Below are 57,671 nucleotides of genomic sequence, written 5' to 3' on the forward strand. Positions count from 1 at the left end.
GAATTTGACGGGCTTGAGATAACAGGAACACCTGAGGGAGTGCATGTTGAAAATTTACCTCAGTGTGAGGTATTGAAGGTTAACTTTGACATCTAATCGGTTTCGCCCTCAGTATGGCTTTTCACGTGGACGAAACAGGATTATACATATGATTTTAAGCGAGACCATCCTCCCATATAGGATGCTCAATACCTGGAAGCCGGAAATATTTCATGGACGAAGGAAAAAGAAGAATTTTTTTGAAGGATGGTATTTTAAGATAGTAGATCGCAGCGAGAAGCATGCTTATGCTGTCATTCCAGGCGTCTCCCTCCCCGAAAACCCTTCGAATTCCCATGCTTTTGTTATGTTCTTGGATGCCAGAGCTCAACGAATGCGTTATTTCAGATACCCACTTAATGAGTTTAGTGCGAGCGATAAAAAGTTCGAGCTTACTATTGGTGGATCTTTTTTCAGCCTTGACGAGATGAGGCTTAACCTCATGCATGGTGGAGACCCTGTCACTGCTCGCATGAATTTCAAAGACATATATCCCTGGCCCGTAAAATTGCTCTCCCCTGGGGTAATGGGCTGGTATGCGTTCGTGCCGAGAATGGAATGCTATCACGGCATACTGAGTATGGATCACAGCATTGAAGGGTTTATCGAGGCTGATGGGATAAGGACAGATCTCAAGGGCGGCAGGGGCTATATTGAGAAGGATTGGGGTACTTCAATGCCATCTTCCTGGATATGGATGCAAACCAACCACTTCGATCAGGAGGGAATTTCACTCTCTGGTTCGATCGCGAAGATCCCGTGGCTCGGCAGTTATTTTACAGGTTACATCTTCGGCTTCTTATATGAGAAAAAATTGTACAGATTTACGACTTATTCAGGGGCAAAGGTCACCGAGCTTGATGTGACCCGCGATAATATCCATATCCGGCTGGAAAGTAAGGCATACATACTCGACATTGATGCGGACAGGTCGGAAGGTGTCGAACTCCCTGCACCAAGATTGGGAGAAATGACTGCTAAGGTCAAGGAGTCATTACACTCCAGCATCAATGTAACTCTATTAAGGAAAAAAGGTTCTTGCATGGAGCATATTTATTCCGGGACTGGGAGAAACTCAGGCTTGGAATTTGTGGGTGAAATTGCAGAATTGATAAAAGGCTTGAAAAAATAAGGCATTAGCCGATGCAGGTGAGCAATAATTTTTTCGCCAGCTCTTAACAGGACTGGTCTTAAGCTTTCTGGCGCAGATTTCCGTGAAATCCCCGGCTCTTTAAGAGATAATTTGAATATTAAAACAACGTTATAAAAAATCAATAAATTTATATTTGATGCCCATTAATTATCATATACTCGGATAAGATCCAGTAAAAAAGTGTTATAATACAAGGATCTACTCTTTTATATTATAAATTCGGGAACAAAGTTCTCCTAAGCAGAAATTCAAGTGTTAACTGCAATATTGCAGTTATAATCGTTTGTTGATACAGATGCAGCCAAGTATCTAGCATTTAAGCTGAGAAAATAGAACTACCTGTGTTTTGCTCTTTTTTTCAGGAGGTTCTATTAAGGTAATATGCTGAATGGGACTTAAAGGGTTGATAGACATGAACATAGAAAAAAAGAAATTTCTTAAATCATTAGGTTTTGGGCGAGAAGTTTCAATAGTTGCAGATTGTAAATGTCCCCTATGTGCGGATAGGGTAAATACAGAAGAATTCAAAAATGAGATCTTTATTAAAGAATTCGAGCGTTCCGGGCTGTGCCAGGGATGCCAGGAAACTGTTTTTGGATATAGGGTAGCGTGGTAACAGATCAATCCATGTTTTATGAGTTAACAAGCATGGGTTCTGGTTTACCCCTACCTTTTATTCTTCACAGGAAACTTCCAAAAACTCTTCATTAATTCCCGTTTCAATCCCTCTTTTTGTACTTTCTGACACATTGTTCTTGGTCTGCCGAAGATATAACAGATTTAATCATTCTGAATCAAGAATTAAGCAATTTTAAACGTCCAGTATTGGAAATTCTAGCTCAGAATTATCTTACTTTCCTGAATCCGGATGTTTCTAAATCGGGTTGTTCACTAACAGCTATATTCTTACTGTGAAATCTAACAGCTAATTCTTATTGTGAAATCCTGACCAATTCCCGAGCCCGATATCACGCCTGTTATGAGAGTGACTGCCGGTCTTGGTTGGAACCGTGATAGCAGTAGCTATCCTTAACCTGATGCAACTGGGGGACCCGGCAGCCGGCGAGAGAAAAATTTACTATCTGGTTTTCTTCACGTTCTTAAGATTCCCGTTGAGAGAAATCTCCGCTGCCCTGCCTGCATGTATGCCCGGTGAAGGATGAAGGCTCACTGTTATTTATTTCGTTCTTTTCTATCCATGTTCGTTTACTGTCAATAAAATCAGAATCAGAATAAAGGCATAAAATTCAGCCCGGATGCTGGCGAAATTGCAAATGTTAAACCGCCTCCAGAGTAGATTTGCAGGTTATACTTCCAGCCTCCTATCAACGTATACCAACGATTCTACCTGTTTGCGTATCTTCATAAACTATAAAGTACAATAATAGACCGGGGTAGATAATTGTGAGTAAATTAATGAAATATGTTGGTTATGGTGTTGCAGCATTAGGAACCGCTTATGTTGTAAAACAGATCAGACGTCGCAAAGAAAGTTCGCGTGGGTGGCATAAAATAAAGGTGGGAGAGGAAAAACCAGCTAGTGCAACTGCGCCTCATGAAACACAGGTAAAAGAGGAAAGACGAACGGGCACAAGGTATGGTTCCAACCCGCTCCGTTACTAACCCTATAATTGAGATCTGATCTGAAAAAAGGTGCTGATAAAAATATAAAAGTTATTTGGTGAAGGTCTTGCCCTCGTACTCATCAACGAGTACGAATCAGTTAATTTTTTTAAGGCCTCTTTCTTTATTTTTATGCCCTTTATCATATCCAAAATTTGAATATTTTGATCACTATTTGTAGGATCCTGCAGATGAGTTATTGACAACCCTATACAGTATAATCTTCTTTATTCTACTCAGTACAAAACAGATACTCGTGTTTTCGAGATCTATTTTTCCCAGATTGATCAAAAACTCATGCACAGGGCTCATTTAGAAAGTTGATTTATCTAACTTTAATATAATTACGTATCTTTTTAGTATCGCTACTGTAAGCGTTTTCAACAGTTAAACTAACAGTATATTTTCCAGCTTTATTGTATTTGTGTGTCGGATTCTGAGCTGTTGAAGTACATTTATCGCCAAAATTCCAGTGCCATGAAGTGTGTGATCCTGATCAAACTATGCAGTGGTTATGTTTGATAAAAATATAGAAATTATATTCTTAGAATTAACTTATTGAATTTTATATCATATTCTTTTCTTTATTTAATGTATCAATTTTCGCGCGTTTTTCATCCATCTCCTGTTTGTATTTATCTTTAATTGCTTTGATCTCTCTGTAAACAACCATGCTTTCTTCACCAACCCCCTTCATAGAATCAAAGTGCATTACAACTTCTTCGGGATCCATACCATTATCCAGTAATGGCTCTACCTTACGCCATTCTGCATACTTGACATTCAGTTCTTCACCAAGCTTATCTTCAAGTTCAAAGATCTCATCCCAGAGATCCATAATCTGGCTGTCTATCTCTTCTTTTGTAGGCACTGTTTTCTCCCCCATTCGTTAAATCGCTTTATATATTAACCTCTTCTAAGTAGTTTTTCCTCAATATTCAAGCAAGATTTTTCAATCAGTTATATGGTGGAATTGATGGTATTTTTATTTGTATTAAATAATAAATTTGTCGATATGCACAAAAGTGGATAGAAGAAATTTCGTAGTACCAATGAAATCAAGCAAATAATTTTCAATAGTTTTGTTCTGATTAGAAAAGTTGGATTTCAAAGGAACTTTACATTATATGAAACAAAAAGTCAAAACCATTCCGATACTCTGCAAATCACATAAGCATCTACTACTGAGTGTAAACCAATTTCCTTACCTTTATATAGCATGGATGGTTTAATGACTCGCATTAACCAGTAAACAGCATTATTTGCTAGTTTTATCACGGAGCAGTTCCTAGCCAGATAAACAAAACGTACCTGAAAATTGGGGAAAACAGATGCAATCTAAACCTGCAAAACGTGAGAATGAGGAATATTTCGCTGCCTGGGATAAAAAGATCGAAAAAACATGGATGCACATGCTGGCAGACATGGCAATGCCGGTTATTATTTTTATAGCACTGAATATCTTTACGATCGCCATTCTGGTCAAGTTGAACATATATAACTTAAATTTCTAACTTTCTGCTGATTTCTGACATATTACAATTTTTCAATAACCTGGCACGCTGCTGCTTATCTCATACTGTCGAAGATCAAAAATTCCATTGTTTTTTCACTTTACGAGATCCGTCACTTTTATATTTCTTCCGGGAAGTAATGTAGTTGAGGTTCTATGGAAATCGTTAACTTTAAGAAAATAATGGTCGCAACCGATGGCTCGGACTGTTCTAGGCTGGCTGTTGACCGAGGAATAGAGCTTGCCAGACTAAGTGGTGGGACGGTTTATGCAGTCTATGTCGTGCCAACAGACAACTTGATTTCTATCTATGGAAATTCCTTATCCCTGGGCATGGACCCTTACTGGCGGTCGGTATATGAAGGATGGAAGACACAGGGGCAGCAAGCTGTAAGTTACGTAAAAGGCTTGGGAGAGATGAAAAAAGTCAATGTAGAAACTGTCCTTCTTGAAGGTAATCCTTCATACGAGCTAATCCGGTATGCTGAAAAGGAAAAGATGGACATTGTTATTATGGGCACTCTCGGAAAGACAGGACTGAGCAAACTGCTTCTGGGCAGCGTTGCAGAAAATCTGGTCCGTCATTCAAAGGTGCCTGTTATGGTTGTAAGGGAGAGGTGTGAGGTCAAGTAAGCTATTTATTCACTGATTTCGGCTCTGTAGAAAACCTACTTAATCGTCATCAATAGACTTAAAGTTATTCAGCAAAATTGAATCAGGCAATTCAGTTTTAATTTGCTAAGATTGGTTATTTCAGAGGATTTCTACAGAGCCGATTTTTTGTTGATTTATAAGAGGTGCCCCACAGAACTTTATAATTCTATCCTATCTATCTGATAATCCTATTCCGCGAGGCGAAAATACCCCTCCTCAAAATTCTTAAAAAACTTAGAGTTTTTAAGAGGGGCAGTTGACTAGCTTATTCCTCCATAATAACGACAGGTTTGATTAAATCTCTCGGCTTTTCTTTCATGAGCATGAGAGCTTTTTCTATTTTATCGAATCCTTTGAATACGTGGGTTGCCATTTTTTCTGGTTTTATCCTTCCGTAGGTACACAGAGCTGCCATTCTCTCCATTCTCAAACGACCTCCGGTTGTCAGACCGCCACGTATGTCTTTGTGAGCCATGCCCGACCCCCATTCAATGCGCGGAATTGGAAGTGTGTTTCCGGTTCCGAAGTAATTGACGTTTGATACCGTGCCTCCAGGCTTTACAATTTTGACTGCATCTGAAATTGTATTCTCATCTCCCCCTGCTATGATTACAGATTCTACCCCTTTTCCATTCGTCATTTCAAGAATTTGTTCAACAATTCCACCTTTCCTGTAATCGACAATATCTGATGCCCCGTATTCCAGAGCAAGATCTATACTAACTTTCCGGCTTCCTACTGCAATGAGCCTGCCTGCACCAAGAATAGATGCACCTGCCACTGCCATTAGACCAACAGGGCCAATTCCTATGACTACAACCGTAGAACCCGTTTTAATATTTGCCATTTCTGCACCCTGGATTCCAGTAGTTGCCATATCTGATAGCATGACAGCCTGTTCGAGGGGCATTCCTTCAGGAAGTAGAGCTAAATTCATGTCTGCATCATTTACATGGAAATATTCTGCAAAGACTCCATTTTTAAAGTTTGAAAACTTCCATCCTGAAAGCATTCCATTTGAGTGCATAGGTACTCCATCCTGTGCCTCCATGGATCGCCAGTCAGGTGTAATTGCAGGAACAATTACTTTATCGCCTGGTTTGAAGTCTTTGACCTCTGACCCGACTTCTTCTATAATACCTACAGCTTCGTGCCCTAAAATCATGTTTTTGCGGTCTCCAAGCGCACCTTCCCAGACAGTATGAATATCTGATGTACACGGCGCAACCGCAAGAGGTCTCACAATTGCATCATACGGTCCTGCTGAAGGTTTTTCGGCATCAATCCAGCCCACTTTTCCAATTTCAAGCATTGCAAATCCTTTCATGTTATCACACCAACCTTTTAAAATAATTATTTTCCAATGTTTTAATTGTACTCAATAAATATTAAAATTAATTCCCCATGTAGTTGAACATAATTTTTGAATGTTATACAAAAGGTGTCCTGGACCCCACAATTTCTAATAAATTAAAATGTTTTTCCTGCATGCGGTCTGCTGGAGTTTTTTCCAAATATGGTTGTAAGAAAAGAGAATTAAAAACCCCCTGATTTTTGGCTTTGTAGACAACATACTTAATCGTCATTAATAGACTTAAAGTTATTCAGCAAAATTGAATCAGGCAATTCAGCTTTAATTTGCTAAGATTGGTTATTTCAGAGGGTTTCTACAGAGCCGAATCTTCCAGCACTTTTCTGTCCGGAAGTAAGGGGGAGTGCAGATCAGGTAAACTATAACCTGTTTATTCACTGATCTTCCTTTCCGCATTGAACTCATTAACGGCTTTTGCTGTATTCTCAAGCAGCTTGAAAGCAAGCTCCTGATCCGGCCAGAACGCCAGTCCACAGTCTGGATTCGCATACTTTATTCGGTCCCCCAGAATGGAATAAGCCGTTTCAAGCCTCTTTTTTATGACGTCTGGAGTCTCAAGTTCAGTTACGACTTTTTGCAAATACTCTTTTTCCTTCCAGGCATTGACCCCATACTTTTCATTGATAAGGTTTACAAGACTGAAAATATCGGTTCTCGAAACTCCGACTCCTACGTAAGTATTTGAATCCTCAAGCACTTGCTTATCCAGAAGATCGATATAGGAAGGAGTCCCCGCATATTCAAATCCAATGACATTGATAGGGGTCTCGCATATAAGCTTATATTTCAAAGGAGAATACAGATGGATCTCCATATCTGCTCCCTGCTGCCGGGTGTAGGTAGAGGCAAGTGTAAGAGCTGATATTATCTCTGAGTCAGAAAACCGAATCTTATCAGTTAACCCCAGGCTGATTTCATCCAGAGCTATAACTTTAATTTTGAAATTTTTTGCCGTTTCAAACGCTTGTTTAATGAATTTTTCAATATCCTGCGCAAGGATATTATAAGCGTCCACAAAAGCGGTTGCTCCGAAAGCCTGAAGATACATATCCGTAGGACCTGCGATACAGACCCTGACTTCTAGCGTTTCTCCGGTTTCTTCCCTGTACTGTTTTGCAACCTCGTCAATTATTTCCAGTTCAAGGATTTTTGCATTTTCTTCTTTCAGGACATAAGGCTCATGACAGTTCTTCTCGTCTTTTATAATGTCCAGGAACTGCCCTATCATATCCCTGAACTGAGGATAAGTGGGAACGTGCACTCCCACATCGATTTTCCGACGGAAAGCCTCCCTAACTATAGAAAAAAGTTGTTCATCCTCATCCCGATTTTCAGCCGCTGCCTTTACCCACTCCCTTGTGATACCTTCAGGTGTGGGAAGGCTGCCTTCATCGATAAAAATAATCTCCTGCATGCTTGATATTAAGAGAGCTGAAGTTTTATAGATATTGGAATATTTGCTCGATGTTTAGGCTGATCCACTTAGAATATTTGTCTCCATTGCAGCTTTTAACTTTGTTTATCATCTTATTAACTTTGTTTACTACCTTAATAATTATTTTAGCTGACTTGCTTTTGAACTCATTCTATAATATTGTGTTCCCAGGTAATTTCCATTGTTTCTCTAAACATCGCCGCAATGGGACAAGTATGCATTACAGCATTCTCAATTGTTTCAGCGACGGTGAGATCATCCACATCGCCGGACAGGGTAACTATGAGATGTAGCTTATCAAAAAGCCGGGATGGTGATTTGCTCTTAGTGCCATTGATCTTCATTGAAAAAGAGTCCAGTTTAAAACCTTTCCCGGAGATATCCATTATCGTCTTAAAACCAATACATCCGCCCAGAGCCGTAACCAGATAATCTATCGGATTTGGAGCTTTACCGCTTCCACCCATAAAAGCAGGCGGCTCTAGAGAAATGTTGCAGCCAGTACTGTTCTCTGCAACAAACTGCATCTCGCCTTTATATGACATATTTATAAGAGTATCATTTTCAGACATGCAAACACCTTACTCCATTCTTAAATCCCAATACTTGCTGAGATTTCCTTGCTTTATTGTCTCAATTGAGACATTTCACCTTATAAATGACCGTTTTTAGAATAAGTCCTGCAATTCTTGCTACAGATCAATTATATTTATGTAACATTATCAAATATTATCTTTTCTACTTTCTATAAATAAAGAGATTTGTCTCCTGTTTACTGGAAAAATTGGGGTTTTCTAAGGCAGTTTGCATTATATGAAGCAAAACGCCAAAAGTGATAAGTCTTTCACTCTCAACAGTCATGTTTTGGAGAGGGTTACAGATTTGGAAGTCACGTCTTAAAGTTTGAGTTGAGTTTTAAGGTTAAGGGAATTAAAGAAAAAAACATTTATATTCACAAATATTTTCTAAGTTTTTTAAAAACATCTTTAACTTATTTTCAGCATTTTGGCTATTTTTAAAATAGTTTTTTCACATAAACGTCTTTTTCAAAAATCTTTTTTAGAATCTAAACAATGTTGCTCATGATTTTCTAAGACTAAAAAGTAATACTTCTATAGATGATGAGCCAATCCCAAAACCAATTTTTTTCTTTATCCTAAGCAGCAGATATCCCTTGAGCTATTTTACATGCTATGTAAAATATTTTTTAAATCAAGTGAAATATACTGTAATTATCGAAGCAAAGCCTTTCAGGAATCTATTGGATAAAGGTCTATCTTATTTTATTTGAAATCGCTGGTTAGCACTTATAATAAAATTGGTATAGTCGCTGGCAGGTATCAAACCCTACCAGCTATTTCACTGTTCGTATGCACAATTACTGTCAATATCCTCAGAGAATAAAATGCTTTAGGAAGCGAAGTGAAAGTATTGTCGATATTATTGTTGCCACTCGGCGGTCACTTTATTAATTCTTTTGTTTTTAATAACACATACATAGTCTCTATACTTGAATGAAAATCATTTCCCTGCATTCTAATCCTGGACGAACAGATGAGCCCTTAAGCGAGCTCGTGTCTGTTATGTGAGAAACCAGCTCACATCCAGAAATTTGCAACTAAACAATATAAAGTTAATAAAATTTTCTCTATTTTATTATATTCGACATCTTTTTTATCAGAAAATCACTTTACTTATAATTTCATCATCAAAACTAACAATAAATATATATCCGGGTTATTCAAAATAGACATTTGTGACATCTGGAGAGACTGTGAGGGCAGAAATCCTTGTATCTGGAAGGGTGCAGGGTGTGGGTTTCCGAAGATTTGCAAGAAATGCTGGCGAGCGTCTGGGCGTGAAATCCAATCCCATAAATTTAAGGGACGGCAGGGTTTTTGTCATTGCAGAAGGCAAACCCGAAGCCTTGGAACTCTTCATAAAAGAACTCAGGAAGGGACCCATGTTTGCTCATGTAGAAAATGTTGATGTCACTTACAGGGAAGCTTTGGGGAACGTATACGACATGTAATCAAGCTTTAAAAAACTGCTTGAGCGTAAACTTTTTCTGAAAAAGTTTGATCACAAGCCTTTTGAGAAAAGGCTTGAGCGAAAACCGGCATAGCGGCGCGATCGACCGGCTCAATGGTCGCAGCTCTAGAACATTGGTCTATTAAATCCACTGATCTTATTTTTCCTCCTCTTCGGTATTCTGGGGTTTTTTCAGGATTTTTGCAATAAACACAAGTCCCACAAGATTAACCAATCCTATAACAAAATACCCTATCAGATGCTTTAAGCCCGAATCTGACGCCCCTGATGTTCCTTTAGCAAAACTTGCCGAAGAGGTGGAGTCTTTTATGCTATTTGCATCAGATTCTCTATCTTGCCCACCTTTTTCGCTACTTTTCAAGCCTTTTTCAGTGAATTCAATTACCTCATTTGTCTCAAGAGTGAGCTTTTTCTCCTGTTCTTCAAGGCTTTTTCCTGAGTCAAGTGCAGCCCTGACCGTGCAGGTGCTCCCCGGCTCAAGTCCAAAGAAAACAAACTCGTTGTCGTTTTTCAGGGCGGCTATAACATTTCCGTCTTTCCAGAGTTCAGCAGAGCCTTTCTCCGGAAGTTCCACTCTCAGGTTTACATGGTCTGTGAGCAAGATCTGATTTCCTTCCGCAAACCTCGGCTTGTCGGGAATATCAAGAATTCCAAGCAGCGTCGGGGCAAAGTCCTCCTGCCCATATTCCTCCGTGAGAATTCCAGTTTCAACATCCTGAGCATGTATTATCAGGGGAACGAGCTGCGCTTCATCAGTCACTGAGTATTTTTCGGACTGGTGCCCTCCTTTTGAATCATCTTTGGAAAAACCCATTCCGTGGTCTGATGTCAGAACAAAAGCAAGGTTATTCTTTTTGCAGAGTTCGTAAAGTCTGAGAAGTTCGGAATCAAGGCACTCGATACAATCTATATATCCATAATTATCCCTGTAGTGTCCACTTGAATCTACAGCTCCCACATTGACAGTAAGCAGATATTTTTGTCCTGGCTTATTTATGGACATGTATTCAATAATTTCGCATGCAGTATCGATTCCCCACCTGTTATATCCACTGTATTTATCCCTTGTCTCTTTTGACGCAATATAGCTGGGGGCTCTGTCAGCTGCCTCTTCCATAACCCTTAAGAGCCCTTTAGGCAGATCAGGAGCACTATTGGAACGCTCGGGCTGCTCAAGAACAATTTTCATGTTCTTTATCGAGTTATTTTCATCCCTGAGAACGATATCCTGCTCGTCACAGATCGACCATGAATCCCCTTTTTCCATAACCCCAATACAGAGATAACCTTCCCTGTGAAGGATATCGAAAATGGTTGCATCTTTGAAGCTTACAAGTTCACTGTCCGCACCCGGATTTCCTGTGACAAGGACTGAGTGCCCTCCTTCGGTAAAGGTCTGAGGAGCACGGAACTTAAGAAGCCTGGCACTCTCTTTACTTATTTCCGGTAGATTTTCAAGTTCGGCTTTTTCAAGCGGTGTGCCGTCAAGTGCATATGGCGTAAGCTCGGGATAGATGAAAGGCGCACTCAGACCATCCACAATTAATACGACTGCGCCCTGAGGTGTATTAACGGTATTCACTTCCACTTCGGTAAGTGCAGAAGCAACATCTGGAGAAGCAAAAAAAACAGAAAGCATTGCAAGGAAAAACAAAATTGGAAAAGCACTAGAAACATGGGTTGTCGACTTCATTGTAAATTATTTTATTTTTAAGCTATAAAGAACTTATCTTGAAGATCTGATTTGGGGACATTTCTGAGGATAACTCTCTAATAGGTATGCTTCACTCTCTAATAAGCATGCTTCAGTCCTGACTCTAGCTATTCAGCTTTGTCCTTGCTATTTCAGTCCCGATTCTTGCTATTTCAATCCTGCTCTTGCTATTTCAGCTCGGACTCTTGCTATTTTAATCCTGTTCTTGTAATTTCAGTCCTGCTTTTGCTATTTCAGGCTATAATAGTTAACCTTTTAAACATTTATTCTATCAAGAAGAGTAAACTTTTATTATATTTGCCGCAAAATTAATAACATTCTGGCAAAAACTATCCCCCGGATCAAAAAACAGGAAATGTACCTATGAAAATTAACCCTCGCTGTACTTATTGCTTGCTTTCAAGAGTCCACTTCCAGTCCAGGCTTTCTACAGATGATGAAGACCTTATAAACAGGACAATTCAGGAATGTCTTAAGGTTTTGACCAAGCATTACGACCCTGAGGCTGTATCTGCCTCTATAGCTACCAAAGTTCACAGGAAATGCTATGAGGTACTGGAAGACAGGGATCCTTATGCGGTAACTAAGAAGCTTATCAACCAGGCTGCACTGAAAGTCCTGCCTGTAGCGAAAAAGAAAATTTATGAGAATAATCCTGATGATGGGGAACTTTTCAGGCGGGCAGTGCTGGCATCAGTGGTTGCAAATTATTTCGATTTCGGAATTATGGGTTTTGATGCCAGTGAAGATAAGTTTGAAGCAGCTTTTCAAAAATATTTCGAGCATGGGCTTGATGTGGATGACACCCCTAAAATGCTTGGGCTCCTGCAAGACGTCGTTTACATTGCTGACAATTGCGGAGAAATTTTCTTTGATACGCTTGTTTTTGATGTTATCAAAAAACTCGGTGGAAGGATTACACTCGTAGTCAGGGGTGGTCCTATCCTCACAGATGTAACCCTCGAGGAAGTAAAAGAGTTCGAGATTGATAAAAAAGTTGACCGAATCCTGACTACCGGCTCGAATGCCGTGGGTGTCCTGATCGAGGAGGCTCCGCCCGAACTGCTTGAAGCTATGAAGAATTCAACTCTTATTATCAGCAAGGGCATGGCAAATTATGAGACTCTTTCCGAGCATAACTTCGGGCCTATTGCTTATATGCTTCTTACGAAATGCGAATGTGTGGCAGATGACCTCGGGCTTGAGCAGGATCTTTGCGTTGCAAAACTGATGAACTATCCCTGAGGCTTTTCCTGAGAGATTTTCGGAAGCTTCTTATCTCTAAGGCTCACTAATGTTTATTGCTGTAGATAGTGCAAAATAATTTGTCTTATAGCAAAGCGCTTATCCGCGTATAGCATATACCTTATACTGGATAAGATCAGTAAAATTGAATAAAAGAAATAGATTTGTAGGGAGAAACAAAAATGTGTGAACTCAATGTCTTTTTACTTCGTGGAGATGAGCGTGAGAGAATCATGGATTCTGTAGCAAAGATCACAGTCGAGGGTGACTCAATCGAGCTTACCGGGATCCTTGGCGATAGAATGACCGTTGGTGGCTCAATCAAAGAAATCAACTTCTCGCGCGGAGAAGCACTTATTATTGCAAATTGAATTTTTATTTTTTTACTTTTCCTTCTGGATATAAAACTCATCTATCCTTTGCTATCCGGAATAACGGCTTAAGGCTACTTTTTTTCTGTTCAGGTAGTAAATACTACCTGGAAAATGACTATATATACTTGAAACTTCTATATTAATTTACATAAAAGACGCGTTGATCTTCTACTAAAAGTTTATGTTTGTTCTCAAGACACAGTGACCAGAATCGATTGTAAAACTCCATTGCTACTGAATCTTCTGGCATAACTATAGAAAAAGAAGCTTTAAGCTCTTGAAGTTTAAAACATCTCTTCTAATTTCTTTAATCAATAAAATCTTCCCGGGAAAAGCATTTATCTGTGCTTACCTATAACCTCAATGTAATCTAAGATACCAGGTTCAGGTTTAAGTCTGGACATTTAAAAAAGTTTAGCTAAAATGTATCCTGAACCATATGTCGAAGAGTTTATAACAAACAAGCTAAAAATGAAGAAAAAGTTATTACCTTGAGTACACTTTAAATTTACACTACACTCTGAACTCCGTTATCCGAACTGGATCCGGAAATAATTTAATTTTCAATGACTTAGGCTATATCTCGAGTTGGGTAGAAGAGGACTAAACAGGATAGGATATAAATGGCTAAAGCAAAAATCGCAGTAAATGGTTATGGAACTATAGGTAAAAGAGTTGCAGATGCCGTGAAGGCTCAGGACGATATGGAAATTATTGGAGTTTCCAAAACAAGGCCGAACTATGAAGCTATAGTGGCGCAGCAGCTTGGATATGATATCTACGCTCCGGCTGCAAATCTTGAGGCTTTTGAGAAAGCAGGTGTGCCTACCGCCGGGACAATTGAAGAAATGGTAGAAAAGGCTGATCTTGTTGTGGACTGTACGCCAGGGGGAGTCGGGGAACAAAATAAGCCAATGTATGAAAAGGCCGGAGTAAAGGCAATCTGGCAGGGTGGAGAGAGTCACCCTATTGCAGGTTTCTCATTTAATGCGGTTTGCAACTATGAGCAAGCCATAGGTCGTGACCTGGTAAGGGTTGTTTCATGCAACACCACAGCTCTTTGCAGGGTTATCTTCCCCATAGACAAAGAACTGGGGGTAAAAAAGGTCAGGGCAATTCTTGCAAGGAGAGCAGCAGACCCTAACGATGTTAAGAAAGGACCAATTAACGCAATAGTACCCGATCCCGCCAAGCTTCCGTCCCACCATGGTCCTGATGTAAGGAGTGTACTTCCAAACATCAACATTACAAGTGCAGCCTTGAAGATTCCGACAACTCTTATGCATGTACACACAGTAAATATGGAGCTCAATACCAATTGTACGGCGGAAGATGTTAAGAATATCCTGGGTTCCCAGTCGAGAATTCATTTCGTAGGGCAGGGCATATCCTCAACAGCGGAAATAATAGAGTTTGCACGTGACATAGGACGCCCTAGAAATGATATGTGGGAAAATTGCATCTGGCCTGAATCTGTAACAGTAACCGAAAATGAGCTTTACTTCTTCCAGGCTGTCCATCAGGAATCCATTGTAGTTCCGGAAAATGTAGACGCTATACGGGCTATGATGGAACTTGAAAGCGATGGTGCAAAGTCAATTGAGAAAACAAATAAAGCCTTAGGGCTATAAAGCTCTGTACAAGTCTGAAGCCTTCAGGACTCCGGAGTTTAATTTGAATGACCGGAGTCCGGCTTTTTAAGCCGAATATTTTATCCAGGAATTCTAAAACACAAAAGATCAGATGTGTGAATTCTGATAATTCTGTTTGGTAGCAGAATCTGGTTTAATTAAAAAAAACGATCCATATATGAACTCAGCAGACTCAGGATTTTTAAAACTATGTAGGGAAGCTTTTAAAGCCACATCCGACTCCATTGCAGATCTCATAGGGACGGATGAAGCGGGTAGCTTTGTTGGTATGGGAGCCGATGGAACCCCTACTTCCAGAATAGACCGTGTAGCAGAGGATGCTATTATTGAAGTTCTTAAAAACGACGGCAGATCCATGAGAATCATCAGTGAGGAACTTGGCGAACTCATTCTCGGGGATTCTCCGGAATTTTCTATTGTTCTTGACCCACTTGATGGCACCTACAATTCTTATGTGGGAATTCCTTTTTACAGTCTCTCCCTGGCAGTCTCTTCCTACGACCTGTCGGATTTGAGATTCGGTTATGTGAGCAGCCTTGCTATGCCTGAGGAATACTACGCAGGTGCCGGGAAAGGAGCCTACCTTAATGGAAAAAAGATCAGGACGTCTGTTAACACGGAACTGAGGGAGCTGTGCGTAAGCGTGTACGGCTACCGGCAAAATGTGGCTAGAACCCGTAAGATCTACAGCAGTGTCCGGAGGGTCAGGTTACTTGGAAGTGTAGCGCTTGAACTGTGCTATGTAGCTTCAGGCCGGCTTGATGCTTTTGTGGATGTCAGGAGAGCTTTGCGGGTAACTGACGTGGCAGCAGGGCAACTGATTCTGAAAGAGGCAGGTGGGCGTATTACAGATGGATATGGAAAAACGCTGAGGCTTCCTGATAATGTCACCGCCAGATTGGAAATGGTTGCATCCAATGGGCGTGTACACGGTAAAATATTAAAGCTGCTCTCGGGGGAATAAATTGGCAATAAAGAAGATAGGAATCGCTTCACGCTGCGATAGACCTGAAGTAATTCGAATGGTCCGGGAAATCCTTGCACGATTCAGCTCCAGGGTTAAAATTTATGTTGCCACTCCCACGGCTGAGGTGCTCGGGATAGAAGGGACTCCGGTTGAAAAAATGAGGGAAGAGGGGGTAGAACTCATTATCAGCGTAGGAGGTGACGGCACAGTCCTCCGGAACATTGCCAAGATGAAAGATCCTCTCCCTATACTTGGAATTAATATGGGTACCCTCGGTTTTCTTGTAGACGTCGAGCCAGAAGATGCCCTTGAAACCATAGAGGAAGTGCTTTACGGTTTTTCATATATTGAAAGGATGAGGGTTGATGTATTCCTTAATGGGGAATTGCTTGATACTGCAACTAATGAGATTGCGATAATGTCTGCAAAGCCCGCAAAGATCATCCAGTTCGAGGTTTATGTAGGGGACTGCCTCCTTGACTCGATGCGCGCGGATGGTGTTGTCTTTGCAACCCCGACTGGCTCCACCGCTTATGCAATGAGCGCAGGCGGACCCATTATAAGCCCCAGGGTAAATGCGATAGTAGTTGTTCCTGTTGCCCCTTTTAAGCTCTCCTCAAGACCCTGGGTTATTCCGTCAGACAGCGAGATCACAATAAAGTTATCGGCTCCGAAAAAAGAGGCTGTCATTGCAATTGACGGGCAGAAATCCTATAGGATAAAGCCTGATGACATTGTCAAACTTAAAAAGTCCAAGTTTCCAGCCCGCTTTGTGAAGATTTCTGATACCTGCTTTTATGAACGGGTTCAGAGGAAGCTTGCATGAGAAAGCCTTTGCCTCTACATGAAAAAACCTTTACTCACTACCATTGAAGGATTCTAATTTGTTAATGGAGATGCTTTGTTTACCTCTGGAAAGTGCCTTTTATTTAAAGCTTGAGCTTTCTCATTACTCTGGATTTTTTCACTGGTATAAGCACTTTTGAATTTTTTTATAACATACATCGACTTAAACCTCCCAATCAGGGGTAGATTGTCGATTTTTAGCTTATTTTGATCTGCCCTTTCGAGAAACTGCTGCCGGAAATTCTTTTCCTCCGAGGAAAACATTTATACATATGAAGGTAAAGCTATGCTTAATTTTGACGCGATACAGATTTTCTGACTTTTAGTGGCGTTTGGACCCTGGTACCTCTTTATTCAAGCCTTTGAGTCAGTTTCCGGCTATACTATCTGTATATCATTAAAAATAATCAAAAATCCTCGCTATAATTAGAAACTAAAGGAAGCAGTAACCATGTTAGAGAGTGAGCAGTATTCCAGAAATTACCTTATGGACTTTATTCAATATCGTCCCCTGGATATCGAGATCTGTGACGTGACTCTCCGTGATGGGGAACAGACCCCAGGCGTTGCATTTACAAAGGAACAGAAGCTGGCAATTGCCAGTGAACTTGATTCCATGGGCATTGAGGTTATAGAAGCTGGATTTCCTGTGGTTTCGGAAAACGAAAAAGAAATTGTAAAGGAAATCGCAAATCAGGGTTTTAAGTCGAGAATCTGCTGCCTCTCACGTGCGGTAAAAGGGGACGTGGATGCTGCCCTTGAATGTGATGTAGATATTGTGAGCATTTTTATTGCTATGTCCGATCTGCACCTCAAATATAAATATCACAGAAGCTTTGAGGAGATGCTCCACTGCGCCAAAGAAACCATTGAGTACGCAACCGACCACGGACTGAAAGTGCGTTTTGCAGCTGAAGATTCAAGCCGGACCCCAATTGAGCGTCTCAAACAGGCTTTTAAAGAAGTTGAAACTGAATATAAGGTGCAATACGTAAGCCTTGCAGACACGGTTGGCATCCTGAACCCTACAACTACCCATTACCTTGTTAGCGAAATTTTCAAAGAGATCAATACCCCGATCTGTATTCACTGCCACGATGACCTAGGAATGGCTACTGCTAATACTCTTGCTGCTGCCGAAGCTGGGGCAAAACAGCTCCATACCACGGTTAATGCAATCGGAGAACGTGCAGGCAACGCTGCCCTTGAGGAGATACTGGTTGCTCTCAGGGTGCAGTACGGAATAGATCGCTATGATACTACAAGGCTGACTGCCCTTTCCAGAATGGTCTCGGAATACTCAGGCGTTATACCTGCAGTTAACAAAGCTGTTGTCGGACAAAATGCCTTTACCCATGAGTCTGGAATTCACGTGGCTGCAATCCTGGAAGAGCCGCGCACCTATGAACTCTTCCTCCCGGAAATGGTTGGCGGGAAACGCAACCTCATTATCGGAAAACACACCGGCAAAAAAGCTTTAAAAGGCATTATTAACAGTATAGGTTTCTGCCTTGAACGTGAAGAACTCTGCGCCCTGATTGAGAAGGTCAAGGTCTGCACCGAAGAAAAGCGTAAAAGCATCTCCAGGGACCAGCTTGAAAGGATGATAACCCAGGTCAAGCAGGAAATGAAAACAAAAGAAAAGGGAGAAGAGAAGCTTTCGATTTAAAAGCTTCCTTACCTAATTGAAAACTCTCTTAAGCACTTTTATTTATTTTTTGATTCTCTTATTTTAGTTAATTTTCGTTATTTGTAGTATTTCTTTGTAATATTTTTAATACTATCTTCTATGTTTCCCGCACTTTTTAATTCCATATTACCCAAAATATTATGAAATGTATGTGGAAGTCCACTCGGGCCTTTCGGGTGGATTCACCTCAAGCATTTCCCTCCATTTTTCATCGGTCAGGCGCTCGGATACTGGCTGCTTGAACTCGTAATGGCTCATAACGGGTCCGGCTCCCAGAAGAATTCTGCCGTCCGGGAGCTTATATGCTACCACCAGCATGTCAACATACCCAACGCCTTCTTCAAGAACGGTCTCTGTATTTGAGTCGGTATGGACATCAGCCACGACTGTAGTTTTTCTGGCTTTCTCGTCAACTTTCCCTATTGTACCTTCAAGCTGATCCCCGAAATTTTTGATAAACTCATAATCTTCGGCTGTCAGTTCTTCATTTTTGAGTTCTTTTTCAGAGATAGCCTGAAGCCTTGACAGGATATTTTCAAGATTTGTAAGCCTTGCCTTTGAAACCGGATCAAGCACGCCCATTTCATCCAGACCCTGGTTTGTCATTTTTGTTAAGGCAAGCAGGCGGGCGTAGAAATCGGGTACAGGCTCAACATAACCCACTACAGGTTTTTCTTCAGGAAGCATTGGCGCTGAGGTTGCAACTGCAGTGTAACTCTGCTTGGCATAGAGGATTGTATCATGCCTTAGTTCGGTCCAGGAAGCAAGAGCCGTATTCAGTTCTTTGTCCTGCCAGGCATCGGTCTGCATAAAGGTCGGATAGCCTTCACCGTAATCTTTCAGGAGGGACTGAAGGGAATAGAGCCAGGACCAGTAGAGGTTCCTGTTCCACTCGGCTGCGCTGAAGTTTGAGAATTCCGATTCCAGCTTTCCATACTGGGTGCTGTAATTCTTGTAACTTGAATCATTTAGTTCATCGAGCCAGTAAACAGCCCTTTCCGAGCCCAGGAGAGCCATGGTATCAAGTCCGCGAGGGAAGCCGCGAACAGGCACTCCGGCTCTTGAGATTACAAGAGTAAACGGGGTCTCGTTTTCAGTATATTGTCCCTTATATTCCCCTGTATAAGCTCCTACCAGATTTGAGAATATATAGGAGTCCGGAATAAAGCGCTGTCCCATAAAACGGAAGCCTGCAGTGTTTTCGAGGCATTCATCCGCCTGCCCGGGGGTAAAGGGCGGCTCAATAACACAATTTCCGGTGCCGCCATAAATTTTCGGGCTCTGGTATTCAGCAAGTGTGGTTTTCAGTTCTTCAACCTTTGTTTCGTCGAATTTCCTTTCCTCATTGCCAAATACCGAATTCATAGCTTCCATATACTCGTATGGGCCAAAGTCATCTGAAAAGCCCACATAAAAGGCTGTAACCTCATAGATCCGATCCCAGTTCTCTAAGAGGTCAGGCTTATCTTCGAGCTCTGAAGCGATGAGGCTTGCCTGAATAGTCTGGATGCGGGCGTCTTTTGCAGGGTCTTTGGATTCAATCAATTTATCTTTCAGGAGCATACTCATCCTGCCGTGCCACATAAATGCCCTGAAATAGTTTTGCAGCTTCTCGGATCTGGTATAGTGACCTCGAGGAATATACTGGGAATAATCCTCCTTATAATTGAATATGGGAGAAAGCTCAAAACCTCTATGTGCCTCAATAAGGGCAAGTTCGGTTTCAACTTCTTTTTTTACGAAATCTGGAATCTCAAACTTATATTGCTCTTCTGCACCTGCAGGGAAAAGGGACTCTTTAACGAAACCATAAGGACCTGCTGTTTTCTGTACCTGTGCGGGTTTCGGTTGAAGCAGGCTCAGAGCTACTGCAAAGTAGGCTGCGTTTCTTCTTGCTGCTTCTTTTTCTTCCCCTGAGGCGGTATTATACCTCTCGATAGAAGCATTTAACAGGTCAAAATCAGTCTGCCAGAGCATATTGTAAAACTCCTTTTCTTCGATCTGGCGAAGAGTCTCATCAAACTGAATATGGTAGAGGTGCAGCAGGGAGTCTGTGGTAATGAAGATAGGAACCTCTTTTTCCTTTAGGGTCGAATACATCGAGGTTATATCCTCTTCACCTGGATTGTAAGGGTTTTCGATTACAACGAAACCGTTACTTTCCAGCATTTTAAGGGCTGAATCGTTCAGAGGGATCTTGCCTGAGAATTTTTTGTAGTTTGAGATCTCGTCCCTGTGCAGGGGCAGCTCATAAGAAGGCGCTTTTAACTTAATATTGAGGGCTTCAAGCCTGTAATTTCCTGCAATAGGGGAGTTTTCTGTCCCGGAACCGGAGAGATTTACTTCTTCGGTTATCAGGCGGCTTACAGAAGAAAATTCGCTTGGACTATTTCTTTCTTTTATTTCGGACTTGTTTTCAAAGCTCAACCCGGAACTCTGCTCCAGGCACCCCCCTGTAAGGAGGGAAGCTAAAAGGATTAAGAGAATTAAACGGGTTACAACTGGCTTTGTTCGGTATATCATTGTCTCATCCCGGTCGCTTTTGCATCTGAAGCCCTGTATATGGCATCAGGTTATTTAGAAAATAAATTTTATTAGACAGTTATTCGACAACATATTTTAACTTATTCAGAATTCTTTAATCAATTTGTAGTAAGAGTTAAGAAAAGCAGGCTAATGTGGTAAGGGTTAAGAAAACAGACCAAACGAGTTTGAGACAACAGACTAAATGTAGTAAGATTAAGAAAACAGACTAAATGAGTTTGAAGTAAATCATTAAGAGTAAAAGAGTAAGTTCTGAAAGAAGAAAAGATGTCCTCTTTCTTCTTCCCTTTTCTTTTATATTTGTTAGTCGTTTGGACTTAGAGGATCTATCCTGAAAAGCAAAAACATAAATAGTGCAGTTACAGTTCCTGTGCCCAATAAAAGCGGATCTCTTGTAAAGTTAAGGAGCACACCCATTACCAGCAGTAAAGCTCCAATAATCAGTAATATCTGAGATCTTCTCTCCAAATCTTTTCCCCCTTATTCCCTTTTTGAGCAATTAACTCTCAAATATTGGTTAAGGTGTAAAAAACACCATAAGTTTTTCCCCAAACATAATTGATTTTTCTTCATTATCTATTTTTTGACGTGAAATCTTTTCCTTATCAACTTCATTAAACATAAGAAATATATTTTGAAACATATTCAACAGTAAAACTGACAGTGAGCGCCGACTTGTCATCCACCAGACCCTGATTAAGGAAAGAAGTTCCAGAAGTACGGATATTACTATACGCGGCTTTACTATTGATGGAAAGCGAAGGAAATGCCAGCGGTCAAAAGCAAGTCGCTGGGATGGGAGTAATTGTGTGAATATGGGAGTAATTGTGTGAATGAGAATATAAGTTCCTCATGCATCGATGCTGGATGTTCTTTGTCTGATTATTCTCTAAAGAACCTCAACCCAATGGGTTGCAGCAGGATATACTCAAAAGTATTTACAAAGCGGCATGGTGGAACCTGAATTTTTTAAAATTTTAAATCAGGTATAATCAAAAAAATAAAAATGTTATTCTGGTGTGATACTGCCTTAATCTTGTTTTTGAAAATCTTATTTACTTTCTTTAATTCTGCCGTATCTCACCAGATTCTCTACAGCCCTTTTTCTCCCCAGGGTTTACTCTTCTCCCATTTCTTTCCTGAATTCTATGTAATCTCTCTCGACTTCTTCGAGCTCGTATTCCATTTTATCCCCCCATCTTTGATTATGATAACAGTAATTTATTCTTTCTTTTATTTATTAACAAAAGTTAACTCTTTGAATTTATCTAAATCCCCATTTTGGAGATAGCTCTTCACTTATATAAAGTTTTCCGTTAACCTATATCCTTTCATACTAATCGTCAAAAGTTGACATTTATTAATATTATTTTTTATAAAGAATAGAAGTGATGAGATATTTTTAAATGAGAGCTGGTTATTTTCTGTCCTCATGCTTAAAAGTTCAATGCCTGAACTCGTTGTGGGAGTCAGGAATCTATCAGGGCTTGAAGCCTGTTCACGATATGCCGATGCAGTTTACTTTTCAACCGATAAACTCAGTCTCAGGGCTAAAGCAAGGGAGATTACTCTGGAAACTCTTGACGATTTTGTTTGTGAGGTAAAAAGCAGGGGGCTCAAGGCTTATCTGGCTGTAAACTCGATAGTAAATGAGGGAAGGCTTGCGGATGCATCGAATGTGATAACTGCAGCTTCAAATGCAGGAGTTGACGCAATTATTGCCTGGGATCCGGCTGTAATTCTCAGGGCGCGGAAAGCTGGGCTTCAAATCCATATCTCCACGCAGACAAACATTTCCAACCATGAAACTGCAAATTTTTATCGCAGCCTCGGAGCAGAACGGGTTGTACTTTCGAGGGAGCTTTCCCTTGAAGAGATAAGGAATATAAGCCAGCGGACTGATGTGGAAATTGAAACTTTTGTCCACGGGGCAATGTGCATGGCAATCTCAGGCCGATGTCACCTCTCCGCTTACGCTCTCGGGAAATCTGGAAACTGCGGGGAATGCACACAGCCCTGCCGCTGGGAGTGGGAGCTTCATGGGGAAAATGGGCTTGTTGCAGCAAGTTTTGGAAAGTACCTTCTCAGTGCAAAAGATCTCTGTATGATAGGGCATATACCCGAACTTCTTGAAGCTGGCATAACTGCCTTCAAGGTGGAAGGGCGGCTGCGGAATCCAGGCTACCTTGAAACGGTTTCCCGCTGCTACAGGGAGGCAATTAATGCCTGTAGAGAAGGAAGCTATACTCCCGAGAAAATAGAAATCTGGAAAAAAGAACTTGCTTCAGTCTATAACAGGGGCTTTTCTACTGGTTTCTATTTTGGGGTTCCAGGTCTTGAGGGCTTTTCTCCTGAGAAAGATATGAATGCCTCGAAAAAGCAGCGCAGGGCTGTTGGAGTAATTGAGAACTATTACCCGAAACAGAAGGCTGCTGCCGTCAGACTTGTTGAGGCAGGGCTTGCGGTTGGGGATGAGATTGTAATTGAAGGAAACACCACATATTTAAGACAGAGAATCCGTTCCTTGATGAAAAAAGGCGAGGCTCTTGAAAGAGTTGAAAAAGGAGATCTCATTGGCCTTGCGGTTGACGAGCCAGTTCGGAAGAATGACCGGATTTTCATAATAGGTTGAAATAATAAAATTAGGTTGAAATAATAAAATACTCGAATTAAAATAATAAAACAGTATCTATATATTGGATTCTTCCTATACGATAACAACCACAGGCAAGAGAAATTTGAGGAAAGAACTAACCTGTAAATGGCATTATATTATCGATAATGTACCCAATTTGCTGGATATCCTTTTATTGGATAAATAACCTTGTCTGTTAACTCTGATAGGTGAATTGAAATTTCATTCTGATAAACAGAGCCGATTAATACCAATCAAAGGAACGATAAAACACTTGCTTGTATAAAACACCTGATTGGTATAAAATACCTGATTGGTATTATCCTTCACAAGCAATGTTCTTTATAGGCAATTCTCTGACCGGTAAACAGTCTTCCTGCTTGCTAAGAGCAGGTGAAAATTTACTCCAGGGTGAGATAATAGATAATACTGTTTATCCGGAGCCAGTAGTAAAGGTGATACATTGATAAGCGTCAACGAAATGGGATCATATGTCATCGAAGAGATGCTCGACTGGGGCGAAGATCTGAAAACTGAAGTGCTCAAGCTCGAAAACGGGGCTACGGTTATAGATTGTGGAGTTAAAGCTGAGGGTGGATACGAAGCTGGAATGTACCTGGCAAGACTCTGCCTGGCTGATCTTGCTGATCTCAAATATACTACTTTTGACTTGAAAGGTCTCAAATGGCCTGCCATCCAGGTAGCAACCGACAATCCCGTAATTGCCTGTATGGCTTCCCAGTATGCAGGCTGGAGAATTTCCGTGGGCGATTATTTTGGAATGGGTTCAGGCCCTGCGCGTGCTCTTAGCTTAAAACCGAAGGAACTCTATGAAGAAATCGGGTATGAGGATGACTACGAAGCTGCTGTCCTGGTTATGGAATCCGATAAGCTTCCTGATGAAAAGGTTGTGGAATACATTGCAAAACACTGCAGCGTGGATCCCGAAAATGTAATGATTGCCGTTGCTCCTACAGCCTCTATTGCCGGTTCTGTCCAGATCTCAGCTCGCGTTGTAGAAACCGGAATCCATAAGCTTGAATCCATTGGTTTTGATATCAACTGCATTAAAAGTGGATACGGGATCGCACCGATTGCCCCGATTGTTGGAAACGATGTGCAGTGCATGGGGTCAACCAATGATTGTGTAATCTATTGTGGCGAAACAAATTACACTGTTTATTTTGATGGGGAACTGGCTGAGCTTGAGGAATTCGTAAAGAAGGTGCCTTCCAAAACCTCCAGAGACTTCGGAAAGCCTTTCTACCAGACCTTCAAAGAAGCAAACTTTGATTTCTTTAAAGTTGACGCAGGAATGTTCGCCCCTGCAAGGCTTACAGTGAACGACCTTAAGAGCACGAAAACAATTTCTAGCGGTGGACTCTATCCGGAAATCCTGCTTCAGTCCTTTGGAATAAGGCAGGTTTAAAGGGCAACTGCCCTTTTCAATTCATTTATTTTTAATTTTCATGGTTTTATTCTTGTTTTTCTCTCTTTTAGTTCTTTTCAATTCTTTTTTAATAAACGGTGTTAACATTATTTATTTAAGTGAGCGTCTCCAATCTTACAATAAATGCACAATGATTTAAAAATGCTAAAAACAGATTTTATTTAAAACTTGAGGAGAGAATTTCATGCCGATAATAAACACTTCACAGGGAGTTGGAGGCATCCTTAACAGTTTCAAGAGCCTTGTCGAAGGTGCAGAGAGGATTACTTTTGTGGGAACTCCAGGGTTCTGTACTCCATTTGCCGAACTTCTCGGTTTCGTGGTGCGGGATCGGGAGCTTGCTTTTATCTCCAGCCAGGATTTTGAGAAAGCCAGATCTATCTTTATGGATTATGAAGGTATGCAGCTTGGGAAGCTCACGGATCCTCATGCCGATGTTGTTGTCCTTCTCGGTGGGCTTGCAATGCCAAAGATCGGAATAACTCCAGAAAAAGCAAAAGAAGTCGCCAGGAAAATTCTTGAGGGCTCGGAAAAAGGTAAAATCATTGGGGTCTGTTTCCAGTCTGCATTCATGAAGCAGAAATGGGATGAGGTTATCAACTTTGATTATATCATCAATTCTGACCTAGCGGTTGAGGTGCTGGAAGTCTGAATTTCTCCGAAGCAAATTTTCAGGAATTTCTGATGCCTTCAGACGAGAGAGATTCCTTTTTTGACTTTTTTTATTTTTAATTTTCCCAGTTCTGAAATTTTTTAATTAAACTATGAGATACTATTATATCCAATCCTGACTTATAACATATGATAAATTATGGAGAAGGCAATTAAAGAAATAAAGGAAATAAAAGGGTTTTTGCCCAGATCTATTGTGTATGCAGGAAAGATAAACGAAGACTTTGCCGAAGGAATAGCAGGCTTTTATAAAGCAGTCTGGGAGGAAAGAGAAGGCGGAATTTCTACAAAGCAGAAGCATCTCATTGTCTTTGCTATAGCCTGCTCCAACAATAATATCCAGAGTGCAGTTAAAATCCTGGAAAGGCTTCATAAGTTCGGAGCTACAAAAACCGAGATATACGATGCCATGATGCTCGCAGCCTGGACAGGCGGAATCCAGAGTTTCACAGATTTCAGTTCAGTCATACTTAAGGAAATGGAAAGATTGGGTTACTGAGTTATTGAAAAATAATTTCCTTAAATTATTTTTCTTAAATTTATTTTTTGAGTTTCAGGATATTTCTAGTTTACCTTAGTTTTAAAATCATTCTCAAATTTTTGCATAAAGTTCCTGGATTTCTTATATTATTTTGTAGCTTTTATTAAAATATGAATATTTTCAAAATTTTAAAATAAATGTTATATAAAATTACCATTTTTTCGGAAAGTTTATCTACCCGGCTTTTATAGAAAAAGTTAGGAAGGTTTTCATGGAACAGCGGGAAACATATTTGATTTACCGAGAGGTTCAGGATCTGCGCAATAATTTTTTCCTGGTTACTGTCCTTTATCCTGCACTCCTGCTTTGGTATATCCATATCCATATCCTTGTCTTCGGGAAACCTGTTGGGATCCAGAATGTTCCCAGTACATACCTGTTTATGCTCTGGGTTATCTTCGGGTTATTTTTTCCTCTTATATATTACCGTACAAAGCACATAACCGAGGTCAGAAGTGATGGAATATACATTCGCCTGGTGCCCCTGAGCCTTTCCTTCAAGAAGATTCCCTTCTATATACTGGAAGAATGCAAAATTAAGGTTTGTGACCCTCTTACAGGAGAAGAATCTGATGTTTCCCAATCTTCCAAAAAAGTTAGCCCGGTTGTAATCCTGAAACTTATCTCAGGAGAAAGAATGATTATCAGTTCAAGTAAACCCGAAGAACTCTGCAGTGCAATTAGACAAGCTGCAGCACAATATTGAGAATTTTTGAGAGGAACCCGCCAGAAAACATGTTATCGAACTTGAACTCAATAGCCTGATGAAGTTATTCCATTCCTTTGATCCTGCTCCGTTCATTCAAATATCCGGGCATCCACAACGACGTGCAGGACGCCTGGAGAGTATTTTTTAATCCTGCGTGTCTCCAGAATCTCCACTTTCCTTCCAAGTGCGTATGCAGCTCTCCTTATCCTTTCCTGTGGTCGAGTTCTGGCAAGGTGCTCCGGGACTGTCTCGTGATAATGAAGAATCCCACCGCTTTTTTTCAGGGCTTTTATAGCTGGCTCTAAATAGTGGTGTGTTGTTCCCACATATCCCATGAGCACACGGTCAGCTATTCCTTCCGGGGCAGCCTTTGAGCAATCCCCGCAGATAGGGATATAGATTTTCTCTACCTTATTCAGCCTGATGTTTTCTTTCAGGTAGGCAAAGGACTCAGGATTAATTTCAATCCCAATTATTTTTTTTGGCCTGGAATACACAGCCATGGGAATTGAAAAATACCCTATCCCTGCAAACATGTCCACTACAACTTCCTCTCCCCCCAATCTGCTCATCCGTTTTCTTTCTTCAAGGTTGCCTTTGGAGTACATCACTTTTGTAACATCCTGCTTAAAGAAGCAGCCGTGCTCTTTATGGATGGTCTCGGTTCCACTGCCAAGCAGAAGTTCTCTTTTTGGCTGGCGGAACTGTCCTTCAATTCCAAAGTCCCTTACAACTGTCCTGCACCTGGGATACATCGAGAGCAGAGCTTCAGCTATCTTTACTTTTTTATTTTCCAGAGTTTCAGGTATGCTGACTATTATCACATCTCCCAGAATCTGCCAGCCTGCAGGGACGCATGCAAGTTCGGCTTCGGAAAGAGAATCTTTAAGGTATTTTTTGATGGAGCAGGGCTTTCTAGAGAATTCTGGATTTTCCTGTTCAATAACCGGAAAACCTTCAATATTTTCGCCTGCAGCCTCTGTGACAGGGATCTCAAGAAAAACTCCTTCTTTGGTCTGGAGTTTTCGGATTTTTCTTGAAGTATCCAGAATTTTTTTCTCAACTGTCTTTCTCCTGAATTCTTCCCCTTTTTCCGAGGGAACCCTGATTACTCCGTACATTGAAATCTAAGGATACATGCATAGGATTAATGTTTTTTGTCTGAGCCTCTTCGTAAATCAATTGTTTAATCAACATCAGGTGACTTGTGGCATACTTTACACACGGAAAAATTACATAAGTAAAAAATATAAATATTTCAAGAAAGGGATTTGTAGAAAACCAATCTAAATCAGCCTGTAAGATATTGAAAATAAAATAAAAATATATCAGGCAATGCAGTTCAAACTGATGGAGAGCCTGAACATATCGAGGAAGGGAATTCCTGCCTTTTGAGGTTGAAATTGCCAGGAATTAAATTTATAAGTAGTCAAATAATAGATAGATATTAAACAAAAAAATTAATAGAGCCATAGGAATGAGAAATAATTTAAAAGAAACTCTACTAAGCTGGCAATTATTTCTCTTTGCGTTCGTTTCTCTGATTCCACATCTTCTTTATACTGCAGGTGCTGCCTTTGCAGGCATGCTCTCAGTATACATGCTTTTTCCTGCAGGAATGGGGTTCTTTACCTTTTTCCAGCTATATCTTGTTTTTTATCTCTTTGGCTGGACTTCTCCTGTTGTCTATCTCTCAGCTATCTTTTTTTCTTTTCTATGGGTCTGGATTTTACAGAGGATTTATAGGGAAGACCCATCGGCAGCTTATATTTTCTATGCAATTACTTTCCTTGTGGTATTTTGGGCTACTATTACAGGAATCATGCCACCGGACTGAAATTAAAGCAGTTCTACGCTCTGTTCTGACCGGGCAGGCTGATTTATTATCAGGAATTTTAGAGCTATATTTCCGGTATTGTATGTGGTCTGAACCGAACCCGCAGGGATATATATGAACTGATCCGGGTGTATCTCTACCGGAATTCCGTCAATACAAAGCAAGCCTTCGCCTTCAAGGATATAATGGATTTCAGGAGTTTTCACCACATGGGATGTGGTGTTTTTCCCGGGTTCTATAACAGAATGTGCGAGGCTGCAGTCAAGCTCAAGGTTCCTATCGAGACTTACAGGGTTCAGGAGTTCGGCAATTTGAGGGTTTCCCGGCTCATCTGTGTATTCGCACGCTTCAAGGTTCCTGCAAACGATGTAATTTTCCAGATAGAGGTCAGCCCCTACAATGTAGGTTTTTCCCTCTGAGGAAGCCTTTTTGACGAAAGTACACTTGTGGTAAGGCTCGGAATTATTCTTATCCTTCCAGTTGTACTCAATCCAGCCCTCGCCTTTTTCGCTCAGGGCTGTTTCCATAAGGAGTTCTCCTATTGGCTTGCCGTCTGCATCTCTAAGCTCTTTGATATTTTTGCCCTCACGGCTCGGGTCAGGAGGACAGACTACCAGGGTCCCATCCTCATTCCAGACAAAAATACAGAAGCTATCCTGGTACCAGGGAGAACCCTTTTCCCGGAATGAGGGAAACAGTTTTTCGCCCTGGGCTTCAAGCAGTCTGACTGTAGCTTTTACCTTGCTTTCGATATTCCTTCTTTCGGCTGCAAGCTTACTTTCCCCCTTTTCCAGAATAAGGGGATCTTGTGCAGGTCTTGAAACAGCAGGCACATGCATTTCACCTTTTTCCTCAGCCTGCACTGTACCGGCTACCCCGGCGACATCTGAGCTTATGGTTTCACTTTCAATCTCGGGCGAGACTGGTGGCACTTCATCCTTATCCCCGCTGGTAAGGATTCCCAGAAAGAGTGCAACTGCAAGCATAACACAGGCAATTTTTATCAAATCCATAAATTTCCCTGCTGTCCTGACTTAAACCTTATAAATACGAAGGTCGGCACATATACAGCATTTTTCTGAGTAATTATCTGATGTATATTTTTATTTTTTCATTTTATTCGCGTTCGGGCCGCTTAGGAGTATTTGCTGGCAAAATGAAGAGCATTTATTTATTAAGAATTTGAATTATTTTCAACTTAATTTAATCCAATTTAGATCGATTTAATTTTAATTTCAGTTTACTTAAATCTGGTTTAACTTTTAGCTGCTCTAATCTCATTAGAAAAATCAAATTTGAAACGTTACCGGAGATAAAAAATGTCTTGCCGCTACAATCTCATTTCCTGGAACGTAAATGGCCTTCGGGCTGCAATAAAGAAAGGTTTTCTTGAGCTTCTGCTGGGACAGAAATTTGATATTGTCTGTATTCAAGAAACTAAAGTTTCTCCTGATAAACTCCCCAGAGAAGCCAAAAATATCCCAGGTTATTATAATTACTTTGTTTCAGCAGAAAAAAACGGCTACAGTGGGGTCGGAATCTTCTCGAAGAAAAAGCCCTTGAATATCGAAACCGGCATGGGGATAAGAAAATTTGATAGGGAAGGACGCTTCCTTAGAGCTGATTACGAAGACTTCATCTTAATGAATATCTATTTTCCTAACGGCAAAGCCTCCCAGGAGCGCCTGGAATACAAAATGGATTTTTATGAAGCCTTTTTAGATTACGCAAACACCCTCAAAGCCGAGGGGAAAAAGCTTGTGATCTGCGGGGACGTAAACACCGCCCATAAGGAGATTGACCTTGCCCGTCCCAAACAAAATGAAATGATATCCGGTTTTCTTCCTGAAGAGCGAGCTTGGATGGATAAATTCATTGCAGCTGGCTATATTGACACCTTCCGCATGTTCAATTCTGAAGGCGGAAATTATACCTGGTGGTCAATGAGAACGGATTCACGAAAAAGAAACGTCGGCTGGCGTCTGGATTATTTCTTTGTCAGTGAAAACCTGCAAGACAACGTTAAATCTTCTTCGATTTACTCTGATATTATGGGCTCGGATCACTGCCCTATCGGACTCGAACTTGAATTTTAATTAGTTTCTGCCTTTGCGCCGGTCGATCACGCTCAGATTAATTCGGGAGAATCAGGTCTGCTTCACATTGACCTTTATCCTGAACTCAGTACCTTTATCCCTTTTCATTTTGATTTCGCCGCCCAGTTGATCAACGAGGATAGCTACAAGCTGTAAACCAAGCGTGTCCGGATTTTCGAAATCAATATTTTTGGGAATGCCCACTCCATTATCTGAAACTATGAGAGTATATACATTGCTTTTTTCGGCAAGCTGCCCTTTATTACTCTGTTCATCTACGGATTTTTCACTGGAAAGCTTAATTTGAATTATACCCTTCTCATCCCTGCCTGGAAACGCATGTTTGAAGGAATTGGATACAAGCTCATTAACTATCATTCCTAATGGGACCGCGGTATCAACATCAAAGAAAAGGTTTTCTTCCAGATCTATCTTCAAGCTAATCCCAGCATTTCCAATCTTGTAAGTCTGGAAAAGATTTTCAATGAGTTTCTTAAGGTATATTGAGAAGTTGAGTTCGTTATCTCCTTCACCTTCATGCAGTTCCTCATGAATGAGTGCGATGGACATTACTCTGTCCTGGCTTTCCCCTGAAAGCGGCGAGAACTTCGGAATCCTTAATACATTTCCGATTATTGAATTTTTCAGCCTGAAGATCCAGCAGGGAAGAAATTACCTGAAGGTTATTCTTTATCCTGTGATGAATTTCCTTTTTACGGGCAATCTCAATTTTAGCAAGCATCTCTTCTGCTTTTTTGTGCTCAGTTATATCCCGAGCGACAGTTACTGATCCAATAATATTTCCACCTTTATCGTGCACCGGGGCAGCGCTTACCTGGCGGTAGCGTAACTTTCCATGGACAGGCATGCAAATTATCTCCTCTTCGTTCTTCACGACTTCGCCCTGCAGGGCACGTAGGATAGACTTTCACATTCTCTAGAAACTTTTCCACCTCTATTTCTTTCCCGGGAGGGATGTAGAACTCACTGTATGCAGGAGGATTAATCAGGGTAAAGTTTTTCCGTGTATCTGCAAACCAGACTTCATCAGTAATACTGTTAATCAGTGCAGCCAGTCGGTCTTTCTCCTGCTGGATAGCACTGAGCAACCGTTCCCGCTCCTCTTCTGCCTGTTTACGCTCTGTAACGTCCTCAAATACTGCAACCAGTTCACCAGAGGGCAGCTTGTATACATAGTTAGTCACCCACAGGGCGATATTCTCATCTTTATAATATGTCGTAGGAAATGATTCCGGCTTTCCGGTCAGCCATACACGTCTAAATACTGCATCAAGTCCCATCTCACTTACATAAGGAAAAATTTCATAGAGGCTTTTTCCAACAATGTTTTCCCGCCGGACGTGATTAATTTGCTCGCCAGCAGGATTCATATCCCTAAAGATGAAATCACGCCCGTCATCGATAACATCATAGATGACTACCCCACTTGATATGACCTCAAACAAGTTTCGGAAACGGGATTCGCTCACCTGCAGCTCTTTTTCAATCCGTTTGCGCTCGGTAATATCCTGCACTATCCCTCTCATTCGTACAGGGGTATTTTTCTCATCAAAAATAACCTCGGATTGCATATTGACTATACGTTCTTCTCCATTAGCCCGTATAATCCTGTAATCAGTACTGTAGAATTTGCCGCTTAATGCATCCTTAAGGGCATTATTTACATAGCCTCGATCTTCAGGATGCACATATTTTAAAAATTCATCATATTGTGGAGCTGGTTCTCGAAGATCACGCCCAAAAATAAGATACATCTCATGTGACCAGTATATCTTACCAGTTTCAATGTTCAAATCCCAATTTCCAAGGTGTGCTAACCTCTGAGCTTCAGCAAGACTTTCTTTACTTTCTTTCAATAAATTATAAGCCTTCTCAAGTTCAGCTGTACGTTCTTTAACCAGGTTCTCCAAATTATCCAGCGTTTCTCTCAATTTAGCTTCTGCTTCTTTCCGTGCAGTAATATCTGTGAGCATGCTCATAGAGCCTGTAAATTTGCCAGCGCTATCAAAAAGAGGTTTGGAGCTCACTATTGTCCATAAAGGTGAACCATTTTTGCGTATGAATTTAAACTCATAGCTCTCACTGATGCCCTGTCGTCTCCTTTCAATATACTTCTTAATAATTGGTTTTTCTTCCTCGCTGACAAAGTCCCATGCGAATTTCCCGATTATCTCATCCTGAGTATATCCCAGTATCTCAGTCATTCTTTTATTGATGTATATCGTCCTCGCTTCAGAATCAACAATCCATATGCCTTCACTAGCTGTTTCCACAATAGTGCGGTATTTTTTCTCGCTCTCCCGGAGTGCTTCCTCAGCTTTCTTTCTCCCTGTTATATCTCTAAAAGTAGCTGCAACTTTCTCTTTATCAGGACTGAATACGTAAGTATCAAAGTACTTGTTCGTTACCCGACTGAAGATCTCAAAATGCTCGGGTTTGCCTGAGAGCACTGTTTCGCCGAATTTTTCAATCAATACAGGATTCACATTGGGAAGTATTTCCAGAATAGACTTACCCAGTATCTGCTCCCTTTTTAAGCCTGTACTGCGTTCATAAACAGGGTTTACCTCAAGGTAGCGATAGTCATACGGTTTACCACTCTTATCATAGATTACTTCTGCAAGTAAGAAACCCTCGGTCATGTTTGTGAAAAGCGTCCTGTAGCGCTTCTCGCTCTCTTGCAGTATCTCTTCTGTTTTTTTGTTCTCAATGATATCTGCAGTCTGCCGGGCAAGAATGTCAATCAACATTAGTTCGCGCTCAGACGGCGTATGAACGTGGTTGAAGTGGGTGGATATAATGCCCATAAATTGACCCGACCAGCTCACCATAGGTGTGGATTGAACGGCTCTTATTCCTTCATCCAGCAATATATTAAGTGCATTGCTTCCAAGGAAAACGGGACTTTGAGTAATGTCCTCAACTACCACACGTTTCATCTGCTTCATTGCAGCTCCACATGTTGCTGCGTCCTCAGTGTCAACAAGTTCGAAAAACTTTAAAAACTGAGAGCTAAATCCTTTCTGGGCTACAATCTTTAATTTCCCAGTTGGTGGGTCGAGAATCTGTATGTTTCCTTTGTACGCCCTGGTAATTGCAATTGCAGCCTCAATTGTTTCCTGGAGAATCGAAAACAAATCTTTGCCTTCGATATATCGCATGCTCAATTTGTGGAGAATATTCGTGTCTCGAACCTCAGCTTCAAGTTTATCCCTGAGTTCAATCAGCTCGTTCTTCAAGCGTCTGCATTCGAGAATCTCAGCGCGCAGTTTTTGATTGCTTTTGTCAGGCTCGTCAGCACCCAGGCGGTCAGACTTAGTCATAATTTTCCAGTCCTGATTTAAAATAAGAGACTAATAATATGATTTATCACATATTCTTTTGTCGAGCAAAGCTGGTAATAATTTGTTCCCACGAGATATTTTCTCCAGTAGCACGGGTACCATAAATTTAATGTTATTTTGCATATTTTATTACTACATTATAAAATATCTGATAAAAAATCCATGTCAAGTTGCTACTTTCTTTAAAGTGCAGCTTGTACACAAATTTATTTTCTAGCGTTTCAGATACATTTTCTCGGTGGATTTAATTTTATCTCTGATGCTTATAAATAATCAAATAATTATCATATAGATATTAGTGATGAAACTGCATTAGTATTTATGCACAACTACGTGTCACTGCCGGAAAACTCTTGAGATAAAACTGAAGATTCTTGAGATAAAATAAAACAGATTTGTTCGAATAAAACCCTGAGTTAAGATATGGTTAGTCAAATTTCTAAACTGTTCTGTTAATCTTGATTAAAAGCGTCAAAGTTTAAAAAGTGGTAAAAGTTTAAAAGTGGTAAAAGTTTAATCTGATAAGTCAACCATATGCAAACTCAGATTGAATGAAATATTAAGGAGGCGCGTAAATCCAGCTAATAAAGTGATGTTAAAAATAGCCAAAAAGCCACTGAACCCTTTTACTGTATCCCCCAGACAGTCTCTTCCAAGCTTATGCTCCCCCAAGCATACGGGCTTGAAGAAGGTTCAGTGACTTCCAGGCAATTTTTGTGTGGTAGATGATTCTACTTACCCCCTCACCCCCAACTTCTCAACTCCAGAATATACTAATAACCTAAATTATTTTAAATTATTTATATCAAAAATTGTTTCCAAACAAATAATATTTTAAGGTAAAAAATTTCAAAACAAATATAGAATTTTCAGTTTAACGAGATTGTTTATCTCGAGATATCGTTAAACTTGATAAAAAATTCTGTTCCCCGGTTTCTTCTAAGCTCTAGACAGCCTTCTATTTGTTCAACAAGAATATTTACAAGCTGCAAGCCAAGAGAATCAGTGTTCCTAAAGTTTATTTCCTCAGGAATACCCTTTCCATTGTCTGCTACTGTGAGTGTGTACTGGAAATCTTTTTTCTGGCTACATGCGCTGTCTGCCCTGGAGACCTCTTTATTTACACCAAGGTCTTTTATTTTCTTTAAACTTATACTGATTTCCCATTTGTTCCCATTAGGGAAAGCATGTTTTAGAGAGTTTGTCACCAGTTCATTTACTATGATACCTAAAGGAATTGCAGTATCAAGACCAAGATAAATCTGCTCAAGATCCAGATTAAGGCTGATATTCTTATGAATATTATAAGAGCTGAAAAGATCTGCAGTCAATTTCCTCAGGTAATCTCCAAACTCAAGGGTATCGATTTTATCCCCTTTATATAATTCTTCGTGAATTAGAGCCATTGAAGCTATACGGTTCTGGCTTTCTTTGAAGGATTCGAGGATTATTGAATCAGTAAATTTCTCAGCTTCGAGGCTGAGCAAAGATGAGATAACCTGCAGATTATTTTTAATCCTGTGATGAATTTCTTTTACGCGCGTCTCCTCAATTTTTGCCAGGGCTTCTTCGGTTCGTTTGTGCTCTGTAATATCCTGAACTGTTCCAAACATTCGAGCAGGAAGATTTTTCTCGTCAAAAATAGTTTTGCCCTGTTCATGGACAATACGTTCCTCTCCATTGTTAAGGATGAGCCGGTAATTAATATCGTAGGGTTTTCCTTCTAAAGCTTCCTTGATGGCATTATCTACATAATCTCTGTCATCAGGATGTACACAGCTTAAAAACATATCGTAAGTTACTTCAATTTCTTGAGGCTTAAATCCAAAAATACTATACAATTCATCAGACCAGTATCTTTCATTAGTAGCAATATCCCATTCCCAGTTTCCAATGTGAGCCATTCTTTGAGCTTCAGCAAGCCTTCTCTACTTTCTTTCAAAGAATAATAAGCCTTTTCAAGTTCTTCTGTACGCTGTTTAACTTTTTCTTCTAAATCGTTACGCGCTTTTTTAAGGATTTTTTCTGCTTTTTTACGCTTGGTAATGTCAATGTCCATCTCGAGAATCATGGAGGAACCATCAATATCGGTAAATGGGATATCATAAACATCAAGCACGCTTCCGTCTGGGGTGGTGACCTCCCAGTTGTGGGGCTGACCGGTTTCAAGTACTTTATATGCCTCACAGAACTCACACGGTCCGGGGTTCCCAAAACAATACTCATAACAGTGCCTGCCTCTGGGCTCGCCGAACCTCTCACGAAGGTTGCGGTTGATTAAGGCAATGCGATGGTCAGGTGTTAACAGGGCTATCATTGCTGGCAGCTTATCCAGCACGTCTAAAAGCCTCTTTCTTTCAGCCTCCCTGGCTTCGGCAACCTTGCGGCTTGATTCGCTCTCACAGAGTGCCATTTCAGCCTGTTTACGCTCAGTGACATCTCGCATAATAGCAACTACCCGTGGCTCTCCATTGGTATCGAAGAAGATGGAAGTGCTTACTTCTCCGGGAAAAGTAGTTCCGTCCTTGCGCCTGTAGGTAATCTCGGCTTTTGCTGCCCCGAAGCGTGCACGTTCATCTAACAGGCTAGACAATGATGGGTCTTCAGGGTCAAATAATATATCCTTCCACCCTTTTCCAATCAATTCTTCTTCTGTCCATCCAAGCATATGGCAAGCAGCTGGGTTAGCTGACAGGATTCTTCCACCCTTTTTTGGGTCAGTCAGCATAATACCATCCATGCTATGGTCGAATAGCATGCGGTACAGTTTCTCGCTTTCCTGCGATTTTTTATCTATGCTGTCACTTTTCATATTCCTGTCCTTCCAGAGATAAAAAAGCTAAAATTTTCTCTCAGGTTTTGTTTTATTCTACTATGTACTTACCACATTTTAAAGTAATCTACAAAGATTTATTTTATATTTTAACATTTATATTATATAATTTATATAAACCGTTTCCGAATAAATATTTTTTATATTCAGCAGAAAAAGCCTTTTTATAACTTTGTATACCTAACAATATTTTTATAATCCAATTAAAATGATAGATTCACTCCAGAGGACAGCAAATTCATTTTTTTCATTCACAGAGGTTTAATGTTGCTGGTTTGCTGTTCAGGCACATAAATCGTGATTAACGTGGTTCTACACTGAACCCTATTTTAAATGTAGTGCCTCTATTCTTTATTAGCTCGATTTCACCATCTAACTGATCTACCAGGACATTTACAAGTTGCAAGCCAAGTGTATCTGGATTCTCAAAATTAATTTCCTGGGGAATACCAACTCCACTATCTGAAATTGCGAGAGTATATCGGGTACTGGTTCCGGGAACGTTCTCTCTATTGTCGTTCAGTTTATGTCCTGTTCTTTTACTGGAGAGTTTAATTTGAATTATTCCTTTATCCCTATCTGGGAATGCATATTTTAAGGAGTTTGAGACAAGTTCGTTAACAATCATTCCCAGGGGAACTGCCGTGTCCATATCAAAGAAAATATTTTTTTCCACATCCATAATCAAGTTGACATCAACATTTTCAATCCTGTATATCCGGAAGAGGTTCTCAACGAGCCTTTCAAGGTAAGGCGAAAAATTAAGCGTGTTCCTTTCTTCACTTTTGTGCAGTTCTTCATGGATGAGTGCAATGGACATTACCCTGTACTGGCTTTCCTTAAAAGCGGCGAGAACTTCGGAATCCTTAATACATTCCCGATTATTGAATTTTTCAGCCTGAAGATCCAGAAGAGAAGAGATTACCTGAAGGTTATTCTTTATCCTGTGATGAATTTCTTTATTACGGATAGCCTCTATTTTTTTAAGGGTGTCCTCTGCAATTCTTCTCTCAGTGATATCATAAATAGTTCCACGGTATTTATCATCTCCCCCGTCTTTTTCCTGGAATTTATGGTAACGAAGATGCACCCATCTTTTTCTGCCATTTTTATCTAATATACGAAAGTCTAACTTTCTGGATAAATTATATGGAGAAGTTTGAATACGTTCGATATCGACAATAACAAGCGGCTTGTCATCAGGATGGATAAGGTCTAACCACAAAACCTGCCCGGAGAGGAATTCTTTTTCGCTATATCCGGTAATTTCCTCGACTCTCCCATGCATGAATTCCGGGAAAAGGTTCTCATCTAATTGGAAAGCGATCCCATCAAATTTCTGTATAAATGAGCGGTATTTTTCCTCACTGACCTTCAGTTTCTCTTCAGTAAGTTTTCTTTCAGTGATATCTTTAATAATTCCAAAAACTCTATTTACATTACCATTTTCATCTTTCAGACAGACTACGTCTTCTTCTACCCAAATATAATTTTTATTTGCTTCCATAATTCTGTATTCCAGCTGGAAATTTTCTCCTTTTTCCAGATACTTCCCAAAATCCTCCCAGATTTTATTACATTCTTCTGGATGAATCTGATTTAGCCAAACCTGAGTATCTACACTTTCTAAATCTTCTAATTCACACCCCATAAGTTCTCTGGTGGCTCCTAACCAGAAAATCTTTCCATTTTCAATGTCCTATTCATATACAAGCTGTTTCGTTTGCTTCATGACAATGCGGTATATTTCTTCTTTTTTTCGAAGCTTCTCACAGAAAGGACTTCTCGAAGTAACATTTTTTACTATTAGAATCCACTCCATCCTGACCTCTTTTCGTTTTTATGAAAAATAATGAATTCAGAGAACTTTATTACTCCGATTAAATTTAAAAATCTGAAATGTTATAAAACTATTGAGCTTATGTAAGAAAATTATATATGAGCGTTTAAATTATTTCCTGATTTTCCAATTTATGTTTAAAACATAAAATATGTGAAAAAAGTTGAACATATATAGTAATAGTTAAAGAGTGAAACGTGAAAGCAGAATAGAATGCATGACTCACGAATTGAAATAACGTCAGAGTAAACCAATACTATTATAATTTTGTTTTTGCTTTCTTCTCTGCTGTAAAGATATGGTAAAAAGACAGTAAAAGTAGTATAAGAAGAAAGATATGGTAAAAAGACAGTAAAAGTAGTATAAGAAGAAGCCTGGAGGCACTGGATCCCTTTACTGTATCCCCCAATACAGTTCTTTGAAACTTATGCTCCCCCAAATATGCCGATTCAAAGAAGAATCAGCGACCTCCAGGCGATTCTTTAGTGTGGTAGAATATCCCCACACCCCATTCCCCTATTAGACTTCCCAACTCCAGAATATACTAATAACCTAAATTATTTTAAATTATTTATATCAAAAATTGTTTTCAGGCAAAAAATTGTTTGATATAAAACTTTAATGTATGATACGATAGATGCATGTATTCTATTTATATGGTTTATTATTTTTAATAACACTAAAATTTTTAATATTATATACTTTTTCGATTATATCAAAAATCTAAATCCGAAAGAATGTTTTGTATAGATTATGATATATATAACTGGCTCATTATAAATGTATAGATTAAGAGTTATAGGGTTTCATCTTAATCTTTGGGTTGGATCGCAGGTAGGGACCTGAGAATAGGGACTCAGACCCTACCATCTACTTCTAGATTGATTTTCCAGACTATTTATTTCAAATTTTCCAGACTGTTTGTTTCAAAAGCAGAAGTGTGTTGTTATTTAATAATTTCTTCCTTAAATTGGGTATTATTTACCAATTCTCTTCTTTTTCACTTTTGCTCACAAAGCCGCTCCCCTCTACATCGAGCGTGACAAAAACGGCATTTGATAGCTAATATGGTTTTACGGGGCAAGTTAGAGACAGGTAGTATATCGATTAATTTACTGAAACTGAACAAAATAGCAGGAAAAATCAGATTAGGTTTAACAATTCCAGACCCATTTTAATAAAAACCAATCCGAATACTATCTGTGCAATTCCCAGAATCTGGATGATCGAAAAATAATATTTGCCGTTGATAAATGATTTTGATTTCTCTACAATTAATGTTATAGCTATCTTCGATCCTACTAGAAAGCTATAGAATCCCAATATAAATAGAATTGTAACTAAAGCGTGAGTATTCAGGCTCTTAAAAATTAACGGTCCCCCTATTGAAATCCAGAAGATGTACGGATGTGGGTTTCCAAAGTTAACAATAATTCCTTTTTTTAAGGCATCTTTTTTCTCTATATTTAATTCAACGTTATTCGGTTTAATTTTCAGGGATTCCACTCCTGAATATATAAGGTATGAAGCCCCAAAAAGTGCAATAATCCCTATGAAAAAACCATAATTTGTTAAATGTGATAGAACAAACATTGTGGATAGAATTATTGGTAGATCCGTAATTAGAGGAGAAACTGCAACCTTTATCCCTTCCCATTTGCCGTGCTGCAGAGTTTCGGAGATGGTTACAGCCAGCAGGGGACCTGGAGATGTACCTGCTGCAAGACCGAGAAAAGTTCCCAAAAATAGGAATTCGATAAGATCCAGCATCTGCAATGCCTCATTTTATATTAAATTCACAGTTTCATTTTTGTATCTTAATTAAATTTTGTATCTTAAGTCAAACTCGATACGGCTAATATTTTAGATAGATACGGCTGATATTTTAGATACTATTAATTAACCACCTAACTTAAATGTATATAATAATACTACAATGGTTTAAAATAAACGTTAATGCTATATATAATGCCTTAATTTATCCGAAATTTTGGATCTCAAAATAGTGTTTCCGGAAGGAGGGAGTCATTTATGCCTCTGTCTTAGAGAAGAATACTGTACCGACTGCGCAAATAATAATTGAGAGTAAACCTATTACTGCCAGGTCGTAATAGACCCCAAACATGCTAATTCCAGCAATGGCTCCTCTTAAGCCATCCACGCCGTAGGTGAGAGGGTCGATCCTGCTTATGAAATAAATCGCTGACGGCAGATTTTCAAGGGGGAAAAGGGCGCCGGACAGGAAGAAAATGGGCATGATAAGGAAATTCATGATAAGCTGGAAACCATGCATATCTTTCATTTTTGAAGCTATCGCAAGACCTAAACCCGTAAAGAAGATCGCTATCAGGAACATGAAGACCAGTCCAAGCCCGAGGCTTGCGAGATCCGGAATCCTGAACCCCAGCACATAGGTCAGGCTCAGCACGATCAAGCCCTGAATCATGGCTATAGTTGCCCCTCCAAGGGTTTTTCCTATCATGATCTCTGTCCTTGAGATTGGGGCTACGAGCGTCTCCTTAAGAAAGCCGAACTGCCTGTCCCATATGACCTCAAGCCCTGAGAAGACAGCAGTAAAGAGGATTGACATGGAAACAATCCCTGGTGCAAGGAAGTCCATGTAGTCTGCCCCTCCGCTTGCCCGTGTATACATGGGACCGAATCCAAACCCAAAAGTCACAAGAAAGAGCAGGGGCTGTCCCAGAGAACCCAGCAGCCTGGCTTTAGAGCGCCAGTAGTGTTTTATCTGCCTGAGCCAGAGGATATAAATTACCTCGATCAATTCCTGTTCCTCCTTCTCATGCCCCTTATTGTTCGCATTTTAATTCCAGACTCGTAATTCTCATCCCTGATGTCCCTGCCTGTCAGTTTCAGAAAAGCATCCTCCAGGGATTCGGTTTCTGTCCGCTTCTTTATTTCCTCAACAGTGCCGGATTCTATGATTTCACCATGGTCAATGATTGCGATGTGGTCAGCAATTGCTTCGGCTTCTTCCATATAGTGCGTGGTAAGAAAAATTGTCATGCCTTTTTCCTGGTTCAGCGTCTTGATGTGATTCCAGATGGATCTTCGGGTTTGGGGATCAAGCCCTACTGTGGGCTCGTCAAGGAAAAGGATTTTTGGGTAATGAACAAGTGCCCGCGCAATCTCAAGCCTGCGCTTCATGCCGCCTGAGTACTTTTTAACGTAATCTTCCCGCCTGTCCCAGAGCCCAACAATTTCCAGGGCTTTTCGGACTCTTTCAGCCCTTTCTTTCTTGGGCACTTTGTAAATTACGGCATGGTATACAATATTCTCATAAGCAGTCAGTTCTTCATCAAGACTGTGATCCTGAAAGACTATTCCGAAAGATGCACGAGCTTTGTCCTGCTCTTTGAGTGCATTAAAACCGTTAATCCTTATTTCCCCTTTTGTAGGTTTAAGGACTGTTGTGAGCATTTTAATAGTTGTAGATTTCCCCGCGCCGTTTGGACCGAGAAAAGCAAAAATTGAGCCCGCTTCAACATTGAAACTTATGTCTTTTACAGCCGTAAAATCATCGAATTTTTTTGTAAGGGATTGGACTGAGAGTATATTTTGCATGGCTTGACCCTATACTTTTTTTAATAAGAGAGATTTTCAGTAAAGATAATCTAATCATGGAATTTTTTCTGCCAGCAGTTCCTGATTCCTACCTTTTAAGAGAACCGTGCTGAAGTTCTGCAAGGAAGAAATGATATTTTTAGACGAATTTTGTATCCTGTATCTGGAGACAAATACAGCATTTATTAAATCATTCAGCATATAGATCATTCAACACTTCTACTTCTAGATCAATCAGCATTTATAAATTATTCAGCACCTATAAATCATTCAGCCTTATTAAATCATTAAGCACTTATAAACCATTATTAGGACTTGTATAATCCTGTTATTCAGTACTTATAAATCCTGCTATGCAGGTTTTTCTAATGTCTTATACAGAGATTTGAATTTATTTTTATAAATCTACGATTTTATCAAGGAAATTATAGTTTAATTATAAATAATCTGTTATTTATATTTAAGATTCCTGAATCAATTATTTATATCTGATTCCGTCTTTGTTCTTAAGTATAATTTTTAAGATGTTTTTTATACTTTCTATGGTAAATAAATTTTTTAAACTCTCTGTTCTTCTGTTCTATCTGTTTAATTAGTCTCTTAAAGTAAAAAATATTTAGAGCTCTCCTTAAGGGAGAAAGAATTTTAATGTTTAAGGAAATATTTTATTGGATATATATAGCTAAGCAGACTTTCACATTCTAAGTGAGAGTTGACTATATCATGCGCTTCCTGCCTTTATTTGGGCTTTTCTTTCAATTTACTCTATAATGTGCACATATTTGATCTACCCGTGGTTAAATTATCCATATGACACATAAATATTTGATTGCGTACGTTAACCTGCAAATTCATTCAATCGGACCTGGTTCCTATTTAAATAAGTATAATTATAATTTAGCTCACATATGTATATAATTATAATTTAGTTAACATATAGTTGACATTATATCCTCACTTAACTGTAATCGCATTTAATTTGATTCACCTTTAAATCATGCTCAGGAGCAGTAATCAATGAAGCGAAAATGGGAACGGGACTTAGGACTTCAGGGACGGATGATTTTCACGATGTTCCTTCTGGCAGCAGTTTACCTTTTTTTCCTGGCATTTCTTTCGTATTACGGGACGCCTCCAATTTTCATGCTTCTATTTGTCGGGTCTTTCATGGCTATCCAGTATTTTTATTCGGATAAACTTGTACTTATGTCGTCAGGAGCACGTGTCGTTTCTGAAAGCGAAGCCCCGCAACTGCATGGAATGATTACCAGGCTCTGTGCAATAGCTGACCTCCCAAAACCGCAGGTGGCAATTGTCAGGTCCCAGATTCCAAACGCCTTTGCAACAGGCAGAAACCGGAATAAAGCTGTAGTTGCAGTTACAACAGGGATTATGGACAAACTTTCTCCAGCCGAACTTGAAGCCGTGCTTGCCCATGAACTCAGTCATATAAAGAACAGGGATATGGCTGTGATGACAATTGCCAGCTTCATCTCAACCCTTGCTTTCTACTTTATGCGCTACAGTATTTATTTCGGAGGTATGGGGGGAGGAGACCGGCGGCGGGATGGAGGAGGAATTATACTCATCTGGCTGGTCTCAATTGCGGTCTGGATTGTCAGCTTCCTGCTGATACGTGCTCTTTCCCGTTACAGGGAGTATGCTGCAGACCGGGGCTCGGCTATTATTACCGGGCAGCCATCGGTTCTTGCATCTGCCCTTATGAAAATAAGCGGGATTATGGAAAGAATTCCGAGTCAAGACCTCAGGTCAGTAGAGGGGATGAATGCCTTTTTCACGGTGCCTGCAATCTCAGGCTCTTCTATAATGGATATTTTCTCAACCCATCCATCCGTGGAGAAAAGAATAGCAAGGCTCGAAAAAATGCAGCAGAAAATGATCTAAACATATATAAGTCGACGTAATATAGTTTAAATCCAAGAAGTTGCCAGAACATAAGTTAAATATGGAGAAATTAAATGGGTCTCCGAGATTTTATGGATTCAATCCTCGGAAGGAGCAGGCTTCCGAAAGCAAAAACTGACAAGCTCTTTGCAATTTCTACTGCAAGCGTTACTCTGGAAACCAGCCTGGGTTTGAAGCCGTCTGGGGCTGCAGGAATTTGCTTTAAGCCAATTGCTGCCTCAGCGTATGAATCCGCTCGCAAAGAGATTCAGGAACTTCTGGAGTACAGTTCAAAGGAAACAAAAACCGAGTTTAGGCTTGAAAAAGACGAATTTAACTTCCTGTGGGCTATTTTTAAAGATCAGGATTTTGAAGACCTTGTTGCAAACGTTCATCTTGTAAGTGAAACTCTCGAAAGTCACGGATTTGGAGAGCAGCTTCTTTGTGCCATTTACCGGTTTGACAGCGAACCCGAAGTTGGAAAAACCGGCGATGGAAAAACAGTTTACTGGATATATAATTTTAAGCAAGGAACTTATTACCCCTTTGTCCCTCTATCAGGCAAGCAGAGAGACAACCCCTTAGAGTTCAGGTTAAGGGCGGAAATGGAAAGGGAAATGCCTGTCGAGAAAAATGTAGAAAAGTGGTACCCTCTCTGGGGAATTCCTTTCTGAAAAATGCTTGTACCCGTTAATTGAAAAAGTTTAATCCTTAATTTTGCTCAAATCTAATCCTTCAGCTTTGAGTTTCTCAATAAGCTCTTTTGAATATTCAGGTACTGAACCTGGTTTTGATGCAACGTACGACCCGAGAATGGTAGCTATTGAAACAGCTTTCGAGACTCCGTATCCTGAGAGGCAGGTATAAAGGAAACCTGCGGAAAAGGCATCGCCGGCTCCGACAGTATCGGCAACTTCTACGGGAGTTGTTTCTGCCTCTTCATAGATGCCTTTATGGTAAACGGCGGCTCCTTCTGGTCCTTTTGTTATGCAGATTACGGATATTCGAGGATATTTTTCCGTAAGGAGCCTGCAGAAAGCCTCGTAAGAGCAGGAAAGCTTGCAGGCATGAGCAATTTCAGAAATCATGTTTGAAAGCTCATCAGCCTCTTCTTTATTCATTTTCAGTATTGTGGTATGTTCGAGAGAAGATAGTATCCATTCTTTTTTATAGAACCCAGTTCTCAGGTTTATGTCGTAAAAGAAATGCTTTGACCTTATTTCCGAAAGTAACCTTCCCAGAGCTTCACGGTTTTTTTCAGTCCGCTGGGCAAGGGTGCCAAAACAAAAAACATCCCATTCTTCCTCAGAAAGAGCTTTAAACTCCTTTTCGCCCAGCGTAATCGCATCCCAGGCGACACCTTCATTAATCGTAAAAATCGGAATTCCTTCAGCCTTCAGTTCGACAGTAACCGTGCCTGTTGGTCTCTTTTCATCAACCAGGATGTATGATGTGTCAATTCCCATTGCTTCAGCCCTGGTAAGCAAGATTTTGCCAAGTTCATCCTTTCCCACTGCTGTAATCACAGCCGGTTTTGCTCCTAATTTTGCAATGTGGGCTGCAAGGTTAAGTGGAGCTCCCCCAAGGTGGGCTGAACCTTTGATAATATCAAAAAGGGCTTCTCCGAATGTAAGGACTTTAATTGGCTTCCGGATCTCTTTTTCCACATTTTCACTCCATTCTACCAATCATATTGAGGTTATATGTTCTCGCTCTATATTCCGGTTTACTCATATACCGCTTCATCTGTGAGGGCAATCTCTTAAAAAGCTTTTAGCGATAAAGGAAAGATCGGCTTATCATTCTATCATTCATATGTAAGTGAGCAGTAACATATAATTAATATTTATTCTCAATAACTGTATCCGTTTGTAGATTAATTTTTACAATAAAGTCAAAAGACGAAATTATACCATCCTCTCATATTTCACTATTCCTTTTTAACCTCCGTATTTATTCAGTTTCTAAAGACGAGATCCTGCAAATATACTTTGCACAGGATAGGAATAGACTGGATAAGACCTGGATGAGTAAGAAAAATAGATAAGGGAATTATCTTGCTTCTTTGTCAGGCTGCATTACTCCGAATACGTTTTTTTCAGTATCGAGGCAGTAAGCATACCAGCCTACCCCTCTTATGGGTTTTTTTTCCATAGTTACTATGCCGCCGTTCTTCTGTATCCTTCTAAGGTATTCATCGATGTTCGGGACATCTATTGTGCAGATATATGTGCCTATCGGAGTGTCTGCACCCGGTTCCCCTCCCTGCCTTTTCATCAATCCACCATCAATTCCAGGCTCGTCCGGATTGCCGGTTGTTATATTCCAATACTCCAGCGAGCCTTCCGATCTCTCGATCTTCCAGCCGAACACCTGCTCATAGAATTTTTTAGCCCTTAAAACATCTCCAGCATAAATTTCAAAATGTACTACTCTTAACGTAATAATTACCCCCTTCTCACTTAGATGGTTTATATGGTGCTATCTCTTAGTTTAAAGTTTGTATTTTTCAGGCATATAATTCTTCAGGCAGGAGAATAGAAAAACAGAGCAATTTTCAGGAATTAAAAACCAGACTTGCTTTATGATTTGGCAGAGCTCCTGGCACGCTACCAAAAATTGCAGTTTACAGAGCTATCTGAAAATTTACTAAAAAATGAATCCTTATTTTTTGTTGAGGTTTTTACAAAACTGACTTTATAATTTTGAAACTGTAAAAAAACTATGGAATTGTAAAAAATCTAGAAGACTATTATAGTGTAAAAATAGTGTAAAGAGAGTTGCCGGAGCCTTCTTCAGGAAGAAGGATGCCAGCTTTTCCTGCGCCGAAATCAGATTACGGCTGCAAGGGTTTTGATCGCTTCGGGGATATGGAGGCGAATATTTAATCTGAGAGCCTTCCGGATCTCGCCCAGCATCTGAATTTCAGTGCTATCAAGTACGTTTGCCCTGTGTATAATTGTGAAATACCCGACTATAAAGACTGCGTATTCCCAGGCTGCTCCGGTAAGCAGATGAACACTTTTGATTGCGAGCATAGCTCCGACCATCAGGACAACAATACAGGTCAATTTCCTGTACATTGAGGTGAATGGGTGCATGTTCTGCTTTCTCCAGGCTCTCAAAGTCATTAAGACTTCAATTGAAGCATAAGATACTGCAGTTCCTGTAGCTGCACCTATCATACCATACTCAGGTATAAGCGTGAAGTTAATTACGGCATTGATACCTGCACTTGCTACCGAGCACTTCATAAGGAAGTCCGAATCTCCGGAGGCTAACAGGGTATGGTAGTTAAATCCGAAGTATGAGTTTGTTATGAACCCCATGGCAAGGATCCTCAGAGCAGTGGCGCCGCTTACATATTCCGCTCCATAGAGCCTCGTGATGAAGTATTCAGGATACACAAAGATCAGTGCAAAGAGAGGGAATGTGAGCAGGAAGCACCATTTTGTCATTACCTCATAGATTGAGCCAAGAGGCGCGATGTTATTCTGACCCCAGAGCTTGGATGTTACAGGGACATATACAAAGCCCATGGAGGTAATTACCAGGGACAGGAATCCTACAAGAGGATACACTGCGTTGTAAACCCCAACGACTTCAGACGGCTTGAAATAGCCGAGCATTATTGTGTCTATCCAGCTCATGAGGTTGAGTATGGTTGCGGTTATTAAAAGCGGGAGTGAGTACCTTATCAGCTGTTTTGTCGGCTCACTGAATTTAATTTTCCATTCCTGCTTAAATGGTGGCTTCTTTATGAAGTACAGCGACATTATACCGAAGGTAAATATCATTGAAAGCAGGTCCGCGAATACAACTCCTTTTAGGGAAGCTCCGACAAACACAGAGCATAGAGCAAACCCTAGCAGGGATACTGGCCTTATAATGTTATAGAAGTACATGTTAACATTTGTGCGGTCGAATCCTCTGTAGATTGCTACTGCCAGGTTCAGGAGTATTGTGAAAGGAACTGCAAAGATCAGGATCTTCACAACAGACAGGATATGACCATCTGAATCAAAGCTATCTCCAGCCAGACTCTGGAACAGAGAAGGTGAAACCAGAATTGCAATCAAACCTGCAATCAAACCCATTATCATGGCTGAAATTATCAATTCATGTACTTTATGTTCCTCGTGCCTGCCCCTGAAGAACGCAATATATCTCGGCACGCCTTCATTGAGTCCAAGAGTTGCGAATGCACCTGTAATCGATATTACGGTAAGTGCAAGGGAGTATGTGCCGAAGTCAGCTGGTGAGAGGTGAGCTGTGAGCACTTTTTTAGTAATAATGTCGAGAAGCATTCCTATGAAGGTTCCTGCAAGTATTACACCGGAACCCGTAACTATCCGGTTGACTGAGTCGTTAACTGACATGTTAACCCCGTTTTATTGTGATCAGTTCCCGACTTCAGGGGTTAACGGGCAGGAACAAGCTTCTGTTGCCTGACCACTGACTGCCTGTAAACGATTCTCAGTCAATTGCAGATTGAAGCCCAGGAGATATTTCTTTGCGGTTTGCAGGAAAGCTAGGTTTTGCTCTTCAATCTTGCAGGCATTACCAGATAGGGTGCTGTATGGGATGGAAAATCTTATTTTAGGATTTCGGGTTTCAAAATTTGCTGTCTCATGTTTCTTTAAACATCTGTGAGTTCTTAATTTGTCTAAGGTTCTGTCTTTTTGCTCAACTTCTTGTCTGGCTACTTCTTTATGAACTTTCAAGATAAGGTCTATGTAGGGTTTCTTGATAAGCTGCATGATTTCTTTCGACCTTTAGGGTTGGATCGGAGATAGTATTCGATTGGATCCCGGGGTCGTTAATTTCCAGGTTGGATCGCAGGTTGAGTCCTGGTTGGGTCCCAAACTGGCTCGGATGCAAATTTTGGGTTAATCCTCGGTTGGGTGCCGAAACTTCGAGCTGGAATCCTGGGTTAAATCCGGGAAGACCCCTGTTGGATCGCAGGTTGGGTTTTGGGTTGGGTTTTTAGGTCCTAGAAATCCGTTCTTACTCAAGCACAAACGTGGCATCGCCTAATCAAAACCATGACGCTATAACCCTTTTACGAGAAGGCTTGACCGAAACCTTTGCACTGGTCGATCACGCCACCATGCCGGTTTTTGATCAAACTTTTTTTCAAAAAGTTTGCGCTCAAGCTTTTTTTTGAAAAGGATTGTGGTAGGGCCTCTGAGTAATTGTAGGATGAATCCTGAGTAAGATTCAGGGTTGGGTAATAGAAGGCAGGTCTGGGTATTACCTGCCTGTGTAATTGTGATTTGCTCTCGAATTTTACAGACTTCTGTCTGCTTTTCGAAGCAGGGAATCTGTTTTGAGGTTGTGTTTGTAGGTCGGCTTACGGGACGCGTTGAGCCTTCTTAGTTTTTAGCTCCTCAGGCGCTCGTAATCAATTTAGCCTTTTCAGTTCTGGCAAGAGAATTGAGGAAGAGGAACTTATTAAATTACTTTTAGGTTCCCCCCAAGTTTTCCATGATGTACCTGCTCGACTTAGTATATAAGCTTTTCGGGATCCTCCTGAGCTTATCATTATGGGATAAGACAACTGCCTGGAAGAAAACTCATCTAAGAAGTTCCCTGTCAAAGCTCTGGCTGGATACCAGAACTTTCCTGGCTTTTGCTGTCGTTAACCTCTAACAGTTTAAGCCGATAAAAAGCCCCAGATTAAGGAAATAAACCATTAGAGAGCATGGATATAAGCTGAAAAATCCGACTTGCCTTTTTAGGATAATTGTAATTTCTTTCAGCCAGTCAGGAGAAGTTCTGATTTTGATGGGCTTTTGCTGAGATTATTACGTTCTGGAGCGAAGAAAGATATGATTTCAGGGATCAGGGGAATCTAAGCGAAACTTTACCCGTCAGGCTCATGCATAAAAGAGAGGTGAAGATTTTAAATCTTCACTTTTGTTTTTTAATATTCTATTGCTGCTTATAATTCAATTTCACGGCTTCATTTTTCTGTACAGAAACAGGACAAGTAGGGAGCTAAGCCCGTAAATGGTTTCAAACCCTGGGGCGGTTGCCTTTTTCTCAAGCGCTATCTCAACATTTGCATTGTTTATTGTGCCAGAATTTTCTACGTTAAAACCCCTGGCATCTGACCCGGAAGGCTGTGAATCAGCCGAACCGCCAACTATTCCTCCCTCGCTCTTACCGGTTATTGCAAAGAATGGAAATTCTAGGGGCTGTGCTGTGAAATAGAGGAAGTTGTTATCTTCTCCAGTCAGATTTACGGGCAGCTCTTTCCATTCCCCAGCACTATACGTGTTGAGCTTGATTGAATTCCAATTAATGTTCTTATCCTCAAGCCAGGATTTTTCGACCTTAAAGCATACTACAGGATTCTCAATATTAGCTGGGGTCGCATATTCTCCGTCCCCAATCCAGATATTGAAATACCTGTAGACCTCATCTGAAAGCGGCTCTGAAACAAGTGAGGAATTTGCTTTTAACATCTCAACTACAGCAGTCGTCTTACCCACAGTCTTTTTTGAATTGAATGTCAAATAAGCAACGCAGGTTTCGTTCCTCTCAAAGTCAAACTTCACCTCTTTGTCGTCTGTGATAAAGGTCTCTGAGATCTCCTCACTCTCTACGTTTCTTGCAGGTTCGGGTGATACATCTGTCGTGCTTTCATCGCTGTTGTCTTCGTTGATACTTGTGGAGTTGTTTCTGCTGGTATTATCAATCTGAAAACCTGTTACCGAAAGTATGGGCTTCTCAGGTTCGGGTACTGAGACAAGTGGCAATTCATCAGAACAGATGCTGTCTGCGAACCTGTATGCAAAATCTGCAATTCCGTCTTCGTTAGCATCGACTGCAGTTTCTGAAAACCCTGTACCATCAGGTTCTGCCCAGAAATTACCTCCAAGGCAAGGACCACCGACAATATTTACGCCTTCAGTCTTCATAATATTGTAGGCGTTTCCGGCTCCATTTTTGATATTTGCATTGACAGTGTTGTTGAAGTAGTTATTAAAAACCAGGTTGTTGTCGCTCCTGGGGCAAACAAATAGGCCGCTAACGCCATTTGAGGAAATTACATTACTTGAAAGTGTATTGCCTTTTGAGAGCAAAAGATAAACCCCATAACCATTATTGAGGATTTTGTTGTACTCAAGGACGCAGTTATTACACTCAGAAAGATAAATTCCTGCATAACTATCCATAGCCCCTGTAATACCAAGCCCGCTAATCTCCACGTTATTAGCCTGCAAGGTAATTACATGATCACTTGAGCTCGCCGCTACAATTATTGTATCATCAGGATTCCCGGATTCCGAGCTTATTACAAGGTTATCCTTGTTTACATTTACATTCTCGGTATACGTTCCGGGTTTTAGGAGAATCACATCACCTGAGACTGAATTATCCACTGCGGTTTGTATTGAATCTCCAGGCTGGACGTAAATCTCAGCTGCAGTTCCAATACCCGAGCATAATGTTAAGAGGAAAAAAGCTGCCAGTAAAATGATTAATCTGCTCAATTTAATACCCCGGTACATCCAAAGTAAGGGATTTACTTCGATTAGTTATCCGGAAATTCATATAAAGTAATATAAGTATATTGGTTCAAATTATCTTAAACTGCTAATATAAATTTATATAGTATGTAATAAGTATACTGGTTCAAATCCTATTAAATTGCTAATATGAATTTACGCAGCAACTGATAGACTGAGCACATCTAAATCAAACTTTAAAACCTCTGTTTAAATCATTTCTCATAGTATTCTAAGAACCCATAAGACTGACTAAGTTATAAAAAATTCTACCTAAATTATAAAAATAGATTATAATGAGCTGTTCAATAATAGATTTCCTGTATTTGAAAGAAAAGTAAAGGGATTAACTGCTATTCGTCTTAAGACGGCTTATAAGACAAAAATTAAGGGAAAAAATATACTGGCTCTGGATTCTGATGTTTTTATTTCATTCCTCCAGTTAACATTAAGCATCTTAAACCAGCTTCAAAGTATCCTGAACCAGCGTTACTTGTTAAAGCCTGCCGTCATAAGAAAAAGGAGATTATTGCAAGTATAATAAAGATTATAACGAGCCACTTTGCAATCTCCATTGAGAAGCCGGCAATCCCCCGCGCACCCAGTATATACGCAATCAATGCTAATATTAGAAAGACTACAGCAAGTCCTATCAAATCCGGTATGTTTAACCCCCCCGTTGATTATTTAATTAATAGATTAATTATTAGATTGAAGGTATTTATAATTTGACTGTCCAATTAAGTCGCTTTTTCATAAACTTACATCCTTTTAATGAAATTATCCCTTTTAAAATTATAAAAATGTCCTGATTCTCTCCTGTTTATTGTAGTTAAAACGCAAAGAAGGATAGGAAGAACGAAAAAGACTGAAAAATAGTTTGAGGCAAGAAAGTCTTATACAGTAATTTTTCTGACCTCTATATAATACCTTTTCTCATTTTCCTTCCCAAGGGAAAACGATTTTTTCGGAAGGATTCCTTTCTTTTTTATAAGAGTAAAAAACTCGCTTTTCTTTAACGGAGGAAGGAAGAAACCAGTATTTCCCTGTTCCCTACCAAGCTTTTCAACGACCTCCGGATCATGCTCATACTCAACTGAATAATTGTCAATAATCTCATCAAGGGTTTCGACCTCAAGGTCGTGTACTGGATTGTCAAAAATAAGCACACCACTGCTATCCTTTGTAATAAACCCGATTGAATGTCCTTTAGCTGAAAGATCGAGATCTGAAGGGCTGTCCTGAATTCTTTCAATCCTTGCATCGAATTTCCTGAGCAGTTCTTCCGGGTTAATCCCGCTTACAACCCTGTGAATTGGCTCAAAGGAAAGACCTGGATCGTGAATATTTACAAGCTCGACCATTGCATACCTTGCAGGATGATCTTCCTCTACAGTCCCTTTAATTTTTTCCCAGAAACTCTTTGCAGCAGCAAGGCTGTGGTTTCCATCTCCAACAAGAAGGGTCCCCAGGGTAAGAATTTTATCCGAGATATCTTTAATTATCTTTTCATTACTGATTTTGTAGCCCTTGATATGACCACCGTTTTCCATTAGGTCAAAATCATAAACTAGATTCTCTTCGCAAACAAGGTCATCCAGATCCCTGGGTATAACCGTAAAATCAGGATCGTTATATAATACCATGATATGCGATAGTTCCAGTTCGGCATTTTCCCTTATCCTGATTCTTGCAGGAAGCCTTTCTTTAATGGTGCCTTCAGTTGGTCGGATAATTGAATCCAATCCATTGAACTGATATTCTTCCAGGTCGATCGCAGCCACAAGCCCGATTCTATTCCTGCCTGAGACTGAACGGCACACAAGGATAAAGCATGGACCGTGATCAACAAGAATTTTTTTATAATCACTTAGGGTTTTATGGATCTTATTCACTCTATTCTCATCTAAAGGAAGATATATCTCAGGATAAATGAGATTTAAAGTAGAAGGGGAGTCTCCAACAAATTCTTCAACTCTTTTCCAGTATTCCAGATCCTGAGTGTGCTGATCACAGGCAATTACTGCCCACTTTTCCCAATTGTCCTTTGGAAGAAGAATACGGGGAACGTGTAAAACCATGGTAAATTAAAAAAAAGAGAGAGAATATAAAGGTTTCCAAACTTGTTTTCTGAGTGTATGAGTTAAGCTGAAGTTAAGCTTATTTTACTACTTCATATCCGGCATTTTCCCACGCAGTCATGCTGCCAAGTACATTATATACGTTATTATAACCATGCTTTTTCAAAATTGAAGCTGCTATGCTGGAACGCCGGGAACTATCACAATATATTATTGTCGGGAGCTCCTTTGGAATTTTATCCAGATTTTTCTCAAGCTCACCAACATATATATGTTGAGCTCCTTCAATATGTCCTTCATTCCATTCTTTTTCCTTTCTCACATCCAGAAGTGTCATCTCTTCGTGCTTTTCCAGTTTATGCTTCAGATCGTGGACCGATATAAATTCTAATTTGTCTATTGGCAAAGCTCTCGTATACCAGGATGCAACCCCCCCGTTTAAGAAACCTGTAGTATTGTCATAGCCCAGGCGAACCAGATATCTTACCGCAGTTTCAAGCTGTTCTTTTTCTTCCAGAATGAGAAGTATGGGCTTATCATAGGGGAGCACCCAGCCAGCATGGGAAGGTATTCCTCCCAGCCAGATGCTGTAACTGCCTTTTATATGTGCCCCTCCAAACGAATGAGGCATGCGAGTATCTACCACCACAGCCCCTTTTTCCATTTCAGCCCTGAACTCTTCGGGTGAAAGCTGCCTCGGAAGATTCAGGCCATTAAGTAGAGGAGGACCCTGCTGATTATACTGCTCCATTTTCCTGAAGTAAGGAGGAAATTCAAGCTTCTCTTCCAGTTTGAATTTGATAAATTCTTCCTTCTCGGTCTTTTGCAGAAGAGGATTCTGGAGGCGTTCAAGTCCGAGAGTACTGTAGTCCCTTTTGGCTATAGCGCCTCCACAAATCGAGCCTGCGCCGTGCGCAGGACACAGTATTACTTCGTCTCCCAGGGGAAGGATCTTATTAAAAATGCTGTCATAAAGGTTTGCTGCCAGCCTTGGAGCCTCCTCGGGTCCATACAGGTCGGTTCTTCCTGCATCGCCTATGAACAGGGTGTCTCCTGTAAAGACCATTACCGGCTCATTTCCTGTTTCAAGATCTGTCAAAGTATAGGACATACTCTCATCCGTATGTCCAGGCGTATGTAAAGCAGTCAGTCTCAAAGAGCCAAAGTCAAATTCCTGACCCTCACTCAAATAGTTTCCATATTTGAAATCGACCCCCTTGCCGTGATAAATCTCTGCACCTGTAAGCTTCTTCAGTTCCAGGGAACCGATTACATAATCCTCATTTCTGTGGGTCTCAAAAATATATTTTATATTCATACCTTCTCTTCTGGCAAGATCGATATAGACCTGACAGTCTCTGCGAGGGTCGATAACTATAGCTTCATCTTTTGAACCAATGAAATAAGAAAGATGAGCCAGACCTTCGGATTTAACTCGTTCGAATATCAAAGTAATCCCTCCCCTTCAGCTATATTTTATGCATTATGTGATAACTTCCTGCATATTGCAGACTTCTTTCTATTTAATGTATAACCGCATACTTCATATTTTTTATTAAAAAATATATCATTATAACTATTCAGAAAATAGGGTTACAAGTAAGATAATGGAGATTGTAGTAGCAGAAATGTAGAGTTATGACTGTAAAAAGTAAAATTGTGACATTAAGGAAAGAGGATTATAACAATAAAAGAGAAGTGTAGACTGGAAGGCTTACTTTCTTGGCTATTGCACAGTCCATTATAACCCCTATATTGCCCAGAATATAATACTTCTCTGGGCTGCAAAATGTATAATTATTTTTTGACCTTTAAGGGCTGTAAAATATAAATGTCAGGGATAGGTATACATAGCTGGCAGATAATATACTTCCCTGATTATTTTTATATTCTTATTTTGTAGGCAACGTTCTAAAATTCTTCTCCGGATCTTGAGATGTTTTGCTCACTTCCAATTAAACAGACCTATTACCTCAATGGTGCCTGAATGATGCCTGTACCCACATCATCCTCTTCGCTGCCTGGAGCTAAAGAGTCAAAAGTGCCGCTAGCAATAAGTTGCGCCATCAGGCTCACGTTATTTATCTTCCCGGTCAATTCCAACTGACGCTGTGCCCACAGGGCAGCAATACCCGCAGCGTGAGGTGTCGCCATGCTGGTTCCACTCTTGCTGACAAGACCATCCGTGCCTGCGTTGGCAGAGATGACGTTAACACCTGGGGCGGCAATGTTCACCTGATTATTTGAAAATCTGGCAACAGTATAGCCCCTATTGGATTCACCCAGTGCGCCAACGGCAACGACGCCTGTGGCGGCAGCAGGAGGTGAGACCGAAATTTCGTATTTAGGTCGCTCACTTTCGTTACCGCTGGCAGCAACGATGATTGCAGATTGCCCAAATTCCCCCTGTGCTGCCACAACGCGCGATAACTCGGTGAACAGGTTGACGTTTGCACGATACTCTTCCAGCGCCAGGGATGTTGCTGGTCTAACATCCATCCTGTGTTTACGAACTAGCCAATCTACATAGCCCGGAAAATCAATTCCTAGGGACATGGAAATGACATTTGCGCCTTCATTGACTGCCCACATGATTGCCCTGGCGAGCGTGTCTGTGGAACCCCCTTCTTCGCCCAGCACCTTCCCAATTAGGGCACATTTAATATTTCTGGCGATACCGATGCGGATATCATTGACGTCCTGGCCAAAAATAGTTCCTGCACAATGCGTGCCATGACCGTGAATATCATTATCGGCTTCCTCAGTGAAGTTTTTCTGAACCAGCTTCATACCTTTAAATGCTGGGTGATTTGGATCGATTCCGGTATCCAGCACAGCTACAGTGATACCAGTTCCATCATATGGTGATTCCGATGCGCGTACTGCGTCGATTCCCCAGCATTTTGTAGCTGTTGCAGCACTGGAGCTGTCAACCGGCTCAATCAGTTTCAGTGGCATCGGTTTGGCAATGGCAAGTGTTCTGGGATCTCTGCGTAGATCATTGACCTCCCGCTTTGTAAGCTCGGCTTCCTCTAACTTGACGATTGGTTGGGCTGCTTCCAAAGGGAGCAGTTCTGTTCGGTGTGCTCTTCCCATATCTCCCCGTGCAGGTGGCAATATCTCACTGCTGTGCAGGATAATATATTTTGTTGAATCCATACCTTTACCCTCCATTCATTTCTCGATAAAATTGTATAAACATCAGAATAATATGCAAAAATAGTATAAAAGAGATAAAGGATATATATTAAGGAATATAAGTACTGTATATTAGGACATATCTAGGACTTACGGGGCTGCCTGCTCTTATAATTCCTGTAAAAATAAGGACAGATATAGAAACTATCTGGATTTCATTTTGATATATATACTCAAATATAGGAAAATACAGACATTCTATTTTTTGTTTTTATCTACAAATATTCAAAAATATGCAGGTCTAATTTTGTTTAATCCCGGAAAAAAGCCGAAAGCTTCATCTGCTCTATTTCCCGAACCTTATCGATCCCCCTAAAAGTCTCAATTTGCCCTTTCTGACTTTGCTGCTTCTGTCTTTTATTCGTTTTATCTTCTTCCTTAAACTCCATAAAGTTATCAAAAAAAGCAGTTTCACTTCCAAAATTTAGTGAATCCCTGTAATACTCAATTGTTTTCTCCTTCCAGTTCTCCGAGAGCAGCAGAAACTCCATTCCCCTTTTCTCTTTATTCCATTCCCAGACTCCAGCCTGGTAAAAA

The 57,671-nt window shown here is 40.4% G+C and carries 49 protein-coding genes and 2 pseudogenes (2 of these 51 running past the window's edge); 23 read left to right on the forward strand and 28 right to left on the reverse strand.

Annotated features, from left to right (window positions below):
* The 4 genes from MSTHT_RS02235 to MSTHT_RS14275 form a co-directional block, all read left to right on the forward strand.
* Positions 1–96, forward strand: partial view of a hypothetical protein gene (locus MSTHT_RS02235; protein ID WP_048166381.1) — the 3' end only. The gene continues 390 nt to the left of window position 1, outside the view; the window shows 96 of its 486 coding nt (coding positions 391–486); its start codon lies beyond the left edge, outside the window; its stop codon occupies positions 94–96.
* Between the two features lie 52 nt (positions 97–148).
* A complete protein-coding gene (locus MSTHT_RS02240; protein ID WP_231588155.1) occupies positions 149–1,171 on the forward strand; it encodes a tocopherol cyclase family protein in 1,023 nt (340 codons plus the stop codon).
* Positions 1,172–1,604: 433 nt separating this feature from the next.
* Positions 1,605–1,808: a hypothetical protein gene (locus MSTHT_RS02245; RefSeq protein WP_148704310.1), complete on the forward strand. Its 204-nt coding sequence runs from the start codon at positions 1,605–1,607 to the stop codon at positions 1,806–1,808.
* Between the two features lie 382 nt (positions 1,809–2,190).
* On the forward strand, positions 2,191–2,355 hold the full coding sequence (locus MSTHT_RS14275) for a hypothetical protein (RefSeq protein WP_156149694.1): 165 nt from the start codon (positions 2,191–2,193) through the stop codon (positions 2,353–2,355).
* Between the two features lie 785 nt (positions 2,356–3,140).
* Here MSTHT_RS14275 and MSTHT_RS14945 read toward each other — a convergent pair.
* Together MSTHT_RS14945 and MSTHT_RS02255 are read right to left on the reverse strand one after the other, a co-directional pair.
* Positions 3,141–3,299 (reverse strand): annotated as a pseudogene (locus tag MSTHT_RS14945) (PKD domain-containing protein); the annotation flags it as partial.
* Positions 3,300–3,380: 81 nt separating this feature from the next.
* Positions 3,381–3,686 (reverse strand): hypothetical protein, encoded by a 306-nt coding sequence (locus MSTHT_RS02255; RefSeq protein WP_048168316.1) that lies wholly within the window; start codon positions 3,684–3,686, stop codon positions 3,381–3,383.
* Positions 3,687–4,146: 460 nt separating this feature from the next.
* On the opposite strand from MSTHT_RS02255, the gene MSTHT_RS02260 reads away from it, so the two are divergent.
* Positions 4,147–4,329: a hypothetical protein gene (locus MSTHT_RS02260; RefSeq protein ID WP_048166384.1), complete on the forward strand. Its 183-nt coding sequence runs from the start codon at positions 4,147–4,149 to the stop codon at positions 4,327–4,329.
* 155 nt (positions 4,330–4,484) lie between these two features.
* A complete protein-coding gene (locus tag MSTHT_RS02265; protein WP_048166385.1) occupies positions 4,485–4,961 on the forward strand; it encodes a universal stress protein in 477 nt (158 codons plus the stop codon).
* A gap of 286 nt (positions 4,962–5,247) precedes the next feature.
* On the opposite strand, the gene MSTHT_RS02270 is transcribed toward MSTHT_RS02265, so the two are convergent.
* From MSTHT_RS02270 to MSTHT_RS02280, 3 genes are all read right to left on the reverse strand, one after another.
* Positions 5,248–6,309 (reverse strand): NAD(P)-dependent alcohol dehydrogenase, encoded by a 1,062-nt coding sequence (locus tag MSTHT_RS02270; RefSeq protein ID WP_048166386.1) that lies wholly within the window; start codon positions 6,307–6,309, stop codon positions 5,248–5,250.
* Positions 6,310–6,724: 415 nt separating this feature from the next.
* On the reverse strand, positions 6,725–7,768 hold the full coding sequence (locus MSTHT_RS02275; RefSeq protein ID WP_048166387.1) for a methionine synthase: 1,044 nt from the start codon (positions 7,766–7,768) through the stop codon (positions 6,725–6,727).
* Positions 7,769–7,935: 167 nt separating this feature from the next.
* Positions 7,936–8,334: an OsmC family protein gene (locus MSTHT_RS02280; protein WP_197071759.1), complete on the reverse strand. Its 399-nt coding sequence runs from the start codon at positions 8,332–8,334 to the stop codon at positions 7,936–7,938.
* Positions 8,335–9,545: 1,211 nt separating this feature from the next.
* Here MSTHT_RS02280 and MSTHT_RS02285 point away from each other — a divergent pair.
* Positions 9,546–9,821, forward strand: a complete 276-nt coding sequence (locus MSTHT_RS02285) for an acylphosphatase (RefSeq protein ID WP_048166389.1) — start codon at positions 9,546–9,548, stop codon at positions 9,819–9,821.
* 156 nt (positions 9,822–9,977) lie between these two features.
* Here the strand turns inward: MSTHT_RS02285 and MSTHT_RS02290 are convergent, their stop codons facing one another.
* A complete protein-coding gene (locus MSTHT_RS02290; RefSeq protein ID WP_048166390.1) occupies positions 9,978–11,534 on the reverse strand; it encodes a sulfatase-like hydrolase/transferase in 1,557 nt (518 codons plus the stop codon).
* A 384-nt stretch (positions 11,535–11,918) separates the two neighbouring features.
* Between MSTHT_RS02290 and MSTHT_RS02295 the strand changes: the two genes are divergently transcribed.
* The 6 genes from MSTHT_RS02295 to MSTHT_RS02325 all read left to right on the forward strand — a co-directional run bounded on the left by MSTHT_RS02295 (position 11,919) and on the right by MSTHT_RS02325 (position 18,308).
* Complete coding sequence (locus MSTHT_RS02295; RefSeq protein ID WP_048166391.1) at positions 11,919–12,800, forward strand: damage-control phosphatase ARMT1 family protein; 882 nt, start codon at positions 11,919–11,921, stop codon at positions 12,798–12,800.
* Positions 12,801–12,982: 182 nt separating this feature from the next.
* The gene (locus MSTHT_RS02300; RefSeq protein ID WP_048166392.1) at positions 12,983–13,171 is read left to right on the forward strand and encodes a CooT family nickel-binding protein; all 189 of its coding nucleotides are present in this window, start codon (positions 12,983–12,985) and stop codon (positions 13,169–13,171) included.
* A 626-nt stretch (positions 13,172–13,797) separates the two neighbouring features.
* Positions 13,798–14,805: a type II glyceraldehyde-3-phosphate dehydrogenase gene (locus MSTHT_RS02305; protein ID WP_048166393.1), complete on the forward strand. Its 1,008-nt coding sequence runs from the start codon at positions 13,798–13,800 to the stop codon at positions 14,803–14,805.
* A 178-nt stretch (positions 14,806–14,983) separates the two neighbouring features.
* Positions 14,984–15,790 (forward strand): bifunctional fructose-bisphosphatase/inositol-phosphate phosphatase, encoded by an 807-nt coding sequence (locus MSTHT_RS02310; RefSeq protein WP_048168317.1) that lies wholly within the window; start codon positions 14,984–14,986, stop codon positions 15,788–15,790.
* 1 nt (position 15,791) lies between these two features.
* A complete protein-coding gene (locus tag MSTHT_RS02315) occupies positions 15,792–16,619 on the forward strand; it encodes an NAD(+)/NADH kinase (RefSeq protein ID WP_048166394.1) in 828 nt (275 codons plus the stop codon).
* Between the two features lie 471 nt (positions 16,620–17,090).
* Positions 17,091–18,308 (forward strand): homocitrate synthase family protein, encoded by a 1,218-nt coding sequence (locus tag MSTHT_RS02325; RefSeq protein WP_048166396.1) that lies wholly within the window; start codon positions 17,091–17,093, stop codon positions 18,306–18,308.
* 159 nt (positions 18,309–18,467) lie between these two features.
* Here the strand turns inward: MSTHT_RS02325 and MSTHT_RS02330 are convergent, their stop codons facing one another.
* Both MSTHT_RS02330 and MSTHT_RS14280 read right to left on the reverse strand, forming a co-directional pair.
* Positions 18,468–20,852: a DUF3160 domain-containing protein gene (locus MSTHT_RS02330; protein ID WP_048166397.1), complete on the reverse strand. Its 2,385-nt coding sequence runs from the start codon at positions 20,850–20,852 to the stop codon at positions 18,468–18,470.
* A gap of 324 nt (positions 20,853–21,176) precedes the next feature.
* Complete coding sequence (locus MSTHT_RS14280) at positions 21,177–21,341, reverse strand: hypothetical protein (protein WP_156149695.1); 165 nt, start codon at positions 21,339–21,341, stop codon at positions 21,177–21,179.
* 964 nt (positions 21,342–22,305) lie between these two features.
* On the opposite strand from MSTHT_RS14280, the gene MSTHT_RS02335 reads away from it, so the two are divergent.
* From MSTHT_RS02335 to MSTHT_RS02360, 5 genes are all read left to right on the forward strand, one after another.
* Positions 22,306–23,505 carry a peptidase U32 family protein gene (locus tag MSTHT_RS02335; RefSeq protein WP_048166398.1) on the forward strand — a complete coding sequence of 400 codons (1,200 nt, stop codon included), beginning with the start codon at positions 22,306–22,308 and terminating at the stop codon, positions 23,503–23,505.
* A 466-nt stretch (positions 23,506–23,971) separates the two neighbouring features.
* Positions 23,972–24,937, forward strand: a complete 966-nt coding sequence (gene mch / locus MSTHT_RS02345; RefSeq protein WP_048166400.1) for a methenyltetrahydromethanopterin cyclohydrolase — start codon at positions 23,972–23,974, stop codon at positions 24,935–24,937.
* Between the two features lie 205 nt (positions 24,938–25,142).
* Positions 25,143–25,610 (forward strand): DUF2124 family protein, encoded by a 468-nt coding sequence (locus MSTHT_RS02350; RefSeq protein ID WP_048166401.1) that lies wholly within the window; start codon positions 25,143–25,145, stop codon positions 25,608–25,610.
* 159 nt (positions 25,611–25,769) lie between these two features.
* Positions 25,770–26,129 (forward strand): carboxymuconolactone decarboxylase family protein, encoded by a 360-nt coding sequence (locus MSTHT_RS02355; protein ID WP_048166402.1) that lies wholly within the window; start codon positions 25,770–25,772, stop codon positions 26,127–26,129.
* Between the two features lie 253 nt (positions 26,130–26,382).
* Positions 26,383–26,877: a DUF6141 family protein gene (locus tag MSTHT_RS02360; protein WP_181952242.1), complete on the forward strand. Its 495-nt coding sequence runs from the start codon at positions 26,383–26,385 to the stop codon at positions 26,875–26,877.
* 92 nt (positions 26,878–26,969) lie between these two features.
* Here MSTHT_RS02360 and MSTHT_RS02365 read toward each other — a convergent pair whose 3' ends face one another.
* Positions 26,970–28,001, reverse strand: a complete 1,032-nt coding sequence (locus MSTHT_RS02365) for a class I SAM-dependent methyltransferase (protein ID WP_048166403.1) — start codon at positions 27,999–28,001, stop codon at positions 26,970–26,972.
* Positions 28,002–28,357: 356 nt separating this feature from the next.
* Here MSTHT_RS02365 and MSTHT_RS02370 point away from each other — a divergent pair, with 356 nt between their 5' ends.
* Positions 28,358–28,717 (forward strand): hypothetical protein, encoded by a 360-nt coding sequence (locus MSTHT_RS02370; RefSeq protein ID WP_048166404.1) that lies wholly within the window; start codon positions 28,358–28,360, stop codon positions 28,715–28,717.
* Between the two features lie 2 nt (positions 28,718–28,719).
* On the opposite strand, the gene MSTHT_RS02375 is transcribed toward MSTHT_RS02370, so the two are convergent.
* A complete protein-coding gene (locus MSTHT_RS02375; RefSeq protein ID WP_048166405.1) occupies positions 28,720–29,730 on the reverse strand; it encodes a cache domain-containing protein in 1,011 nt (336 codons plus the stop codon).
* Positions 29,731–30,036: 306 nt separating this feature from the next.
* Between MSTHT_RS02375 and MSTHT_RS02380 the strand changes: the two genes are divergently transcribed.
* Entirely contained in the window at positions 30,037–30,813 is a 777-nt protein-coding gene (locus MSTHT_RS02380; protein WP_048166406.1) for an exodeoxyribonuclease III, read from the forward strand.
* Positions 30,814–30,864: 51 nt separating this feature from the next.
* On the opposite strand, the pseudogene MSTHT_RS15550 reads toward MSTHT_RS02380, so the two are convergent.
* The 8 genes and pseudogenes from MSTHT_RS15550 to MSTHT_RS02415 all read right to left on the reverse strand — a co-directional run bounded on the left by MSTHT_RS15550 (position 30,865) and on the right by MSTHT_RS02415 (position 42,433).
* Positions 30,865–31,708 (reverse strand): annotated as a pseudogene (locus MSTHT_RS15550) (sensor histidine kinase).
* Complete coding sequence (locus MSTHT_RS02390) at positions 31,623–34,157, reverse strand: PAS domain S-box protein (RefSeq protein WP_052721809.1); 2,535 nt, start codon at positions 34,155–34,157, stop codon at positions 31,623–31,625. The pseudogene MSTHT_RS15550 and the gene MSTHT_RS02390 overlap by 86 nt, the downstream one beginning before the upstream one ends.
* Positions 34,158–35,065: 908 nt before the next feature.
* Positions 35,066–36,082 carry a sensor histidine kinase gene (locus MSTHT_RS13675; RefSeq protein ID WP_082086729.1) on the reverse strand — a complete coding sequence of 339 codons (1,017 nt, stop codon included), beginning with the start codon at positions 36,080–36,082 and terminating at the stop codon, positions 35,066–35,068.
* Positions 35,977–36,990, reverse strand: a complete 1,014-nt coding sequence (locus MSTHT_RS13680; protein WP_052721811.1) for a PAS domain-containing protein — start codon at positions 36,988–36,990, stop codon at positions 35,977–35,979. Before MSTHT_RS13680 ends, MSTHT_RS13675 begins: the two co-directional genes overlap by 106 nt.
* 322 nt (positions 36,991–37,312) lie before the next feature.
* Positions 37,313–38,707, reverse strand: coding sequence for a sensor histidine kinase (locus tag MSTHT_RS02400; protein WP_310572494.1), 1,395 nt, complete (start codon positions 38,705–38,707; stop codon positions 37,313–37,315).
* Positions 38,708–39,994: 1,287 nt separating this feature from the next.
* Positions 39,995–40,621, reverse strand: a complete 627-nt coding sequence (locus tag MSTHT_RS02405; RefSeq protein ID WP_048166407.1) for a LysE family transporter — start codon at positions 40,619–40,621, stop codon at positions 39,995–39,997.
* 259 nt (positions 40,622–40,880) lie between these two features.
* Entirely contained in the window at positions 40,881–41,633 is a 753-nt protein-coding gene (locus MSTHT_RS02410) for an ABC transporter permease (protein WP_048166408.1), read from the reverse strand.
* Positions 41,630–42,433 carry an ABC transporter ATP-binding protein gene (locus MSTHT_RS02415; RefSeq protein ID WP_048166409.1) on the reverse strand — a complete coding sequence of 268 codons (804 nt, stop codon included), beginning with the start codon at positions 42,431–42,433 and terminating at the stop codon, positions 41,630–41,632. Before MSTHT_RS02415 ends, MSTHT_RS02410 begins: the two co-directional genes overlap by 4 nt.
* Before the next feature lie 1,017 nt (positions 42,434–43,450).
* Here MSTHT_RS02415 and htpX point away from each other — a divergent pair.
* The gene (gene htpX, locus MSTHT_RS02420; protein ID WP_048166410.1) at positions 43,451–44,338 is read left to right on the forward strand and encodes a zinc metalloprotease HtpX; all 888 of its coding nucleotides are present in this window, start codon (positions 43,451–43,453) and stop codon (positions 44,336–44,338) included.
* Positions 44,339–44,412: 74 nt separating this feature from the next.
* Entirely contained in the window at positions 44,413–45,012 is a 600-nt protein-coding gene (gene pspAB / locus MSTHT_RS02425) for a PspA-associated protein PspAB (RefSeq protein ID WP_048166411.1), read from the forward strand.
* Between the two features lie 30 nt (positions 45,013–45,042).
* Here pspAB and MSTHT_RS02430 read toward each other — a convergent pair whose 3' ends face one another.
* From MSTHT_RS02430 to MSTHT_RS02445, 4 genes are all read right to left on the reverse strand, one after another.
* Positions 45,043–46,005, reverse strand: coding sequence for a carbohydrate kinase family protein (locus tag MSTHT_RS02430; RefSeq protein WP_048166412.1), 963 nt, complete (start codon positions 46,003–46,005; stop codon positions 45,043–45,045).
* 385 nt (positions 46,006–46,390) lie between these two features.
* The gene (locus tag MSTHT_RS02435) at positions 46,391–46,813 is read right to left on the reverse strand and encodes a VOC family protein (RefSeq protein WP_310572495.1); all 423 of its coding nucleotides are present in this window, start codon (positions 46,811–46,813) and stop codon (positions 46,391–46,393) included.
* 356 nt (positions 46,814–47,169) lie between these two features.
* On the reverse strand, positions 47,170–48,717 hold the full coding sequence (locus tag MSTHT_RS02440) for a flippase (protein ID WP_048166414.1): 1,548 nt from the start codon (positions 48,715–48,717) through the stop codon (positions 47,170–47,172).
* Positions 48,718–48,738: 21 nt separating this feature from the next.
* On the reverse strand, positions 48,739–49,098 hold the full coding sequence (locus MSTHT_RS02445) for a hypothetical protein (RefSeq protein WP_048166415.1): 360 nt from the start codon (positions 49,096–49,098) through the stop codon (positions 48,739–48,741).
* Positions 49,099–49,825: 727 nt separating this feature from the next.
* Between MSTHT_RS02445 and MSTHT_RS14285 the strand changes: the two genes are divergently transcribed.
* A complete protein-coding gene (locus tag MSTHT_RS14285) occupies positions 49,826–49,990 on the forward strand; it encodes a hypothetical protein (RefSeq protein ID WP_156149696.1) in 165 nt (54 codons plus the stop codon).
* Positions 49,991–50,295: 305 nt separating this feature from the next.
* Here the strand turns inward: MSTHT_RS14285 and MSTHT_RS02450 are convergent, their stop codons facing one another.
* From MSTHT_RS02450 to MSTHT_RS02470, 6 genes are all read right to left on the reverse strand, one after another.
* Entirely contained in the window at positions 50,296–51,840 is a 1,545-nt protein-coding gene (locus MSTHT_RS02450; RefSeq protein WP_052721813.1) for a PGF-pre-PGF domain-containing protein, read from the reverse strand.
* Between the two features lie 524 nt (positions 51,841–52,364).
* Positions 52,365–52,511 carry a DUF1328 domain-containing protein gene (locus MSTHT_RS13925; RefSeq protein ID WP_310572492.1) on the reverse strand — a complete coding sequence of 49 codons (147 nt, stop codon included), beginning with the start codon at positions 52,509–52,511 and terminating at the stop codon, positions 52,365–52,367.
* A gap of 240 nt (positions 52,512–52,751) precedes the next feature.
* Positions 52,752–53,936, reverse strand: coding sequence for a DUF1015 domain-containing protein (locus MSTHT_RS02455; RefSeq protein WP_048166417.1), 1,185 nt, complete (start codon positions 53,934–53,936; stop codon positions 52,752–52,754).
* A 79-nt stretch (positions 53,937–54,015) separates the two neighbouring features.
* Complete coding sequence (locus MSTHT_RS02460) at positions 54,016–55,386, reverse strand: MBL fold metallo-hydrolase (RefSeq protein ID WP_048166418.1); 1,371 nt, start codon at positions 55,384–55,386, stop codon at positions 54,016–54,018.
* 518 nt (positions 55,387–55,904) lie between these two features.
* Positions 55,905–57,095 carry a S8 family peptidase gene (locus MSTHT_RS02465; RefSeq protein WP_048166419.1) on the reverse strand — a complete coding sequence of 397 codons (1,191 nt, stop codon included), beginning with the start codon at positions 57,093–57,095 and terminating at the stop codon, positions 55,905–55,907.
* Between the two features lie 290 nt (positions 57,096–57,385).
* A protein-coding gene (locus MSTHT_RS02470; RefSeq protein WP_048166420.1) for a hypothetical protein crosses the window boundary here: on the reverse strand, positions 57,386–57,671 show its end. It continues 311 nt past the right edge of the window; the window shows 286 of its 597 coding nt (coding positions 312–597); the start codon falls outside the window, past its right edge — the gene reads right to left on this strand; its stop codon occupies positions 57,386–57,388.

The sequence above is a fragment of the Methanosarcina thermophila TM-1 genome, from assembly GCF_000969885.1.
In the GTDB taxonomy this organism is placed as follows: Archaea; Halobacteriota; Methanosarcinia; order Methanosarcinales; family Methanosarcinaceae; genus Methanosarcina; species Methanosarcina thermophila.

Bases quoted from the DNA above. Each gene is read 5' to 3' on its own strand.
- MSTHT_RS02240 (WP_231588155.1), top strand. From the start codon at position 149: ATGATTTTAAGCGAGACCATCCTCCCATATAGGATGCTCAATACCTGG.
- MSTHT_RS02245 (WP_148704310.1), top strand. From the start codon at position 1,605: ATGAACATAGAAAAAAAGAAATTTCTTAAATCATTAGGTTTTGGGCGA.
- MSTHT_RS02260 (WP_048166384.1), top strand. From the start codon at position 4,147: ATGCAATCTAAACCTGCAAAACGTGAGAATGAGGAATATTTCGCTGCC.
- MSTHT_RS02265 (WP_048166385.1), top strand. From the start codon at position 4,485: ATGGAAATCGTTAACTTTAAGAAAATAATGGTCGCAACCGATGGCTCG.
- MSTHT_RS02270 (WP_048166386.1), bottom strand. From the start codon at position 6,309: ATGAAAGGATTTGCAATGCTTGAAATTGGAAAAGTGGGCTGGATTGAT.
- MSTHT_RS02275 (WP_048166387.1), bottom strand. From the start codon at position 7,768: ATGCAGGAGATTATTTTTATCGATGAAGGCAGCCTTCCCACACCTGAA.
- MSTHT_RS02280 (WP_197071759.1), bottom strand. From the start codon at position 8,334: ATGTCATATAAAGGCGAGATGCAGTTTGTTGCAGAGAACAGTACTGGC.
- MSTHT_RS02290 (WP_048166390.1), bottom strand. From the start codon at position 11,534: ATGAAGTCGACAACCCATGTTTCTAGTGCTTTTCCAATTTTGTTTTTC.
- MSTHT_RS02295 (WP_048166391.1), top strand. From the start codon at position 11,919: ATGAAAATTAACCCTCGCTGTACTTATTGCTTGCTTTCAAGAGTCCAC.
- MSTHT_RS02300 (WP_048166392.1), top strand. From the start codon at position 12,983: ATGTGTGAACTCAATGTCTTTTTACTTCGTGGAGATGAGCGTGAGAGA.
- MSTHT_RS02305 (WP_048166393.1), top strand. From the start codon at position 13,798: ATGGCTAAAGCAAAAATCGCAGTAAATGGTTATGGAACTATAGGTAAA.
- MSTHT_RS02310 (WP_048168317.1), top strand. From the start codon at position 14,984: ATGAACTCAGCAGACTCAGGATTTTTAAAACTATGTAGGGAAGCTTTT.
- MSTHT_RS02325 (WP_048166396.1), top strand. From the start codon at position 17,091: ATGTTAGAGAGTGAGCAGTATTCCAGAAATTACCTTATGGACTTTATT.
- MSTHT_RS02330 (WP_048166397.1), bottom strand. From the start codon at position 20,852: ATGATATACCGAACAAAGCCAGTTGTAACCCGTTTAATTCTCTTAATC.
- MSTHT_RS02335 (WP_048166398.1), top strand. From the start codon at position 22,306: ATGCTTAAAAGTTCAATGCCTGAACTCGTTGTGGGAGTCAGGAATCTA.
- MSTHT_RS02350 (WP_048166401.1), top strand. From the start codon at position 25,143: ATGCCGATAATAAACACTTCACAGGGAGTTGGAGGCATCCTTAACAGT.
- MSTHT_RS02355 (WP_048166402.1), top strand. From the start codon at position 25,770: ATGGAGAAGGCAATTAAAGAAATAAAGGAAATAAAAGGGTTTTTGCCC.
- MSTHT_RS02360 (WP_181952242.1), top strand. From the start codon at position 26,383: ATGGAACAGCGGGAAACATATTTGATTTACCGAGAGGTTCAGGATCTG.
- MSTHT_RS02365 (WP_048166403.1), bottom strand. From the start codon at position 28,001: ATGTACGGAGTAATCAGGGTTCCCTCGGAAAAAGGGGAAGAATTCAGG.
- MSTHT_RS02370 (WP_048166404.1), top strand. From the start codon at position 28,358: ATGAGAAATAATTTAAAAGAAACTCTACTAAGCTGGCAATTATTTCTC.
- MSTHT_RS02375 (WP_048166405.1), bottom strand. From the start codon at position 29,730: ATGGATTTGATAAAAATTGCCTGTGTTATGCTTGCAGTTGCACTCTTT.
- MSTHT_RS02380 (WP_048166406.1), top strand. From the start codon at position 30,037: ATGTCTTGCCGCTACAATCTCATTTCCTGGAACGTAAATGGCCTTCGG.
- MSTHT_RS02390 (WP_052721809.1), bottom strand. From the start codon at position 34,157: ATGACTAAGTCTGACCGCCTGGGTGCTGACGAGCCTGACAAAAGCAAT.
- MSTHT_RS13675 (WP_082086729.1), bottom strand. From the start codon at position 36,082: ATGGCTCACATTGGAAACTGGGAATGGGATATTGCTACTAATGAAAGA.
- MSTHT_RS13680 (WP_052721811.1), bottom strand. From the start codon at position 36,990: ATGAAAAGTGACAGCATAGATAAAAAATCGCAGGAAAGCGAGAAACTG.
- MSTHT_RS02405 (WP_048166407.1), bottom strand. From the start codon at position 40,621: ATGCTGGATCTTATCGAATTCCTATTTTTGGGAACTTTTCTCGGTCTT.
- MSTHT_RS02415 (WP_048166409.1), bottom strand. From the start codon at position 42,433: ATGCAAAATATACTCTCAGTCCAATCCCTTACAAAAAAATTCGATGAT.
- htpX (WP_048166410.1), top strand. From the start codon at position 43,451: ATGAAGCGAAAATGGGAACGGGACTTAGGACTTCAGGGACGGATGATT.
- pspAB (WP_048166411.1), top strand. From the start codon at position 44,413: ATGGGTCTCCGAGATTTTATGGATTCAATCCTCGGAAGGAGCAGGCTT.
- MSTHT_RS02440 (WP_048166414.1), bottom strand. From the start codon at position 48,717: ATGTCAGTTAACGACTCAGTCAACCGGATAGTTACGGGTTCCGGTGTA.
- MSTHT_RS02445 (WP_048166415.1), bottom strand. From the start codon at position 49,098: ATGCAGCTTATCAAGAAACCCTACATAGACCTTATCTTGAAAGTTCAT.
- MSTHT_RS14285 (WP_156149696.1), top strand. From the start codon at position 49,826: ATGATGTACCTGCTCGACTTAGTATATAAGCTTTTCGGGATCCTCCTG.
- MSTHT_RS02455 (WP_048166417.1), bottom strand. From the start codon at position 53,936: ATGGTTTTACACGTTCCCCGTATTCTTCTTCCAAAGGACAATTGGGAA.
- MSTHT_RS02465 (WP_048166419.1), bottom strand. From the start codon at position 57,095: ATGGATTCAACAAAATATATTATCCTGCACAGCAGTGAGATATTGCCA.